This window comes from Cellulomonas sp. KH9, assembly GCF_900114185.1.
Lineage (GTDB): Bacteria > Actinomycetota > Actinomycetes > Actinomycetales > Cellulomonadaceae > Cellulomonas.
Genome location: NZ_FOSE01000001.1, coordinates 215,860 through 273,530, shown reverse-complemented (window position 1 = coordinate 273,530; position 57,671 = coordinate 215,860). Strand labels below are relative to the sequence as shown.

53 protein-coding genes (2 of these 53 only partly in view) are annotated in these 57,671 nt (G+C 74.1%); 8 read left to right on the top strand and 45 right to left on the bottom strand.

The genetic code is table 11. From position 1 onward, the window contains the following. From BMZ16_RS01245 to BMZ16_RS01165, 16 genes are all read right to left on the bottom strand, one after another. On the bottom strand, positions 1–459 hold the start of the coding sequence (locus tag BMZ16_RS01245; RefSeq protein ID WP_089797755.1) for a hypothetical protein. Its footprint begins 825 nt before the window's first position; 459 of the gene's 1,284 nt are visible here — the first part of the coding sequence; its start codon is at positions 457–459; the stop codon falls past the left edge of the window. Between the two features lie 646 nt (positions 460–1,105). Next, positions 1,106–1,399 (bottom strand): hypothetical protein, encoded by a 294-nt coding sequence (locus tag BMZ16_RS01240; RefSeq protein WP_089797753.1) that lies wholly within the window; start codon positions 1,397–1,399, stop codon positions 1,106–1,108. Between the two features lie 98 nt (positions 1,400–1,497). Beyond that, positions 1,498–2,442, bottom strand: a complete 945-nt coding sequence (locus BMZ16_RS01235; RefSeq protein ID WP_143082708.1) for a hypothetical protein — start codon at positions 2,440–2,442, stop codon at positions 1,498–1,500. Between the two features lie 68 nt (positions 2,443–2,510). Then, positions 2,511–3,104 carry a hypothetical protein gene (locus BMZ16_RS01230; RefSeq protein ID WP_089797750.1) on the bottom strand — a complete coding sequence of 198 codons (594 nt, stop codon included), beginning with the start codon at positions 3,102–3,104 and terminating at the stop codon, positions 2,511–2,513. A 141-nt stretch (positions 3,105–3,245) separates the two neighbouring features. Then, complete coding sequence (locus BMZ16_RS01225) at positions 3,246–3,959, bottom strand: hypothetical protein (RefSeq protein WP_089797748.1); 714 nt, start codon at positions 3,957–3,959, stop codon at positions 3,246–3,248. A gap of 96 nt (positions 3,960–4,055) precedes the next feature. Then, positions 4,056–4,769 carry a hypothetical protein gene (locus BMZ16_RS01220; RefSeq protein ID WP_143082707.1) on the bottom strand — a complete coding sequence of 238 codons (714 nt, stop codon included), beginning with the start codon at positions 4,767–4,769 and terminating at the stop codon, positions 4,056–4,058. 7 nt (positions 4,770–4,776) lie between these two features. Beyond that, complete coding sequence (locus BMZ16_RS19110) at positions 4,777–6,141, bottom strand: hypothetical protein (RefSeq protein WP_177199549.1); 1,365 nt, start codon at positions 6,139–6,141, stop codon at positions 4,777–4,779. Beyond that, positions 6,141–6,413 (bottom strand): hypothetical protein, encoded by a 273-nt coding sequence (locus BMZ16_RS01205; RefSeq protein WP_143082706.1) that lies wholly within the window; start codon positions 6,411–6,413, stop codon positions 6,141–6,143. The genes BMZ16_RS19110 and BMZ16_RS01205 overlap by 1 nt, the downstream gene beginning before the upstream one ends. Positions 6,414–6,423: 10 nt before the next feature. Then, positions 6,424–7,272, bottom strand: a complete 849-nt coding sequence (locus BMZ16_RS01200) for a hypothetical protein (RefSeq protein WP_089797738.1) — start codon at positions 7,270–7,272, stop codon at positions 6,424–6,426. Beyond that, on the bottom strand, positions 7,269–7,520 hold the full coding sequence (locus BMZ16_RS01195) for a hypothetical protein (RefSeq protein ID WP_143082705.1): 252 nt from the start codon (positions 7,518–7,520) through the stop codon (positions 7,269–7,271). The genes BMZ16_RS01200 and BMZ16_RS01195 overlap by 4 nt, the downstream gene beginning before the upstream one ends. A 139-nt stretch (positions 7,521–7,659) precedes the next feature. After that, positions 7,660–8,451: an EI24 domain-containing protein gene (locus tag BMZ16_RS01190; protein WP_089797734.1), complete on the bottom strand. Its 792-nt coding sequence runs from the start codon at positions 8,449–8,451 to the stop codon at positions 7,660–7,662. Between the two features lie 96 nt (positions 8,452–8,547). Beyond that, complete coding sequence (locus BMZ16_RS01185; protein WP_089797732.1) at positions 8,548–8,730, bottom strand: antitoxin; 183 nt, start codon at positions 8,728–8,730, stop codon at positions 8,548–8,550. Positions 8,731–8,935: 205 nt separating this feature from the next. Further along, on the bottom strand, positions 8,936–10,261 hold the full coding sequence (locus tag BMZ16_RS01180) for an APC family permease (protein ID WP_089797730.1): 1,326 nt from the start codon (positions 10,259–10,261) through the stop codon (positions 8,936–8,938). A gap of 75 nt (positions 10,262–10,336) precedes the next feature. Further along, the gene (locus tag BMZ16_RS01175; RefSeq protein ID WP_089797728.1) at positions 10,337–11,806 is read right to left on the bottom strand and encodes an amino acid permease; all 1,470 of its coding nucleotides are present in this window, start codon (positions 11,804–11,806) and stop codon (positions 10,337–10,339) included. A gap of 130 nt (positions 11,807–11,936) precedes the next feature. Then, the gene (locus BMZ16_RS01170) at positions 11,937–12,983 is read right to left on the bottom strand and encodes a hypothetical protein (RefSeq protein ID WP_089797726.1); all 1,047 of its coding nucleotides are present in this window, start codon (positions 12,981–12,983) and stop codon (positions 11,937–11,939) included. Between the two features lie 20 nt (positions 12,984–13,003). Beyond that, positions 13,004–13,624: a hypothetical protein gene (locus BMZ16_RS01165; RefSeq protein ID WP_143082704.1), complete on the bottom strand. Its 621-nt coding sequence runs from the start codon at positions 13,622–13,624 to the stop codon at positions 13,004–13,006. Between the two features lie 265 nt (positions 13,625–13,889). Between BMZ16_RS01165 and BMZ16_RS01160 the strand changes: the two genes are divergently transcribed. Beyond that, positions 13,890–15,143: an arginine deiminase gene (locus tag BMZ16_RS01160; RefSeq protein WP_255366285.1), complete on the top strand. Its 1,254-nt coding sequence runs from the start codon at positions 13,890–13,892 to the stop codon at positions 15,141–15,143. Between the two features lie 82 nt (positions 15,144–15,225). On the opposite strand, the gene BMZ16_RS01155 is transcribed toward BMZ16_RS01160, so the two are convergent. From BMZ16_RS01155 to BMZ16_RS01130, 7 genes are all read right to left on the bottom strand, one after another. Further along, complete coding sequence (locus tag BMZ16_RS01155) at positions 15,226–16,110, bottom strand: hypothetical protein (protein ID WP_255366386.1); 885 nt, start codon at positions 16,108–16,110, stop codon at positions 15,226–15,228. 74 nt (positions 16,111–16,184) lie between these two features. Continuing rightward, the gene (locus tag BMZ16_RS01150) at positions 16,185–16,550 is read right to left on the bottom strand and encodes a hypothetical protein (protein ID WP_089797720.1); all 366 of its coding nucleotides are present in this window, start codon (positions 16,548–16,550) and stop codon (positions 16,185–16,187) included. Positions 16,551–16,633: 83 nt separating this feature from the next. Beyond that, positions 16,634–18,772 (bottom strand): hypothetical protein, encoded by a 2,139-nt coding sequence (locus tag BMZ16_RS01145; protein ID WP_143082703.1) that lies wholly within the window; start codon positions 18,770–18,772, stop codon positions 16,634–16,636. Next, a complete protein-coding gene (locus tag BMZ16_RS01140) occupies positions 18,769–19,062 on the bottom strand; it encodes a hypothetical protein (protein WP_143082702.1) in 294 nt (97 codons plus the stop codon). Before BMZ16_RS01140 ends, BMZ16_RS01145 begins: the two co-directional genes overlap by 4 nt. A gap of 167 nt (positions 19,063–19,229) precedes the next feature. Further along, a complete protein-coding gene (locus BMZ16_RS19105) occupies positions 19,230–19,406 on the bottom strand; it encodes a hypothetical protein (RefSeq protein ID WP_177199548.1) in 177 nt (58 codons plus the stop codon). Between the two features lie 109 nt (positions 19,407–19,515). Then, the gene (locus BMZ16_RS01135) at positions 19,516–21,444 is read right to left on the bottom strand and encodes an oxidoreductase (protein WP_255366284.1); all 1,929 of its coding nucleotides are present in this window, start codon (positions 21,442–21,444) and stop codon (positions 19,516–19,518) included. A gap of 246 nt (positions 21,445–21,690) precedes the next feature. Continuing rightward, entirely contained in the window at positions 21,691–22,326 is a 636-nt protein-coding gene (locus tag BMZ16_RS01130) for a superoxide dismutase family protein (RefSeq protein ID WP_089797714.1), read from the bottom strand. A gap of 114 nt (positions 22,327–22,440) precedes the next feature. On the opposite strand from BMZ16_RS01130, the gene BMZ16_RS01125 reads away from it, so the two are divergent. Together BMZ16_RS01125 and BMZ16_RS01120 are read left to right on the top strand one after the other, a co-directional pair. After that, positions 22,441–22,992 (top strand): TIGR03086 family metal-binding protein, encoded by a 552-nt coding sequence (locus tag BMZ16_RS01125; protein ID WP_089797712.1) that lies wholly within the window; start codon positions 22,441–22,443, stop codon positions 22,990–22,992. 5 nt (positions 22,993–22,997) lie between these two features. Then, complete coding sequence (locus tag BMZ16_RS01120; RefSeq protein WP_089797710.1) at positions 22,998–23,963, top strand: phosphotransferase; 966 nt, start codon at positions 22,998–23,000, stop codon at positions 23,961–23,963. Here the strand turns inward: BMZ16_RS01120 and BMZ16_RS01115 are convergent. Genes BMZ16_RS01115 through BMZ16_RS01100 form a run of 4 tightly spaced genes read right to left on the bottom strand, consistent with a single transcriptional unit; the run spans position 23,915 to position 26,992 of the window. Continuing rightward, positions 23,915–24,712, bottom strand: coding sequence for a hypothetical protein (locus BMZ16_RS01115; RefSeq protein ID WP_089797708.1), 798 nt, complete (start codon positions 24,710–24,712; stop codon positions 23,915–23,917). The genes BMZ16_RS01120 and BMZ16_RS01115 overlap by 49 nt on opposite strands. Then, positions 24,709–25,386: a hypothetical protein gene (locus tag BMZ16_RS01110; RefSeq protein ID WP_089797706.1), complete on the bottom strand. Its 678-nt coding sequence runs from the start codon at positions 25,384–25,386 to the stop codon at positions 24,709–24,711. The genes BMZ16_RS01115 and BMZ16_RS01110 overlap by 4 nt, the downstream gene beginning before the upstream one ends. Beyond that, entirely contained in the window at positions 25,383–26,717 is a 1,335-nt protein-coding gene (locus BMZ16_RS01105; RefSeq protein ID WP_089797704.1) for a hypothetical protein, read from the bottom strand. The genes BMZ16_RS01110 and BMZ16_RS01105 overlap by 4 nt, the downstream gene beginning before the upstream one ends. Beyond that, positions 26,714–26,992, bottom strand: coding sequence for a hypothetical protein (locus BMZ16_RS01100; RefSeq protein ID WP_089797703.1), 279 nt, complete (start codon positions 26,990–26,992; stop codon positions 26,714–26,716). Before BMZ16_RS01100 ends, BMZ16_RS01105 begins: the two co-directional genes overlap by 4 nt. A gap of 327 nt (positions 26,993–27,319) precedes the next feature. On the opposite strand from BMZ16_RS01100, the gene BMZ16_RS01095 reads away from it, so the two are divergent. The 3 genes from BMZ16_RS01095 to BMZ16_RS01085 all read left to right on the top strand — a co-directional run bounded on the left by BMZ16_RS01095 (position 27,320) and on the right by BMZ16_RS01085 (position 31,927). After that, the gene (locus tag BMZ16_RS01095; protein WP_089797701.1) at positions 27,320–29,554 is read left to right on the top strand and encodes a glycoside hydrolase domain-containing protein; all 2,235 of its coding nucleotides are present in this window, start codon (positions 27,320–27,322) and stop codon (positions 29,552–29,554) included. Between the two features lie 99 nt (positions 29,555–29,653). Further along, positions 29,654–30,958: a glycosyltransferase gene (locus BMZ16_RS01090; protein WP_089797699.1), complete on the top strand. Its 1,305-nt coding sequence runs from the start codon at positions 29,654–29,656 to the stop codon at positions 30,956–30,958. Between the two features lie 144 nt (positions 30,959–31,102). After that, the gene (locus BMZ16_RS01085; protein WP_089797697.1) at positions 31,103–31,927 is read left to right on the top strand and encodes a hypothetical protein; all 825 of its coding nucleotides are present in this window, start codon (positions 31,103–31,105) and stop codon (positions 31,925–31,927) included. Between the two features lie 48 nt (positions 31,928–31,975). On the opposite strand, the gene BMZ16_RS01080 is transcribed toward BMZ16_RS01085, so the two are convergent. From BMZ16_RS01080 to BMZ16_RS01040, 9 genes are all read right to left on the bottom strand, one after another. Continuing rightward, on the bottom strand, positions 31,976–32,890 hold the full coding sequence (locus BMZ16_RS01080; protein WP_177199547.1) for a hypothetical protein: 915 nt from the start codon (positions 32,888–32,890) through the stop codon (positions 31,976–31,978). Positions 32,891–33,499: 609 nt separating this feature from the next. Next, positions 33,500–34,459 (bottom strand): LLM class flavin-dependent oxidoreductase, encoded by a 960-nt coding sequence (locus tag BMZ16_RS01075; RefSeq protein WP_089797694.1) that lies wholly within the window; start codon positions 34,457–34,459, stop codon positions 33,500–33,502. Positions 34,460–34,709: 250 nt separating this feature from the next. Beyond that, positions 34,710–35,798, bottom strand: a complete 1,089-nt coding sequence (locus BMZ16_RS01070) for an ATP-binding protein (protein WP_089797692.1) — start codon at positions 35,796–35,798, stop codon at positions 34,710–34,712. A gap of 106 nt (positions 35,799–35,904) precedes the next feature. Next, positions 35,905–36,321, bottom strand: coding sequence for a DUF3592 domain-containing protein (locus tag BMZ16_RS01065; protein WP_089797690.1), 417 nt, complete (start codon positions 36,319–36,321; stop codon positions 35,905–35,907). A gap of 146 nt (positions 36,322–36,467) precedes the next feature. Continuing rightward, positions 36,468–40,310, bottom strand: a complete 3,843-nt coding sequence (locus BMZ16_RS01060; protein WP_089797688.1) for a glycoside hydrolase — start codon at positions 40,308–40,310, stop codon at positions 36,468–36,470. A gap of 105 nt (positions 40,311–40,415) precedes the next feature. Then, positions 40,416–42,176, bottom strand: coding sequence for a glycoside hydrolase family 35 protein (locus BMZ16_RS01055; RefSeq protein WP_089797686.1), 1,761 nt, complete (start codon positions 42,174–42,176; stop codon positions 40,416–40,418). Positions 42,177–42,267: 91 nt separating this feature from the next. Next, positions 42,268–43,584 (bottom strand): ABC transporter substrate-binding protein, encoded by a 1,317-nt coding sequence (locus tag BMZ16_RS01050; RefSeq protein ID WP_089797683.1) that lies wholly within the window; start codon positions 43,582–43,584, stop codon positions 42,268–42,270. Positions 43,585–43,645: 61 nt separating this feature from the next. Beyond that, positions 43,646–44,611: a carbohydrate ABC transporter permease gene (locus BMZ16_RS01045; RefSeq protein ID WP_089797681.1), complete on the bottom strand. Its 966-nt coding sequence runs from the start codon at positions 44,609–44,611 to the stop codon at positions 43,646–43,648. A 3-nt stretch (positions 44,612–44,614) separates the two neighbouring features. After that, positions 44,615–45,541, bottom strand: a complete 927-nt coding sequence (locus BMZ16_RS01040) for a carbohydrate ABC transporter permease (protein WP_255366283.1) — start codon at positions 45,539–45,541, stop codon at positions 44,615–44,617. A 194-nt stretch (positions 45,542–45,735) separates the two neighbouring features. On the opposite strand from BMZ16_RS01040, the gene BMZ16_RS01035 reads away from it, so the two are divergent. After that, the gene (locus tag BMZ16_RS01035; protein ID WP_089797679.1) at positions 45,736–46,767 is read left to right on the top strand and encodes a LacI family DNA-binding transcriptional regulator; all 1,032 of its coding nucleotides are present in this window, start codon (positions 45,736–45,738) and stop codon (positions 46,765–46,767) included. 8 nt (positions 46,768–46,775) lie between these two features. Here BMZ16_RS01035 and BMZ16_RS01030 read toward each other — a convergent pair whose 3' ends face one another. From BMZ16_RS01030 to BMZ16_RS01000, 7 genes are all read right to left on the bottom strand, one after another. Continuing rightward, the gene (locus tag BMZ16_RS01030; protein WP_089797676.1) at positions 46,776–47,450 is read right to left on the bottom strand and encodes a hypothetical protein; all 675 of its coding nucleotides are present in this window, start codon (positions 47,448–47,450) and stop codon (positions 46,776–46,778) included. After that, on the bottom strand, positions 47,447–48,082 hold the full coding sequence (locus tag BMZ16_RS01025) for a polysaccharide deacetylase family protein (RefSeq protein ID WP_089797675.1): 636 nt from the start codon (positions 48,080–48,082) through the stop codon (positions 47,447–47,449). The genes BMZ16_RS01030 and BMZ16_RS01025 overlap by 4 nt, the downstream gene beginning before the upstream one ends. 93 nt (positions 48,083–48,175) lie before the next feature. Beyond that, the gene (gene gtfA / locus BMZ16_RS01020) at positions 48,176–49,657 is read right to left on the bottom strand and encodes a sucrose phosphorylase (protein WP_089797673.1); all 1,482 of its coding nucleotides are present in this window, start codon (positions 49,655–49,657) and stop codon (positions 48,176–48,178) included. A 135-nt stretch (positions 49,658–49,792) separates the two neighbouring features. After that, positions 49,793–50,761: an alpha/beta hydrolase gene (locus BMZ16_RS01015; RefSeq protein ID WP_089797671.1), complete on the bottom strand. Its 969-nt coding sequence runs from the start codon at positions 50,759–50,761 to the stop codon at positions 49,793–49,795. Next, on the bottom strand, positions 50,758–51,582 hold the full coding sequence (locus tag BMZ16_RS01010) for a carbohydrate ABC transporter permease (protein WP_089797669.1): 825 nt from the start codon (positions 51,580–51,582) through the stop codon (positions 50,758–50,760). Before BMZ16_RS01010 ends, BMZ16_RS01015 begins: the two co-directional genes overlap by 4 nt. Further along, positions 51,582–52,547, bottom strand: a complete 966-nt coding sequence (locus BMZ16_RS01005; protein WP_089797667.1) for a carbohydrate ABC transporter permease — start codon at positions 52,545–52,547, stop codon at positions 51,582–51,584. Before BMZ16_RS01005 ends, BMZ16_RS01010 begins: the two co-directional genes overlap by 1 nt. Further along, positions 52,547–53,920, bottom strand: coding sequence for an ABC transporter substrate-binding protein (locus BMZ16_RS01000; protein ID WP_089797665.1), 1,374 nt, complete (start codon positions 53,918–53,920; stop codon positions 52,547–52,549). The genes BMZ16_RS01005 and BMZ16_RS01000 overlap by 1 nt, the downstream gene beginning before the upstream one ends. A 247-nt stretch (positions 53,921–54,167) precedes the next feature. On the opposite strand from BMZ16_RS01000, the gene BMZ16_RS00995 reads away from it, so the two are divergent. Beyond that, positions 54,168–55,205 carry a LacI family DNA-binding transcriptional regulator gene (locus tag BMZ16_RS00995; RefSeq protein ID WP_177199546.1) on the top strand — a complete coding sequence of 346 codons (1,038 nt, stop codon included), beginning with the start codon at positions 54,168–54,170 and terminating at the stop codon, positions 55,203–55,205. 15 nt (positions 55,206–55,220) lie between these two features. Here the strand turns inward: BMZ16_RS00995 and BMZ16_RS00990 are convergent, their stop codons facing one another. Continuing rightward, entirely contained in the window at positions 55,221–55,907 is a 687-nt protein-coding gene (locus tag BMZ16_RS00990; protein ID WP_089797663.1) for a hypothetical protein, read from the bottom strand. Between the two features lie 64 nt (positions 55,908–55,971). Next, positions 55,972–57,671, bottom strand: partial view of a nuclease-related domain-containing DEAD/DEAH box helicase gene (locus tag BMZ16_RS00985; protein WP_089797661.1) — the 3' portion only. 487 nt of this gene lie beyond the right edge of the window; only the last 1,700 of its 2,187 coding nucleotides appear in the window; its start codon lies off the right edge, out of view — the gene reads right to left on this strand; its stop codon occupies positions 55,972–55,974.

The window sequence follows — 57,671 nt, the reverse complement described above, 5'->3', positions numbered from 1 at the left end:
CGTGGCGATCGCGGCGTAGTGCTCGCGGGCGAACCACATGGTCCCGTCCAGCCGCGCGGTGGCGGTGATCGCGTCGAACGGGAACCGTGCGGCGGCGTGCCGGGCGGGGTCTTCGCCGACACCCGCACCTGCCGCCAGCGCGGCTCCGAACGCCTGGTCGACCCGCACACCGAACCGGGCGTCGTAGGCGTGGACACGCTCGACCATCGCCCCTGTGCCCGGCCCGGCCGAGATCGCCAGGCGCGCGGCGGTGGGGTCGGTGGCGAGTGCGGTGAACGCGAGCTCCATGCGGTCACGGGGCAGACCGACGGCCGCAGGACGACCGTCGAGCACGTCACCGCGGACGTCGACGGACAGGTCCTCGACGAGCGAGTCCAACGCATTCGCGCGCGTGAAGGCCACCAGGTGCCGCGTCGGGATGGTGCCGTGCTGGAGCAGCGCCAGCCGCCCCCAGGCCACGTCGTGATCCGCCGGCGCCGGCCGAACGCCGCGACCGTCGCGGCGAGACCCGCCGGAGGGTCGGCGTCGTGCAGCGCCGCGGCGAACCCGCGCCCCAGCACCTGCAGGTCCCGTGCGCCGCGCCCGGACCACTCCTCCCGCACCGCCAGGCCCGATGCCATCTCGGCGACGACGTACGCCAGCCGCTCGGTCCGTGCGGTCCCCAGCTCGGCGTAGAACCCGGACATCACGTCGGGATCGCCGACGTGCCCCTCGAGCCGCGCCAGCAACGCGCGCAGCCGAACGGCTGCCTGCTCCCCCGCCGAGTCGACCGCGACCAGCTCGGCGGCCAGTCCCCGGCCCACCACCTCGGCCTGCCGGGCGTCCAGGACGGGCTCGACGATCGTCACGACCCCGCCGCGCAGGGCGATCGGGACGGCCGTGTCGGCGAGCCTGGCCAGGTCCAGACGACGACGCAACCCGGGCAGCTCCCCGTCCACCCACGTCGCGATGTGCTCGACCTTCCTCAGCTCGGTCACCGGGACGTCCAGGGCGTTCGCCCTACCGGTCAGGTCCGCGCACACCCCGTGCAGCGACGACGCCGCGCCCTCGAGCCGCGCGACCAGCAGCGCCAGACCCTCGACGTCGACACTGGCGAAGGCCACGCTCACAGCTCCGAGACCGGGACGTCGAAGCTCGGCGGCACCGCCGCGCGACGCGCCGTGACCGCGTCGATGAACGCCTCGAACCGCAGCGGCAGGTCCGCCCGACGCCCGTCGAGCTCCAGGGCGAACGACTCAGCCGCGGTCGGCCCCGTCCACACCCGGTCCTGCGACATGAGAGCGGCCGGACGCTCCAGCACCCCGGCGACGACCACCGCCATCGACCGCGCCCGCTCCAGCAGATCGGTGAGGTCCTCGTACTCCGGGTTCGACACGGTCCGGGTCTTCAGCTCCCCCACAGGCCCCTCCGCGATCGCTGCACCTGGCCGGTGCGCCGTCACCGTACTGGTGGACCCGGCAGCCGCGTGGCCGGTTTCCACAACCGACCGCTGCGGGCTCAGCGCGTGACGATCGTCTGCACCTCACCGACCGGGACCTCGGCCGTCACGGTCCGGGTCTGGACCTCCAGGGCCTGCGGCGTCGGGTCCAGCGAGGACGTCCACGTCGCCTCCCACCTGGCCGTGGCCGTCAACGTCACCGTCGGGTACTGCTGCCCGGACTTCACCGGCTGGTTCGCGCTGGACCGCTCGAACACGATCGCGCACGAGCTGCCCGTCATCCCCGCCGCGTACGGCGTCCCGGCGTCCGGGCACGTCACGTCCCGCGCGTTCGGCGCCGACAGGGCCATCGACGCCATCCGCGCCTCCACCCGCGACCACACCCCCGGCACCGACGCCGTGACCTGCACCGACGTCGTCGCGTCCTCCACCCACACGAACGTGTCCAGGTTCACCACCGTGGCCCCCGACCCCTTCACCGACGGGTTCCACCGGATCGTCCCCACCGGCAGCTGCATGTGCTCCGCAGCGATCTGCGCCAGCACCCGCGGATCGACCGACTCCTGCACAGCCGGAGCCGGCTCCCCCGCCATGACGTACACCGCCGGGTGGGAGAGGAAGTACGCGACCTGCTCGTCAGCGGGCACGTGCGACGCACACTCCGCCTCGTACCACCGACCCTCGGTGTCCGTCGCGTGCTGCTCGAACCCCTCGTGCAGCAGCCCCTGCGCCGCGTACGCGTCCTGCGTCATCGAAGACCGTCCGACGCCCCCGTCCTTCCAGTACTCGTAGTACCGCTGCCCCGTCCACCCCGCCCCGTACCAGCACCGGCGAGGCACCGGCACCTTCGCCACCCCTGTGAAGGGCACACCCGCCGTCGTCGCGCCGGTCGTCTCGATGGTCGCCGTGGTGGACTCGGCCTCGACCGAGATGCCGTCGTCCGACACGTCCCCGGCGGCTGCCGCGTCCTCCGTACCGTCGCGACCCGCCTGTGGACCAGCCACCGCAGGTTGCGCGGCCAGGATCACGAGGAGGAGGCCGGTCGATACGACGGTCGCGCCCCGACGGCGCATCAGCAGTCGCCGGCAGGTGCGCTGTTCAGGACGCGCCATGTGCCGAACCCTGACAGGCCCATCGACAGCTGTTTGGCCGTCCCGACCAGGCCGATCTCCTGCGACGAGTAGGTCCCCTCAGGATCGGCTGCAGTGACGTCCCGGTAGTCGTCGCACACGGTCACGGTCGCGGACTCGCCGTCGACGACGAGGTCGTGGATACGCGTGTGGAAGACCCCGAGGATCTCGAGGTCCTGGTCCGCGTTCTGCGTCGCGATGCGCTGCATCATCGCGGTGACCTCCGGCGACGCCAGCACGTCGAACCCCGGGCTGACGGTGTTGGTCGTCATCATCCGCCAGTACTCCTTCTGGTACGCCGCGACCGTGTTGTACACGTCCACCTGCTCACCCTCGAGCTGCGGCACGTCCTCGAACACGATCCCCAGGTCGGGATCCGACGGCTCCAGCGCCGGCCCGGTCGGCGTGGGGCTCGGCGTCGGCGTCGGTTCCGCCGCGACCGTGGCCTCCAGCCCCGGCGGCTCGACGGCCTCCGACGCGCACCCCGCGCTCAGCAGCAGCACCGTCAGGATCGGCAGGGCCCTGCGCAGCGTCACGTCGTCCTCGTCTCGTCCGGGTCCGTGGCCCGCACACGATACCGACCGACCTGGGCCAAACAGGACGAAACGGGGTGAGGCCCGGTCACTCGCACCGACGTCGCTGCGTCCTCACCACGGACAACGGCACCCGCCGCCGCATCAGTACGCGCCACCCGCGTCGACGGCCCGCCACCACAACGGCGCGAGCTTGGTCTCGTCGGTGCCGAGCAACAGCAGCATCGTGAGGACCACCTCCTCGACGGTGGCACCGTCGACCCAGCTCACCGTGACGTAGAGCCTGCCGCTGGGGTCCTTCTCGTCCCGGGCGCCCTGGTGCTTCCACGACACGGCGAGAGCTCCCGTCGCCGGGTCCGGGCCACGGCGCAGCTCGGTGGCCGCCCCGACGACGCCGAGCACCTTGCCCACCGGGTTCGCACTCCCGGTCTGGGTCTGGGTCGACCCGTACGTCCAGGCCCGGTCGGGGGCCGTCACCCGCAGGAACCGACGCCGACCGGCCGGGCGCAACCGGGAGCCCTCGGCGACGAACCGCACACCTGCCGTCGTCGCACCCAGGACGACCGGGACGTCAGGGCCCGTGAACGTGGGCACCGGGCCCTCCTCGTTGACCGTCTCGCTCACCGCCGTGAACGTCGCCACGATCTGCCCGTCGACCTGCGCGCGGACGCTCAGCGGGTACCCGTCCATCGACATCCGCAGCGCGCCCCAGGGTCCGTCGACCTCGGCCAGCGTCCTGTCCACCCAGCCGTCGGACTTCGCTCCCGTGCGCCGCAGCGACTCGTTGCTCATGCGCGGGACGACCCGGACCTGCCCGGCGGCCAGGGTCACGTGCAGACCGGACGGGCTGTTCGTCATGTCCACCTCGGAGCAGAGTTCATCGGGTTGATCCTGGAGTCCCCCACATGACGACCGGGATCTCCGGCTCGGTGCCGACGAGGGCCGGCCGTGGCGTCAGGACGCGCCGCCGGCGTCGACCACCCGCCACCACAGCGGCATGAGCCTGTCGCCGTTGGTGCCGAGCAGCAGCAGCAGGCTCAGCACGACCTCGGCGACGGCCGCACCCTCGACCCAGGAGAGCGTGACGTACGGCCGACCGCTCGGGTCCTTCTCGTCCCGGCCGGTGCTGCCGACCAGCGAGGTGACGACCTCGCCGGTCGCCGGGGCCGGGCCGCGGCGCAGCTCGGTGGGCGCGTTCACCGAGCCGATGACCTTGAGGACCGGGTGGGAGGGAGCCGTCTGGGTCTGGGTGGACCCGTACGTCCACGTCTGCTCCGGGCACGTCACCCGCAGGAACCGACGGCGACCGGCCGGACGCAACCGCGAACCGTGCGCCACGAACCGCACACCGCCGTGCACCCCGCCCAGGACCACCGGGACGTCACGGTCCGTGAACGTGGGCACCGGCCCCTCGTCGATCAGCGGCTCGCTCACCGCCGTGAGCGTGGCCACGACCTGCCCGTCGACCTGGGCGCGGACGCTCAGCGGGTACCCGTCCATCGACATCCGCAGCGAACCCCACGGCCCGTCGACCTCGGCCAGCGTCCTGTCCACCAGGCCGTCCGACTTCGCCCCCATGCGTCGCAACGACTCCCCGCTCATGCGCGGGACGACCCGAACCTGCCCCGCCGCGAGGGTGGCGTGCAGACCGGAGGGGCTGTTCGTCATGTCCATGTCAGAACCAGTTCATCGGGTTGATCTTCGAGTCGGCCACAGCCTCCACGGCGCCGCCGACCTTGTCGACCACGTCACCCACGTCGTCGATGTCGGCCACCTGGTCGGCGACCCATCCGGCGGCCCTCGTGGCCTGGTCGGCCGTCCACTCGGCGGCCTGCTCCGTGGCCGCGGACACCTCGTCCCAGTGGTCCACGAGCTCGGCGCCCGCGTACACCACGCCGGTGACGGCGACCGCACCCCAGGTGACCGGGCTCGGCGCGATGAGCGCGGCCGTCAGGCTGATGTCGAACCCGGTCTTGGCGATGTCGGCGACGTAGCCGGCACCGTCGCGCCGGAACGCCTCGACCGGGTTGCCGTGCGACGCCACCTGGGCGATGTCGAACCCGACCGACGCCGCGCTGCCGAGCACCCCCGCCCCGCGGAGCACCCCCGCCGTCCGGGCCACCGTGGCGAGCTTCGTGCCCGCCTGAGCGTCCCCGGCGACGGCCAGCAGGTTGCTCGCCCCGCGGGAGGCGACGACCGACTCTCCCGCGGCGTTCAGCACGCGGAAGGTGTACTGCCTCGCTCCGAAGACGCCGTCGTAGATGTTCGCCGCCATGCCCGGCAGACGGGCCTCCACCGCAGGCAGCAGGCTGCGCAGGGCGTTGTTCGCCGCCCACCTCTGCACGCTCGGCGGGACGGACTGCATCTTGTCCAGCGGGACCATCCGCATGAGGAGCGACTGCATCGTCGTCCCGGGCGCTCGGTACGTCCCGTGCCGCAGCATCGCCTTCGCGACGACCTCGTCGCTGAGGTTCAGCCGCTGCATCAGCGGCACGACCACCGACCGCGTGACGGACACCTTGGCGACCGTCGTGGCCGCGAGCGCGCTCATCCCGCCGGAGAACAGGACGGCGACATAGTCCTCGTACCACTCGTAGGCCTCGACGACCGGCCGGCCGGCGCCGTCCAGGTGGGGCAGGGCGTCGATCGCCTCACCCGCGATCCGGTGGATCCAGTCGTCGAGGGTCTCACCGGGGCGTCGCGCCAGGCCCGCGTTCCGGTCGGGCTGGGTGGCCAGGCCGCCGAGGCTGCCCATGGTCGTGACCACGGCGGTGCGGCCGCCGGCGATCTCCAGCCACCCGGCCCCGCCGGGGCCGAAGGCCGGGACGGCCTGCTGCTCGAGGCTCCGGACGATGCCGAGCCGGGCCCGCAGGTCGACGGTCGCGTCGTCGCACCAGGCAGGGACCTCGCCCAGCCCGGTCACGGCCCACCCGGCGTCGAGCCGACGCGCCTCGGCGAGCATGCCGTGCAGGTCGTCGCTCAGGGTCGTCACCCGGGTCGCCACGGTGTCGAGGACCGTCGGGTCGATGCGGACCACCATCAGTACGCCCCCGTCACGGCCGCGGCCTCCCGCTTGCGACGGGCGTCGTTGTCCGCCGACGACGCCTCCTGCAGCAGGTGCCGCGCCGCCGCGCGGGCGGCGCCCTGGTGCGCGGTGAGCCGCTCCCGCACGTCGTCGGCGTTGGCGCACTCCCACAGCTCGGTGCGCGCGGCGGTCAGCGCGGGGTCGACGACCGTCTCGATCCGCGCGGCGAGCGCGCGGAGGCGGGACGCCCGCAGGGCGTCGGCGGCGCCGGGGTCGTCCCCGGGCACGGGTGCCATCTCAGCCCCGCCCGTGGCCGACGGCGGCCTGCAGCTCGGCCGCCGACGGCAGCAGCCGCTGCAGCGCCTCCCACAGCGCGCCCCCGCTGACCGGGACCAGCGAGACGTGGGCGACGCCGTCGTCCGTCCGGGCCTCGGGGTGGTCCCACCGCCAGTAGCCGTCGGCGCCGCAGTCCAGCACGGACAGCCAGCGCCCGGTGCCGGCGCCCTCGTCGCCCCAGCTCACGGTGACGCGCCACCAGCTGCGCAGCGTCGCGACGATCGCCAGCCAGCGCGCACGCGTCGGCGCGTCGAGGTCCGGCCACCGCTCCGTCGTCGTGGTGGCCAGGGCGACCGTGCGCGCGTCGTCCCACTCGGCGGGGCCCAGCGACGCCATCTCGAGGACGATGTCGACCAGCCCGGCGGGCGCCGACACGACGGTGGCGTCCGCGGGGACCTGGCCGCGGTGCAGGCCCACGAGGCGACCCACGTCCCAGACGATGGTGGGGAGCTCGGCGCGCTGGTACGTCACCGGGTCGTCCGCCCCGGTGCCGGGCCACGGCTCGCTGTACCAGACGTCCTCGCCCGCCACCGCCACGTGCGCGGCGGACGTGCCCTGCGGGCCGCTGGTCTCCACGAGCATCCGGATGAGCGGCGCGGTCATGGCCAGCACGAGCTGCGCCGCCAGCGGGTGGACGCGGTCCTGGCCGTCGAGGATCCCGGCGCTGCGCAGCTCCTCGAGCGCGCGCCGCTGGTCCGCGGTCTGCGGCGCGGCGGACCGGACGACCAGCGCGAGCGCGTCGAGCTGGTGGGCGGTGAGCCGCAGCCGTCCGCGGGCCTCGTCGAGTGCGGCGCCGGCCGGGCTGCTCACGGGACCTGCCCGGTCGGCGGCGTGTCGACCGGTGCCGTCGCGGGCCGGTGCTTCTCGACCCACGTCCGGCGAGCGCCGCGCACCCACGTGAGCCCGGCGAGCATCGCCGCCATCGGCCACAGGAACGTCCAGCGCTCCTCGGGGACGACGATGAAGAGCAGCACGAACGCGAGCAGCGCGAGCAGCAGCAGGACCGTGAGCAGCGCGAAACCCACACGTGGCAGGACGGGCGGTCGCGGACCGGGCACGGCACCTCCTGGACGGTCGACCGGCGCACCACAAGCCCCCGAACACGGACAAAGCGCCCCCGGGGCCCGCTGACAGTAGCAGGGCCAGGGGCCCTGGAAGGGCAGACCAGCCGTCACCGGCGACAGGACTCCCCGTCGATCACCCGGCGTGCGTGGACGACCCCGCGCCGGAGACCGCACCTCCCGGTGCGCCGTTCACGACGGCCCCCGCCCCCAGCACCCGGTGCGCCAGCATCGTCGCCCCGGCCACGGCCGCGGGCATCGTCGCCACGGCCCCACCGGGCACCAGGAAGCACAGCTGCGTCGCGACCCCGAACCCGATGGCCTCGCGCCGGTGCGCACGCAGCAGCCGGTTGCGCTCGGTGCGCGACAGCCCGCGGGACACCAGTGCGCGGGACGTGAGCTCGTGCGCCAGCACCCACCCCGTGAGCACCAGACCGGTGGACCAGCCGAGCACGGTCCCGAGCACGGGCACGAGCCCCAGCACACCGGCCATCAGCGCCACCAGCAGACCGCGGGCCATGAGCGCGAACCCGTCGACGGCCCCCCGCCAGAACCCGGTGTCCCCGGCGGGTACGGTGCCCGTCTCCTCGCGCTCGACGGCCCGCCAGATGCGGTCGTAGAACGGCTCACCCACCGTCAGCGTGAGGGCGGTGAACGTGACGACGACCAGCACGACGGCACCGGCGAGCACCACGCCCTGCACGGCGATCTCGGCGGCACGCTCCCAGAAGGGCGTCCACCCGTCGGCGAACGGGGTGAGCCACTGCGCCACGGTGCCCAGGTTGACGACCAGCAGCGTCAGCGCGGTCAGCACCAGCAGCCCGACCAGCGCGGCGGGCACCAGCCCCCACGCCATCACCGACGGCCGACGCCGCCAGTACCCCCAGCCACGCAGCAGCAGCCGGGCACCGTCGCGCACCTCACCCATGACGTCGCAGCGTAGGGCCCGGACGGTGTCCGTGCCGGAGGACCAGGCCTGCGGGAGCACCCGGGCCGGGCGCTCCGCCCGGCCCGGCGGAACCGCCTACCGGTCGCCGATCTTCTCGTCCGCGGCCGACTGCGCCTTGTCGATGTGCTCGTCGTGCTTGCCGCCCGTGGCGGACGACGCCGCGTCGGCGCCCTTCTCCAGGGCGGAGTCGCTCGCCTGCTCGCCCTTCTCGCCCTGCACCGCGTCGGTCGCCTTGCCCTTGAGGTCGTCGATGCCCATGCGAATCCCCCTGCTCTCGCTCATCGGACAGCGCCTGCCCGTCGAGCAGGCCGCACCGAGCGGTCTCCGGTGCCGTTCCATCCTCCGGCGGCCGCGCACGGGCCGCATCCCCGGCCTCCCAGCGGCGTGGGGGTGCCGTGACGGCACACCGGCGCTGCTGAGCGCGGTCCTCACCGCGCCCTGACCATCGGGACGGGCCGGGGCGTCAGGCGTCGGCCGGCACCACCCGCGACGACCGCCGCGTGACGAGGTACACGAGCACGCCCACCGCCAGCAGCACCCCGGCGAGCAGCCAGTGCTGCGCCTCCTGCCGGGTGAGCAGCAGCAGGCAGGAGAGCACCGCGAGCACGGGCAGGGCCGTCGGCGCGCGGAAGTGGTCGTGCTCGACGCGGTCGCGCCGCAGCACCAGCACGGCGACGTTCGTCGAGAGGAAGACGAACAGCAGGAGCAGCACCACGGTCGACGCGAGGTCGACCAGCTCACCGGTCGCGGCCAGGACGATCGCGACGGCGGTGGTGACGAGGATCGCCACGCCGGGCGTCCGCCGGCCCGGCAGCACCCGGGACATCGGCGAGGGCAGCAGACCGCGCTGCGCCATGCCGTAGCCGAGGCGGCTCGCCATGATCATCGTGAGCAGCGCGCCGTTGGCGACGGCGACGAGCGCGATGACGGCGAACAGCTCCGGCGGCACGGCTCCGGCGGTGCGGACGACCTCGAGCAGGGGGCCTGTGGACTCCGCGAGCTCGGCCGGCGCGATGACGGCCGGGGCGACGAACCCGAGCAGCAGGTAGACGACCCCGGCCGTGAGCAGGGCGCCGAACAGCGCACGGGGGTAGACGCGGGAGACGTCGCGGATCTCCTCCGCGAGGTTCGCCGACGTCTCGAAGCCGACGAAGGAGTAGTACGCGATGAGCGCGGACCCGAGGACGGCGACCCACACCCCGGTCTCCGCCGGCGGGTCGAACGCGCCGCCGAGGTCGGCGTCCCCACGCCCGATGACCCACGCCCCGAGGACGATGACGAGGACCAGCCCGGTCGTCTCGATGATCGTCATGCCGATGTTGGCGCGCAGCGACTCCTTGATGCCCCACGCGTTGATCAGCGCGACGAGCACGAGGAAGACGATCGCGGCGGGCACCTGCGGGACGTCGAGGAACGCCGTGAGGTACTCCCCCGTGAACGCCAGCGACAGACCCGCGGCGCTCACCATCCCGGCCGCGAGCATGCAGAACCCGACGAGGAACGCGACCAGCGGGCTGCGGTACGCCTTCTCGGCGTAGACCGCGGACCCCCCGGCGTGCGGGTACTTGGTCACCAGCTCGGCGTACGAGAACGCCGTCAGCAGGGCCATGACCAGGGCGATCGCGAACGCCAGCCACACCAGACCACCGGCCTGGCCGGCCATCTCGCCGACCAGCGCGTACACCCCGGCGCCCAGCACGTCGCCGAGGATGAACAGGAACAGCAGCGGGCCGGTCACCGCCCGCTTCAGCCCGGGTGCGCCCGCGGCCTTCCCCGTCTCGCTCGTCACGGGCCGATTCTGTGGCAGCCGGACGCGTCGCGCGCGTCGAGCGGCGCGGGCCCGGTCGACGCCGAGCGGAGGGGCTCAGCCCCGCGCGGCCCGGCGACGCTCGGCCACCCGCGACACGGCGTAGATCCCGACGACCACGGCGACCAGCCCGGCCGTCGCGGCGAGCTGGGCGCGCGCCGCGTCGTCCGTGAGCATGAGGACGACGACGCCGCCGAGGCCGACGAGCGTCGCCCACGTCAGCCACGGGTAGCCCCACATGCGCAGCGGCAGCCCGTCCGGCCCCGCCGCGGCCTCCAGCCGGGGGCGCAGCCGCAGCTGCGACACCGCGACCAGCACCCACACCACCAGCAGCGACGCCCCGGCGGCGTTCAGCAGGATGCCGAGCAGCGCGTCGGGCAGCAGCCAGTTCAGCCCGACGGCGACCAGCGCCAGCACCACCGACACCAGCACCGCGACCCACGGCACCTCGCGCCGCGAGACCCGCTGCAGCACCGCCGGCCCGTCGCCGCGCCCGGCCAGGGAGAACGCCATGCGGGACGTCGCGTAGATGTTGGCGTTGAACGCCGACAGCAGCGCGAGGACGACGACGACCTCCATGACGCGCGCCGCACCGGGCAGCCCGGCGACGTCGAGGACGGCGACGAACGGCCCGTCGACCAGCTGCGGGGCGTCCCACGGCAGCACGAGCACCATGACGGCCACGGCACCGATGTAGAAGAGCATGATCCGCCACACGATCGAGCGCGTGGCGCGGGCGACGGCCCGCTGCGGGTCGGCGGCCTCGGCCGACGCGATGGTGACGATCTCGATGCCACCGAACGCGAAGACGACGACCAGCAGCCCGGCGGCGATCCCCGCGGGCCCGGTGGGGGCGAACCCGCCGTTGCCCAGCAGGTTCGACGTCCCCACGGGCTCGGTGCCCGGCAGCAGCCCCAGCACCAGCAGCACCCCGACGACGAGGAACGCGATGATCGCGACGACCTTGACGAGCGCGAACCAGAACTCGAACTCGCCGAACTGCCGCACCCCCACGAGGTTCACCACGGCGAACACGGCGACGGCCGCGAGCGCGACCCCCCACTGCGGCGCCCCGGGCAGCCACCCGGTGACGATGCGCGCGACGCCGGTGATCTCGACGCCGAGCACCATGATCAGCGTGAACCAGTAGACCCAGCCGAGCGTGAACCCGGCCCACCGCCCCAGCGCCTTCTCCGCGTACACGGAGAACGACCCGCTGGACGGGACCGCCGCGGCCATCTCGGCGAGCATCCGCATGACGAGCACGACGAGCAGCCCCGCGACGGCGTACGACACGAGCACGGCCGGCCCGGCGACGGCGATCCCGACCCCGCTGCCGAGGAACAGCCCGGCGCCGATCGCGGACCCCAGGCCCATCATCGTCAGGTGCCGGGGGCGCAGGGCGTGGCCGAGGGCGCGCTGCCCGTCGACGGGGCCGACGGCCGGCGGTCCGGGGGTCCCGGTGGGGCCGGTGACGGCCCCCGACTCGGGGGCGGACCCGTCGGTGCGGTGCGGTGGGGGCGTCATGCGGGTGCGGACCTTCGGTGGGCGAACGGCGGCCGGACGGCCACCGCGACACGCTACCCGCGTGCCGAGGGTCCGCCGTCGGCCTCTCGTCCCGCAGGAGCGACGCCGGCAGGTGCGCGGCACCCCTCGGTCAGCGCGTGACGACGGCCTGGATCTCGCCGACCGGGACCTCCGCGGTCACGGTCGTGGTCTGCTCCCCCAGGTCCACCGGCGTCGCGTCCAGCCAGGACGTCCACGACGCCGACCACACCGTCGTCACCACCATGGTCGCGGTCGGGTGCTCCTGCCCCGGCTTCACGGGCTGGTTCGCGCTGGACCGCTCGAAGACCACCTCGCAGGTGGTCCCGGCGGCGTCGGCCTCCGGCGTCCAGGGCACCCCGAGGTCGTCGCACCGCACCGTGTCGTCGGACCGCACCGTGTCGTCGGACCCGACGAGGCCCGGGGCCGTGACCTCGACGCGCTCGATGACCGCCTCGACCTGCGCCCACGGCCCCGAGGGCAGCGTCGCGCGCACCGTGGCCGTGCTCGCGGCGCCCTCGACCCACACCCAGGTGGCCATGTTCACCACCGTGGCGCCCGAGCCCTCCAGGGACGGGTTCCACCGCACGGTCCCCTGCGGCAGCTCCATCGCCTCGTACGCGGCCTCGGCCAGCACCCGCGGCTCGACCTCTGCCGCCGCAGCGGGCCGCTGCTCGTCCGCCTCGAAGAACCGCGGCGGATGGGTCTCGAGGTAGCTCAGCAGGAACTCCCCGTCCACACCCTCCCGGCACCACGGCCCGTACCAGCCGCCGTCCTCGGCGCCCTTGAGCGCGTGCTCCTGGTAGCCCGGCAGCGCCTGCGTGCGGTACCGGTGCGGCACCTGCGCCATCGCCTTCTGGTTCAGCTCGCCCTCCCAGAACGCCGCGTACTCCGCCCCGGTGTACCACCACCGGTACCAGCACCGCGGCACCACCTTCACCCGACCCGGGATGCGGTACTGCGACCCGCCGGTGACCTGACCGGACACGTCCAGCGAGGCCCAGATCTCGTCACCGTCCAGGCCGGTGTCCGTTGTCGGCGGCGGGGCGTCGAGGTCGCACTCGCGGCCGCACGGCTTGCGACCCTCGGAGGGGGCGGCCGCCGCAGGTACGGCAGACAGCAGCAGAGCCGCCGACAGGGTCACGAGGGCGGCCGTCACCCGCTGCCTCGCACCTGAGGTCAGCACGAGTTGCCCTCGAACGTGGCATCCTCCGGCCGCCACGTCGCACCGTCGTCGAACGTGCTGAGCCGCGTCGTCGACCTCTCGTACTGCGGGAAGTCGATCTCCTGGAAGGACTGGGGCGCAGAGCCGTCCACGTTCGTGAACAGGACGTCGGAGTAGTCGGCGCACACCGAGGCCGTCGCGGTACCACCATCGATCGTCACGTCGGAGATCGTGATGTGCAGGGTCCCGTCGAACCCGAACCCGTCCTCGCTGTTGCGCTGGACGCCGTACTCGACCTTCCGCAGAAGCTCAGGAGAAGCGAACTGCGCCAGTGCCGGACTGGTGGCACCGGTCGTCTTCGAGCGCCAGTACTCCACCTCGAAGATCGCGACCGCGTCGTGCGCCGACGCCGCCGGGCCGGTCAGGTCCGGGGTGTCGACGAACACGATGCCCAGCTCGGCGTCGGACAGGTCGGTCGCCGCGTCCTCCGCGGGCGTCGGCGAGGGCGTCGGGGACGCCGACGCCGCCGGGGTGGGCGAGGCGGTCAACCCGGCCGGCTCCGCCTTCTGCGCGCCGCAGCCCGCCAGGACCACGACGCACACCCCGACGACCAGCCCACCACGGACCCGCACCACGCACCTCCACACCCCGCGAACCGTGCGCCGCAGGCCGCGCGAAGCGTACCGAACCGGACAACACCGGCAGGCGCCGGTGAGGGACTTCTCACCCGTGGGGCAGGCCAGGTTCCCGCGACCGGCGGATCGGGGCACGGCGTGGCCGACCCTGCCAGACGTCGGTGTCGCGTCGCCGACGTCGCCCCTAGTGTGGTCGGGGACGCAGCACCGGCGGGCCGGGGGAACCCGTGACGCCGTCCGTGGACGGTCCGAGGGGAGGACGAGCGTGACCTCGAACGTCTCCGCCGGCTACGGCGTCCACTCGGAGGTCGGACGGCTCCGCAAGGTCATGGTGTGCCGGCCCGGTCTGGCGCACCGGCGCCTGACCCCGACCACCAGCGACGAGCTGCTGTTCGACGACGTCCTGTGGGTCGAGAACGCCCAGCGGGACCACGCGGACTTCGTCGAGAAGCTGACGGCGCGCGGCGTCGAGGTCGTCGAGCTGCACGACGCCCTCGCGCAGACCCTGCAGGTGCCGGGCGCGCGCGACTGGCTGCTGGACCGCAAGATCGTGCCCGACCGCGTCGGGCTGGGGCTCGTCGACGCCACGCGGGCGTACCTGGAGTCCCTGTCGGCCACGCGCCTCGCGGAGCTGCTGATCGGCGGCCTCGCGACGATCGACCTGCCCGCGGAGCACCGCCCGCCGGCGATCGGCCTGGCCCGCGAGTCGACGGGCGCCCGCGAGTACCTGATGCCGCCGCTGCCCAACACCCTCTACACGCGCGACACCACGTGCTGGCTGTACGGCGGGCTCACGCTGAACCCGCTGTACTTCTCCGCGCGGCGCGACGAGACCCTCATCTACCAGGCGATCTACCTGCACCACCCGGACTACGTCGGCTCGCGCGTCTGGTGGGGCGACCCGGGGCGGGACTGGGGGCAGGCGACGTTCGAGGGCGGCGACATCATGCCCGTCGGCGACGGGGTCGTCCTCATGGGCATGAGCGAGCGGACGTCCCGGCAGGCGATCACGCAGGTCGCGGCCGCGCTGTTCGCCCAGGGTGCGGCCTCGCGCGTGGTGGTGGCCGGCATGCCGAAGCTGCGCGCGGCCATGCACCTCGACACCGTGTTCACGTTCGTCGACCGGGACGTCGTCACGCTCTACCCGACGATCATGGACGCGGTGCACACGTTCACGCTGCTGCCGTCGGACCGGGGACCCGGGTTCGACGTGGTCGACGAGGGCTCGGCCGCGTTCACCGACGTCGTGGCGCGCGCCATGGGCCTGGACCGCCTGCGGACCATCGACACCGGCGGCGACCAGTACGAGTCGGAGCGTCAGCAGTGGGACTCCGGCAACAACGCCCTCGCCGTGGAGCCGGGCGTCGTGTTCACGTACGACCGCAACACGCTGACCAACGCGCTGCTGGAGCGGGCGGGCATCGAGGTCGTCACGATCGTCGGCGCCGAGCTGGGCCGCGGCCGCGGCGGCGGGCACTGCATGACGTGCCCGATCATCCGGGACCCGGTCACGGGGTGATGCGCGGACTACCCGTGCCCGTCGACGCGCCCGCACACCTCACCGTGGGACGCGCCGCGCTCCTGGAGCACGCCGGGCGGCGTCACCGTGTGGCCCAGCCCGCCGGGACGAGCTGGGAGGTGACGACGTCGGTCAGCGACCCGGGTGCGACGGTGGCCTCGTACAGCGCGGCCTCGACCTTGTCCATGCGCAGCCCTTCGGCGAGGTCGGCGTCGTGCGTGGTCGCGCACACGCGGACCAGGGGCCGCCCACGGTCCGTGAACTCGTCGACCACGCGGACGTCCAGCCCGTTCCACCGCGCCTCGACGTAGAGCTCGAACAGCTCCTCGACGTCGCCGCGCGGGACGTCCCGACGGAAGCGACCCGCGGCCGTGCGCTCGAAGCCGTCGAGCGGTTCAGCGGCAGCGAGGACGACGCGGTCACCCAGCACGTCGGCGGGATGCACGTTCCCGTTCCACCGGGCCAGGGGGCCGACGTGCAGCGGCAGGAGCCCGAACGCGACCGCGCGGTCCTCGGTCACCCACCCGTGCGCGACGTCCACGTACGTGGCGAGCAGGACGCTCGAGCCGTCGGCGCCCACGCGCACCAGCTGGGCACCCGCCGGCACCCGCGAGTGCACGAACCAGTAGAGCGGCACGACGTGGTCGTCGAGGCCGACGAAGCCCGTGCCCGTGAACGGCGGACGATCGAGGAACGGGCCGCCCGTCCGCTCGCGCGTGCGACGGTCCGGGCCACCGACGGCGTCCTCGAACCGGAGCTGAGCGGTGGCCTCGAACCTCAGCACGTCGACGTGCGGGCTGTCCGGCCCGTAGGGCGATCCCGGGTACGTCAGGCCGTGCGCCCGGACCAGGTCGGCGGCGGTGCTCGCCCACGTCACGGTCTGCGCGGGGACCGCGAAGCCCCCCGTGCGCTCGAACCCCGCGGCGAGGTACGCCTCGCTCAGCTGCGGCGTCACCGCCTTCTGCATCAGCGTCACGCGACGCACCTCCAGGTCGTGGTCAATCCCCCTGTGCGACGGCGGATCCGCCGCACGGCCGTTCCTCAGGAGACCCGCCTGCCCGGCAGGTCGACGTCCCGGCGCACGCTGCGCACGTCCGTCAGCTGGTCACCGGGGACCTCCCCCTCGGACATCAGGTCGTACGGCCGGTGGTTGAGGTACGGCGGCTCACCCGCCGGCTCCTCGTACCTGCCGAACAGGGACTGCTCCTGCACGTATGTCATGTGCACCACCGCGGCCAGACCGGTCTCCTCGTCCCAGTCGTCGACCTGCACGACCCACCCACCAGGCGCACGCGCCCACACCTCGATCTCGTAGGCCTCGTCGACCTCGTCCCACTCGGCGTCCCGCCACCAACCGAAACGCTCGTCCCACGTGAAGCCGTCCGGGCGTGGCTGGTCACCTGGCACGACCAGCCCGACGCCACGACTGCGATTGTTCGAATACCGGGCGCTGTAGAGAACTCCGTCCACGACGGCAAACTGTCCGACTATCACGGCTGCTCCCTCAGGTGGACCCATCGTTTCCGGTCGAATCTCGCCACGAGTTCCTCAGTCCCGTCCGGCCGGGTCACCCACATCTCCGTCCCGTCAGGCAGATCGTGACGGTCTGCATACGCCCACTCCGGCGTGTAGTCCGGACCATCGCCGGACCACCCGTTCCCGCGGTAGGGATCCTCCCAGCCGAGCGCCCACTCCAGGTGCTCCATCTGCTCCACCCCCAGCCCTCGTTCGGCGCCCAGGTCCTTCCACGCCGCGGCCCGCGCATCTGCGTCCGGTAGCGACGCGATCTGCTCGAAGCGCGATGCCGAGACCCCGTCCGTGGCCGGCAGGTACTGCGCCTGGTCGACGAGGTCGAGCGGCCCGTTCGGGGTCCCCGGGGCGACCATCGAGCCGTCGACCCGGATGTCGTCCGCCTGGTAGCGGACGGTGAACATCGACTCGTCGGGCGCGAAGTCGCTCCGCTCGTAGTTGAGCCCGAGCTTGCGGTACAGCGCAGCCGTGCCCATCCCCGTGACGTCGGCGGCCCGCGAGACGTACCCGCCGATGCTCGTGAGCGGGTACCTCGGCGCGTTGCCCGCTGCAGCCTTCTGCGCCACCCGCAGCACGGTGGCGTCGTCGGCGACCTGACCGAACCGCGCCGGTCCGAGGGCGTTGGCGACCTGGTCCGGCGGCACGACCTTCTGGATGGCGTCGTCCGGCCGGATCGTCGGCATCGCCCGGCGGATCGCCAGCACCTCGCGCAGCGTGGTGGCCGAGAGCTGGTGCACCGGCCGCGCGACCAGCGAGGTGAACTGCGCCCGCGTCCAGCCGCGGTCCCGCAGCTCGACGTCCAGCGCGTCGTCCCACCGCGCCTGGTCGGCCACCTCCGCCGCGCCGAATCGGATCTCGTGCACCGCACCGCTCGGGTCGACCCCCTTGCGGACCGCTCGAGCCGGATCCAGGTCACGCGCCGCCGACGGACCGAGGTCCGTCTCGGGCGGGGCGCCATCGGCGGCGCCCGCCGGGGTTCCGCCCGGCCGATCGGCGCCGGCACCGTGCGGCGTCACCTCGGGGGCCGACGCCCGCGGGCGGAAGACCCGTTCCAGCGTGTCGTCGATGCGCCCGGTCCATGACGCGGGCAGACGCGGCCACGTCTTCTGCACGATCTTGCCGAGCGCACCCGCTCCGACCAGGGACGTCACGGTGAGCGCGAGCTCGACCGAGCCCCGCTGCACGAGCTCCTGCCCGTCGATGGTGCCCTCACCCCAGTCCGCAGCCACGTCCAGGAGGTCCCCGACCGCGACGAGGGAGAAGCCGGCGCCCAGGACCTTGAGCCCGGCGCTGAGCCCGGCGACGGCCCCCGCGCCGCCGACCGGCACGGCTCCGACCCCGAAGCCGACGACCGCGCCGATCGCGGCCCCGCCCATCGCGCCGATGATCGTCAGCCCGACGGTGAGCACGGCACCGATCGCGACGACCGCCCACCCGACGACGCGGCACACGTCGGCCAGCACCCGGAGGAGCGCCACGTGCCGGCCGATGAGCTCGCGCACCGCGGCAAGGTTCTCGTCGACCCACGCCCCCAGGTCGGCCGTGGTCGACTGCCACCACTCGCCGATCGACGCACCCGCCTCGCCGACCGCGTCCCCCGCCTCGACCGCTCGCTGCGCGAGCCGGTCCAGGCCCTGGTCGACCGCGTCGCTCACGCCCTCCCACGCGCCGGCGAGCCAGTCCCCGATCCCGCGGGACTCCGTCGTGGCCTGCGCGTCCGCCTGCTGGGCATCGACGTCGGCAGACGTCCACGACAGCACCGTCGTCCCGTCATCGAGCGCCGAGCGGGTGAACGGATCGGCCACCGGGGACGGGTCCGGGGCGTCGACCACAGGGAACGGGGTGCCGAGCGCACCGCCGTACCAGGTGTCGGCCAGGGTGCGCGCCCGACCGAGGTGGGTGTCGACGACCGGGAGCACGTTCTCGTCGAGCCGGCGGGCCACGTCGACCGCGTCGTCCAGCCCTCGGGTCGGCACGCCGAGCGTGAGCATCCGCGAGCGCAGCGGTGCGACCCGGTCGAGCACGGCCTGGCTCGTCGTCGCCACGTCCGCCCGGACGCCCGCCATGGCCTCCGGGCACACCTCGACCAGTCGACTCATCGCGCGCCCACGTCGTCCCTGGCGTTCTCGCGCGCGCCGCGCAGGGTGCGCTCCGCGTGAGCCAGCTCGTCCCGCACCGCCTGCAGGGCAGCGTCCAGGGCGCGGGGGAGGCGCTGGGCCGCGGGGGCCAGCTCGTCGTGGTGGAGCCGGTCGGCCGCGGATCCCGTCCAGGACCCCGGCGCGCCGACGGCACCGGCCGGACGCGCGAGGCTCGGCACGCCCTCGCAGGCCGCACCCAGGTCCAGCAGGAGCCGGCGCAGCTCGTCGACCCTGCCCTGCGCACGAGCCACCGGATCGACCACCGCACCTCCCGACCAAAACCCCCGAATCCGGACAGCACGGTACCCGTTCGCGACCTCTCGCCAGACCCGGTCGTCCACAGTTCATCCCGGTGGCCGACACGGCACGGTGCCCCACAGCATCGGCGCGGGAGCACGGCCACCCGTGCTCCCCGAGGTCAGGGCGTCGGGTCGTCACCCGTCGGGTCGGACGGGTACAGCCGGCGCGTGCCGGTGTCCTGCGTGTCGCCGACCTCGGGCTGGGTGTCCGGGCCCGTGGCGCCGGGTAGCGGCTGGTTCTCCGGGTCCTGCGTCTCGGGGCGCTGGGACGCGGGGTGGACGGTGTCCTCGCTCATGGCACCACCCTGACCCGGGCACCCAGGGCCCGCCACCGGTGACGACGGAGCCGCCCGCCACCCACCCTCACGGGCAGACGACGGGCGGCTCGCGTCCGGACCGGACGGGTCAGACCTCCGCGCCGGCGAGGTACCCGGCGTTGATCGCCTCGCCGACCTTCGCGGGGGTCACGCAGTCGCCGACGGTCCGCACGGTGCGCCCGGCGGCCTTCAGCTGGTCCGCCAGCGTCGTCTCCGGCAGCACGCCGAACGCGGTGACGACCGTGTCGGCGGCCACCCGGACGTCCTCGCCGTCGGCGGTGCGCAGCTGCACCCCGTCGGCGTCGACCGCGACGACCGTGTGACCGGTGAGCAGCCGGACGCCGGCGGTGGCCAGGTCGCGCAGCAGCGTCATGCGGTTGATGAGGATGAGGTCGCGCGCGATCTCGTCGGCCGCCTCGACGACCGTCACGTCGCGCCCGCCCTGGGCGAGCTCGAGCGCGAGGTCCGCGCCCGACAGGCCGCCGCCCGCGACGACGACGCGCTGCCCCAGCGGCGCGCCCTCGTGGGCGTCGATCACGCCGACGACGTTCGGGCCGTCGATGCCGGGGATGGACGCCGGGACGAGCGGGCGCGAGCCCGTGGCCAGGATGATCTCGTCCGCGTCGGCCAGCTCCGGGGAGTCCGCCGCGATCTCGTGGCCGAGGTGCACGGTGACGGGCAGGCGGGCGATCTGCCGCTCCCACCAGCCGATCATCGCGTGCAGCTCCTTCTTGAAGTCGGGCGTCGCCGCGGGGCGCAGCACGCCGCCCAGGCGGGTGTCCCGCTCGTACAGGTCGACACGGTGGCCGCGCTCGCCGGCCACCCGCGCGGCCTCCAGCCCGGCGGGCCCACCCCCGACGACGACCACGTGCCGGGGCGTCTCGACGGGCGTCAGGACGCGCTCGCGCTCGAACCCGACCTGCGCGTTCACGGCGCAGCCGAGGGGCAGGGCGAAGAACGCGTTGCCCACGCACATGGCGTTGCAGCGGATGCAGGGGCGGATGTCCTCGCGGCGGCCCTCGGCGAGCTTCGCGCACCACTGCGGGTCGGCGATCAGGCCGCGGCCCACGCCGGCGATGTCCGCGTCACCGGCGGCGAGCACCTTCTCGGCGGTGTCGGGGTCGAGGTTGCCGCAGGCCACGACGGGGATGTCGACGACCTCCTTGAGGGCCTTCGCGGCCGGGACCATGCAGCCGTCGCCCAGGTAGTACGGCGGGAAGACGTAGTCCATCGCCTCGTACGAGCCGTCGTCGGCCAGGATGAAGTCGAGACCCGCCTCCGCGAGGATCACGGCGATGCGCTGCGACTCCTCGGTGGTGCGGCCGCCGGGGAACTTGTGGTCGACGGACAGCCGGAAGCTCACCGGCAGGCCGGGGGCGGCCGCCTTGATGGCCTGGATGACCTCGACCGCGAACCGGCAGCGGTTCTCCACCGAGCCGCCGTACTCGTCCGTGCGACGGTTCCACGCGGGGGTGAGGAACTGGTCGACGATGTAGCCGGTGTGGCCGTGGATGTCGATGGCGTCGATGCCCGCGGCGGCGGCACGCGCGGCCGCCTCGCCGAAGCGGCGCACCAGCGTGCGGATCTCCTCGACCTCCAGGGGCCGGCACAGCACGTCGGGGTTCGCGTAGTGCGGGTTGTCCGACGCGGAGATCGGCGCGCGGTCGGGGTCGACGACGTTGATGTTCCGGCCCAGGCCGGCGGTCAGCTGCAGGGACACCCGCCCGCCGACGGCGTGGATCGACTCGGCCAGCGCCGTGAGTCCGGGGATCGCGTCGTCGGTGTCGACCCGGCACAGGCCGGGGTTGATCTGCTCGTAGTCCTGCGACACGGCGGCGATGCCGGTCATGACCAGGCCGACGCCACCGGCGGCGCGGGCCGTGTAGTACGCGATCTCGCGCTCCGTGAACAGGCCCTCGTGCGTCCCCATCTCGGTGCCCATGGGGAGCATCACGACGTGGTTGGGCAGCCGCAACGAGCCGAGGGTCAGGGGGGCGAGGAGGTGGGGGTAGGGCACGGGGACGTCCTTGTCGCTCGAGGCGGGCGCCGGCGCTGCCGGCCGCCCGATCGTCTGCCTGCGGGAACGCGCGCGCGCAGGACCCACGTCCCGAGGCCGACATCCGGACCGCGCCGGGCCTGCGGTGTGCCCCGGACGGGTGACCCGGCGACCGGGTGCCGACGTGCCCACGGCAACGCCGCGGCACTTCGGCACCCTCGTGGCCGGCCGGCGGACGGCCGTCGGTGCCGTCCGGACGTGCGCCGATCAGCCCCCGCTGATCACGCCGCACGCGACCCGGTCGCCCGCGTCCCCCGTCTTGAGCGTGTCCGCGTCCGGACCCTCGGGCGCGTACCGCTCGGGGACGTGCGCGCTGTTGTCGCGGCCGGAGTGGATCATCACGGCCGTGCCGTCCTCGTCCTGCAGGTCGGCCATGGTCACCGCGTCGGTGCGGACCGTCAGCCGCGCGGCGCCCGTGGAGTCGACGAGCAGCGACGGCAGGTCACCGGCGTGCTCGCCGTGGTCACCCGCGTCGGCGCCGAGGTGACCACCCGCGGACAGGAAGTCGCCCGTCTTCGCGGGGTCGTTCGGGTCCGCGCTGCCGACCTCGCACTCGCCGACCGTGTGCAGGTGGAACCCGTGGAACCCGGGCTCCAGGCCGCTCACCGCGACCTCGATCTCCACACCGCCGTCCTCCTCGTCGAGCCACACCGTGCCGACCTGGGCGTTGCCGGCGTCGAACATGGTCACCTCGACCTCGTCGTCGTCCTGCGTGCTCGCCGGCGTCGTGGCCTCCGTCTGGTTGCTGACCGGGGCGTCCTCGTCCTCGCCGGCCGCGCTGCACGCGGTCAGCGCCGCCGCCGCGGCGACAGCCACGACGGTCGTCCGGAGCGTTCCTCGCATCGTTCCCCCTCCATCGGTGCTCGGTGGGTCGTCCACGCTACGAAAGGCCCCGCCCGCCCGCGCGCCGAGCGCCCGCTTCGGCCCGGTGTCGGTGGGTCGGCCTACGTTCGTCCCATGGCGACGACCTCACCCACCTTCCTCACGCTGGTCCAGCCGTTCACCGGCGTGGTCGAGCAGCTCCCCGCCGCGGCCTGGGACGCGCCGTCACCCTGCGAGGGGTGGAGCGCACGCGACGTGCTGCGCCACGTCGTCACCACGCAGCGCGACTTCCTCGCCGACCACGGCGTCGACCTGCCGGACGTCGACCTCGACGCCGACCCCGCCGGCGGGTGGCGCGCGCACGCCGCAGCGCTGCGCGACGCGGTCACGGACCCGGAGGTCGTGGGGCGCGAGTACGACGGGTGGGCCGGGCGGACGACGGTCGGCGCGACCCTGCAGGGGTTCCACGCCCTCGACCTGGTCGTGCACCGCTGGGACGTCGCGACCGCGGCGGGGCTGGACGAGCGGCTGAGCGACGACGAGCTGACCTTCGTGGAGGAGCGGGTCGACGCGCTCGGGGACGCGCTGTACTCCGAGGGCGTGTGCCGCGCGGGCGTCGAGCCGCCCGCCGACGCGGACCGTCAGGCGCGTCTGCTGGCGCGGCTGGGCCGCCGCACGGCGGGCTGACGGCCGTGCGCGCACCCGACGACGAGGTGCCGATCACGCCCGACGTCGTCCGTGCCCTGCTGACCGAGCAGCACCCCGACCTGGCGGACCTGCCGCTGGGCCGGCGGCACGCCGGCTGGGACATGGCGATGTACCGCCTGGGCGACGACCTGGCCGTGCGGCTGCCGCGGCACGCCGCGTCGGTGCGGTCGATGGACTCGGAGCTGCGGTGGGTGGCGCGGCTGTCGGCGGGGTGGACCTTCCCGACGCAGCGCGTCGTGCGGGCCGGGACGCCCGGCGCGGCGTACCCGTGGCCGTGGGCCGTGGTCGCGTGGCTGCCGGGGGTGACGGCCGCGGAGGTGCCGCTCACCGCGGACGCCGGGCCCGACCTGGGGCGGGCGCTCGCGCAGGTGCACGTCCCGGCACCGCCCGACGCGCCGTACAACGACGAGCAGTCGATCCCCCTGGCCGACCGCACCGCCGGTCTCCTCCGGGCCCTGGCCCGCGTCGAGCAGACCGCGCCCGGGCGCGGGCTGCGCCTCGACCGCGAGCGCACCGAACGCCTGTGGGCCGACGCGCTGGCCGCCCCGGTGGACCTGCCGACGTCGTGGATCCACGCGGACCTGCACCCGTTCAACCTGCTCAGCGTCGACGGGCTGTTCGGCGGGGTCCTCGACTGGGCCGACGTGTCGGGCGGTGACCCGGCCACGGACCTCGGGTTCCTGTGGCTGGCGCTGCCGGCCGCCGGGGTCACGGCCGCGCTGGACGCATACGGCGGGGTGTCGGACGCGACCGCGGCGCGCGCGCTCGGCACCGGGCTGGCGATGGCCGCGGGGTGGGTCGGCCACGAGGACGGCTCACCCCAGGAGATCGGGTGGCGGGCGCTGGGCGAGCTGGGCGTCGTCGGTCCGTCCGGGACTGACCGGCGCGGGCCGCGCGGACCTCAGGGCAGGTCGGGTCCGCGCACGCCGACGACCGGGTCGTCCGGGTAGCGCGGCGGGATCGGGCTCTGCGCGGTCGGCTGCCACGTGATGGTGACCGCGTTGCGCTCGGCCCGGTCGGCCAGCCCGCGCGCGTCGTACCCGTCCGCGACCATCGCCGCCTCGATGGCCTCGAGCAGCTCGCGTGGTCTCTGGGTGCCGAGAAGCCACCACACGAAGGGGGTGAAGCGTGCGCGCCCGGCGAGTTCCACCGCGTCGGTCACCCCCAGCAGACCGGGCACCCGGACCCAGCCGTCGATCGCGCTGTCGAGCCCGTTGACCGCCACGGCGGACGTCGTGAACCACCCCACCCGGTAGTGCGGCGAGGACGCGGGCAGCTCGGGCCGCCGCCCGACGAGCAGCGGGCGCCGCACGACGCGCACCCGCCCGGGGTCGATCGTCGACCACGGGACGACGTACCTCGAGTGCGTGCGGAACCCCACGACCAGCCCGTGCTCGCACACCCGGTGCCGGTCCATGGCACCCGCCGCCACGAACAGTGCGACCCAGAACGCGAAGCTCCCCCAGATGACGAGGCGGACGCTCAGCTCCGTGGCGTTCGGCGCGACGACGGAGGTCGCCACGGCGACGACGAGCAGCACCGCGAAGGCGACGTTCGCCGTGCGACCCGGCCAGGCGCGGAACGTCGCGCGGACGGCTCCCATGTCCTCCGCGGTCCGCTCACCGAGCTCGATGAGCCGCTCGGCGGCCTCCGGGCTCCTCGGGTCCTCGAAGACGACGAACTCCCGGTGCGTGCTCACGCCGCCCCCAGCACCGTGCGCCAGTGCTCGGCGACGCCGGCGCGCCCGGCACCGCGGTACCGCACGCCGTCGTCGCCCTCGCCGAAGGACACGTAGCTGCCGTCCGGTCCGGTGAACACACCGGTCCAGGTCTCGCGCATCGGCTCACCGAGGTCCAGCCGGGTGATCGTCACAGCGGCGGTGCAGCGCCCCACCGGCTCGAGCGCGGGGTCCTGGGCAGCGACCTGCTCCCGGGTGAGGTACAGGTCGAGGGCGGGGACGGGGGCGTCGCCGACGGCACCGGACCAGCCGGCCAGCTCCTCGGCCACGAGCTCTGCGGTCGCGAGCACGAAGTGGTGCAGCCCGGTGTGCGTGACGTACTCCGCCAGCCACAGGCCGGCGCGCTGCTCGTAGAGGACCGCCCAGTCGCGCGCCTCCGAGCCCTGGCGCTCGGCGACGACGACGCACTCCGTGTACCGGCGCATGGTGAGCAGGGCGTGGATGTCCGGCAGCGCCTGGTAGGCGAACGTCCCGCTCTCGGGATCGAGGGGGACGGCGCGGTAGACGCCCCTGGCCGTGAGGCCTCGCAGCGCCGCGTCGACCGCGGCACCGTAGAGCGCCAGCCGCGCCTCGACCACGCTCTCCGCGTCCGCCGGGTCGAGGTCCGTCGCCGGATCGATCGTCTCCTGCGTCATCCGAACAGCCCTTTCCACACCTTCTTGGCACCGGCGGCGATCTTCCCGGCGCCGGCGGCGATCGCCTCACGGTTCTCGTACGCCCACGCCCCGACCGCCACGACGCCGGCCACGGCGACGACCGCGAGACCGACCGGGTTCGAGACGAGCCCGACCGCCACGAGCGTTGTCGCCACACCGCCGGCGACGGAGGCGGCGCCGCCGACGCCCCTGGCCCACCGGTCGTCGGTCGCCATCCCGGAGTCGGTCGCCGCCGTGTAGATGTCGTACCCGCCGACGGCCACGGACACCGGGCCCATGACACGCGCCACCACCGGGCCGGCCGCCCGGACAGGCCTCATCAGCTTGTCGAACCGACCGGCGGTGCCCCTGATCTGCGCGGGCGTGAGCGCCGGGTGGGCGCGTGCCACGTTCGCGAGCGCACGGGCCTCGCCCTGCATCCCCCGCAGCATCCGGAAGTGCCGCTGCGCTCGCATGACGTCCGCAGGGTTGTCGCTCATGTAGGCCTTGAGCATGGCTCGCTCGGCCTTGATGTACTTGCGGTAGGTCGCCGGGTCGTCGAGGTCCGGGGCACCGCCCTTGAGGGACTGGTAGAGGTCACGGGCCTTGAGCAGCTTGGCCTCGGCGCGCGCGGACAGCGCGGGCGAGCGCGCGTAGTTGACGATCCCGTAGAGCGCGTACGACTTCGCCGCGCCCTTGACGGCGTTGGTCGCGGTCTCCCTGGCGAGGGTCACGTCGGGATTGCTGAAGAGCTCCTTGAGCTTCTGCGGGTCGATCGACGCGGTCGGCGGGAGCATCGCCGCGGTCGCCCGCTGCCACGCCTCGACCGGGGCGAGCGACCCCGCGCCCGGCGCCCAGACCTCGGTCTCGTCGTTGAGCGCCGCGGCGGTGCGCTGCCGGGCGGTCGCGAGGTCGGCCTGGGCGGTGCCCGCGCGCCGGGCCTGGCGGTCCATGTCCTGCCGGTACCGCTCGGTGAGCTCGGGCTCGCCCATCCGGCGGGCCTGCCGCCACAGCTCCTGCGCGTCGTCGTACCGGGCGGCGGCGTCGCGCACGGCCTGCTGCGCCGTCTGCAGCGCGTCGGCGTAGTCGACGAGCGCTCCGCCGACCGCGACGAGCGAGAGTCCGATGGCCCCGGTCGCCTTCGACGCGTCGGAGCGCGCGCCGGCGAACGCGGCCACCCGCGCCGCGGGCAGCCCGGCCGCCGCGTCCTGGCCGGCCGACCGCAGCCGGCTGCTGCGTGTCTCCCCCACGGTCTCGCTGAGGCGCGACAGCCGGGTGACGACGCTCCGCAGCCCGTCCGGGTCGCCGGCCGGCACCCGGAAGTCGCTCACCGCGGTCCCCCGGTCGCCCCGACCAGCTGGTCGGACGCGGTGGTCGTGCCCTGCGCGAGGCCCGAGACGACCACGGCGGTGGCGACGAGCGCGCCGCCGACAGCGGCCAGGGCGCTCTCGGCCAGCTGGGCGATGTGGCCGTCGCCCGCGGCCGCTGCCGCCTCGCGGCCCCGGTCCCGCGCAGCCAGCGCGTCGTCCGTCAGGCCCTCGGCCAGCGTGCCGAGCGCACGCGACGCGGCCCGCAGACGGGCGGGGTCACCTCCGGCGAACGCCATGCGGACGTCCTCTCGCTCGTCACTCCGACAGGGAGAGCGCCGCCGGGCACGACGTCGGGCCCCGGCAGAGCCGGGCGAACACTACCCAACCGGACATCCGACCGGCCGGCGGCGCCCGAGGGTTCACCCGAACCGCCGTCCGGCCGAAGCGTGACCTGCGCGCAACATGCCCGACACACGCGGCTCGTACCGTCGCCGCACCGTGTGGCACCGCACCCGTGGACACACCGGGCGCCGCGCGCCACGCTTGACCGACCCGGCTCACGAGGCCGCACGACTGACGTACCGACCGCGCACGGCAGGACGGACGCACGCGAGGAGGCCGGGATGTTCGACCACGTCGACCCCTTCATCGGCACCGACGCGACCGCCCTGCCCGCGCCCAGCGGCCTGGCGGCGACGTGGTGGTGGCCCAAGCCGCAGGTGGGCAACACGCACCCCGGGGCCACGTACCCGCTGGGCATGGTGTCGGCGTGCGCGTACTCCGGGGCGTACCCCACGGGCTACGGCCGCTACGACCTGTCGACCGAGGGGCAGCCGCCGGTGCTGCACGACCGGCTGGTGGCCAGCGGGTTCACGCACTTCCAGCAGTCCGGTACGGGCGCGATCCGCAAGTACTACAACTACTTCCGGGTCACCCCGATGCTCGGCCCGCTGGACGACCTGGGCCGCACGTGGGAGATCGTCGACGAGGTCGCCCGCCCCGGGTACTACGCCGCGACGCTCGAGTCGGGGATCCGCGCGGAGATCACGGTCGGCCCCAAGTCCGCCGTCCACCGGTACACGTTCCCCGCGCACCACGACGCGCGGCTCGTCATCGACTTCTCCCTCGGCGGGCTGGACATCCCCTACGGCCGGACGATCCCGCTGCGTGCGCACCTGGCGTCGGTGGGCCCCGGGTGCGCGGAGGGCGAGATCGTCGTGGAGGGCGCACCGCTGGCCACGCGCGTGGAGTGCGACGCCCAGCAGTGGCGCCAGATGCTCTGGTACGACCGGCGCCTGATGCCCGGCGGCACGCGCCTGGACTTCGACCGGATCCGCCCGACCACCCTGCGCCCGTTCGGCCTCATGTGGGCGGGGCCCACCGAGGCGGGGCAGGTCGTCGAGCTGCGGTTCGGGTTCTCGCTGCGCGGCGTCGAGCAGGCCGCGGCCACCCTGCACCGGGAGTGCGGCCCGGACCCGCGGCTGTCGTTCGAGCGGCGGCGTGCCACCACCGAGGGCGTGTGGCGCGAGCACCTGGGCAAGGTCCAGGTCGACACCCCGTCGCCGGACCGGGCCACCGTCTTCGGCACGGCGCTCTACCACTCGCTGGTCAAGCCGTGCCTCGCCCCCGACGAGTCGCCGTTCTGGCCGACGCCCGGGCCGTTCGCCTTCGACCTGTCGACCATGTGGGACATCTACCGCACCCAGCTGCCGCTGCTGACGGCGCTGGCGCCGGACCGGGCCGTCGAGCTGGCGAACGCGCTGCTGCAGATCGCCGAGGAGGAGGGCAACCTGCCGATCGGCTACCGCATGGCCCGCGGCGCCGACCGGTTCAGCCGGCAGGCGTCCGCGCTGGCGCACACCTTCCTGGCGGACCTGTGCGCGCTGGGCCTGCCGGGCGTCGACTGGGACTGGGCGCTGGTGCACATGCACGACGACCTGCGCCGCACGTACGGCGAGGAGTTCCTGCTGCACGGCCGCACCCACCCCATCAGCCACACGCTCGACCTCGCGTTCGGGTACTGGTGCTCCGCGATCGTCGCGGGGCGGGTCGGCGACCTGGCGCTGGTCGACCAGTTCGGCCCGCTGGCCGCGCGCTGGGTCAACGCGTTCGACCGGGACACGGGCCTGCTGGTGGACTCGACGTACTACGAGGGCGGCCGCTGGAACTACTCGTTCCGGCTGATGCACGACATGGCGTCCCGCATCGCGCTGGCCGGCGGCGACGACGCGTTCACGACGATGCTCGACCGGTTCTTCGGGTTCGGCGCCGACCCGGTGAAGCAGCCGGGGCTCCGCCCGGACGTCGAGGAGATGGCCGCCGGGTACGGGCTGCACCGGTTCGAGGGCCTCAACAACGAGCCGGACATGGAGGCGCCGTGGGCCTACATGTACGCGGGCCGCCCGGACCGCACCGCCCAGGTGGTGCACGACGTCGTCCAGCAGCAGTTCGGTACCGGCCGTGGCGGCCTGCCCGGCAACGACGACTCCGGCGGGCTGTCCTCCTGGTACGTCTGGGCGTCGCTGGGGCTGTTCCCCGTCGCAGGGCAGAACCTGGTCCTGCTCAACGCACCCTCGTGGCGCGAGGCCCGCCTGGACGTCGGCGGCCGGCCGCTGACGGTCGAGACGACGGGGTTCGTCGAGCCCGAGCCCGGTGGTCCGGCGCAGCACGTGCAGTCGGTCCACCTGGACGGGGTACCGCTGGAGCGTCCCTTCCTGACGGGCGGCGAGCTGCACGCCGGCGGCCGTCTGCGCATCGCCCTCGGCCCGGAACCGTCGGGCTGGGGTACGCAGCACCGACCACCCAGCGCCCCGGCGCCGCACGTCGACGTCCCGCTCCCCCGCCTCGCCCTGCCCTGACCTGACCGGCAGCACCGCGCTCCCGACCCGGGGAGAGCCCGTCCCACCCCGTCCTCTCCCCCGAGAGGCCGGTCCAGCCCGACCCGAGAGGACGACGCCGTGGACACCACCGCCGCCCGCCCCGACCGCCGCCTCGTCATCGTCGTGCGCGCCGACCCGGTCATCTGCGGCCACTCGGGCGAGGCCCGCAACCTCGCCGAGGCCGCGCTGCAGCGGGGGTTCGACGAGGTCCGCATCGTCACGTGGTCCGTCGAGCGGCTGCAGGAGGCCGGCCTGCCGCTCAAGCCGCTGGACGGCGTGACGCCGTACTCCCCCGGGATCGTCGTGGAGCGCCCCGAGCCCGTGGGCGACTACAAGGTCCCCGACGGCCGCTACCTCGCCGGGCTGACCGGGCGGCTCGTCGAGCTGTTCACCGACGGGGTGCCGACGGTCGCCATGTCCCTGTACCTGTCGCCGCACGCGACGGCCGTGGCGGACGCCGTCTCGGTCGCGCGCCGCACGGGCCTGCCCGTGAACGTGGTCACCGTCGCGGAGGCCGTCGGGTCCGACGTCACCAACGTGGTGCGCGCGTGCGTCGAGCAGGACCGGTTCGGCGCCGCGGCGCACGTGCTCGCGCAGTACCTCTCGCACGACGTCGTGCTCGCCGTCTCCCAGTACACCCGGGACCTGGTGATCACCGAGGCCGCAGCCATCGACGCCCGGCACGGCACCCGGTTCGCCGACGAGTGCCGCGAGCGCGTCAACGTGTCCTACCCCGCGATCGACGTCGGCACCTACCTGGCGCGCGACGAGGACGCGACGGACCGCGCCCTGGCGGCCCGCGGGCTGACGCGCGACGGGTACGTGCTGTTCCTGTCGCGCCTCGCGCACGCCAAGGGCGTCGACGACCTCATCGAGGGGTACGCGCGCTCGGGGGCGCCCGCCGCGGGCCGCCGCCTGGTGATCGCCGGCAACGGGCCGCAGGCCGCCGAGCTGCGGGCCCACGCCGCGCGCACGCCCGTGGCCGACCTCATCACGTTCCTCGACGACGTCCCCGACGACGAGAAGGGCCACCTCATGGCCGGCTGCACCGCGTTCGTGCTGCCGTCCAAGCCGCGCCCGGAGTTCGTCGAGACGTTCGGGATCGCGCTGGTCGAGAAGATGCTGTCCGGGGGTGGGCCGGTGATCACGACCGTCACCGGCGGCATCGGGGAGGCCGTGGGCGACACCGCGGTCATCGTGCCGGTCGACGCCCCCGACGCGATCGCCGCCGCGCTCGACGACGTCCTCGCGATGGACCGCGCCGAGCGCGCCGCGTCCGCCGAGCGGGCGCGGGAGTACGCGCTGCGGTTCGACCGCGGGGTCGTGCTCGACCGGATCCTCGAGCAGGTGGACGCGGCGAGGTGGGCACCGGTCCCGGCCTGACGGTGGACCACACGCAGCGGGGGCTCCGGTGATCCCACCCGCGGAACACCCACGAGGACTGCCACGATCTGCCACGATCGTCCCGGTCGTCCAGGAGCAGCGAGCCGACCGGCTCGGCCCACGGCCACTCACCGGAGGTCTCCCGTGCCGTCGCCCCGCCGTGCCCTCGCCACGCCCGCTCTCGTCGTCCTGCTGGGTGCGCTGACCGCGTGCGGAGGCGGGTCCAGCACCGACGCCGCCACCGCCACGCCGAGCGCGACCCCGTCGGCCTCCCCGACCGTCGAGGCGACCCCGGAGCCGACGACGCTCACCGCGGCCGACTTCATCCGGACCATCGTCGACGCCCAGGTGGCCGCCGGCAGCTACGACTTCACGATGACCATGGGCAGCGCGGGCGAGTCCATGTCCATGAGCGGCTCCGTGCACCTCGGCGGGGACACGCCGGCGCTCGCCATGGTGATCGAGGCACCCGACACCCCGGCCATGACCGTGCGCTCCGTCGGCGGGATGAGCTACGTCAACCTCGGTGAGCTCACGGGCGGCAAGTTCCTCGCGATCGACCCCGCGGACGCGTCGAACCCGTTCGGCGCGGCGTTCGCCGAGGCCATGGGCGAGGTCGACCCCACGATGGGGCTGGAGGGCCAGGAGGCCGCCATCGTCAGCGTGACACCGACCGGTGAGCCGATCGAGGTCGACGGTGTCGAGGCGCAGACGTACGTCGTGGTCATCGACCCGTCGAAGCTGCCCGAGGAGCTGGCCGAGATGCAGGCGCAGCTCCCCCCGGGCACCGAGGTGCCCGCGACGCTCGAGTACACCTACGTGGTCGACGCCGACGGGCGCGCGCGCGAGGTGAGCTTCGACATCCTCGGGATCCAGTCGCGCACGACGTTCACGAGCTGGGGCACGGCCGCCCCCGTGGACGCCCCGACCGCCGAGGAGATCACCACCGAGGACCCGTTCGCCGGCTGACCCCGGCGGGGTGGCCGGCGACCGCCGGCCACCCCGGTCCCCCGCTCGTCAGGGCGTCGCGTAGGCGGTGAACTGCGTCCCGGCGGGCAGCTCGCCGTAGAACTCGATCTCGAACGGGGCCTCGCCGCCCGCGGGCACGAGGTCGACGTACCCGCGGGCCGCGCCCACCACGGTCCCCGCCGGGTCGCTCGCCACGACGACGACCAGGGCCATCTCGACGTCCTCCGCCAGGGTGCTCGTCACCGTCCCGGTGACCGTCGTCCCCCACGACGACTCCTGCGGCGCCGGTGTGCTCGAGGTGAGCGCACCGCCGCCGGGCACGTGGGTGACCCCCCGCTGCACGGCGGGCAGCCGCACCTCGACGCGGTCCGGGGTCATCCCGCCGAGCTCACGGAAGGTCCCCGTGATCGCCGTGCGACCGGGCAGCGCCGTCAGGTACTGGGGACGCGCCGCGATGAGGGTGCCGTCGGCGGCGATCGCCTCGACCGACATCTCCGCGGAGCCGTAGTGGTGCTCCGGGTTGGGGTTGTCGACGACGACGACGAACCACCAGGACCCTTCGTCGAGCGGGTCCGGGCCGAACGCGACGTCGGCCACCTGCAGCGGTGCCGCGGTGCCGGCCGCCGCGTCACCGCCCGCGCCCTGCTCGGTCCCGGGCTCGCCGGGCTGTCCGTCGCCCTGCGCACCACCCGGCAGGTCCTCGTCGGGGGCGGCACCGGGACCCTCGGGCTCCAGGCGCTCCTCCCCCTGCTCCGCGACGACGTCCTCGGTCGAGACGAGCTCGTACACGACCAGCGTGGTGAAGCCCACCACGGTCGCCAACGTCCCGACGACGGCACCGGCGACGCCCGCGCCGACCTTCCGTCCCGCGCCCCGCCCCCGGGCGATCGACACGATGCCCAGCACGAGCGCGACGAGACCCAGCAGCACCGCCACGACGTTGGCGACCGGCGCCCAGGCCATGACGAACGCGACGACCGCCAGGACGAGGGCGGCGACGGCGAGGCCGTTGCGCGTCGGGGGCGCGACCGGCCCCCAGGGCGCGCCCGGCGGGGTGGCCCCGGGGTGGACGGCACCCGGCGGCGTGGCACCTGGCGGGGTGTGTCCAGGCGGGGTGCGTCCAGGCGGGGTGTGTCCAGGCGGGGTGTGTCCAGGCGGCCCGCCGTGGGACGCCGCGCCGTTCGCGTCGGCCGGCGAGTCGGACGCGGCCCCCGGACCGTACGACGCTCCCGGGGGCGTGCCGTACGACGCTCCCCCGACCTCGTACGGGTTGTACGGGTTCGCGGACGGCCCACCGTACGGCGACACCGGGCTGCCGTAGGGGACGGTCCCGGGCGGCGCCGGCGGAACACCGGGCGCCGCGAAGGGCTCCAACGGCGGCGGCGGGGGCGGCGGCACCGCCCCGGTTCCGTGCGGCGTCGTCGACGGGTCCTCGCTGCTCACGGCACTCCTGATCCGGGGGTGGGGCGGGTCAGGGAGCATCTTGACGCACGTCGCCGCGATGTGCGGGTGAGAGTCCGGGGCCGACGCCCGGACGGGCGAACCGGAGCCGGTCGGCCCGCCGTCCGTCGCTCAGCGCACCCGCGCGAGCGACTCCAGCGCGGCGACCGGGTCCGGGCCCGTGGGGAACAGCACGCAGGTGGTGGCCCCGGCGTCCCCGCGCGCGGTGACGCGCTCGCGGACGTCGGCGGGCGTGCCGGCCAGCGCCAGCTCGCGCACCCAGGCGTCGGGCAGGGCGGCGGCGAACTCCTCGGGCGACGCGCAGCGGGCACGCAGGTCGGCCAGGTCGGCCGCGAACGGCAGCGGTGCGACGTGCGGCGCCCAGTCGGGCTCGCCGATCCACGCGAGGCCCGTGCGTGCGACGGCGAGGGCACGCGCCTCGTCGTCGTCGACGGCTGCGACGTCGTAGGTCACGACGCGGGGCGGCGCCGGCGCCGCGACCTGCGCGACGGCCGCCCGCACGTACGCGGGAGCGCAGGGTTCGGCGAGCACCACACCCTCGGCCACGCGCCCGGCGGCCGCGAGCGAGCGCGGGCCGCGCACCCCCAGCAGCACGTCCGGCACGACCTCGGGCACGGACGACGGGTCGAGCGCGACACCGTCGAGGACGACCTGGGCTCCGGGCGCGGTCGTCACCGTCTCGCCGCGCAGCAGCGCCCGCAGCGCGACCGTGTACTCCTCGAGGTAGGTCAGAGGCCGGGCGGGCCACCGGCCGACCGACCGCATCCAGTCCGGCATGCCGTGCCCGACGCCGAAGGTCGTGCGGCCCGGCAACAGCCGCGCGAGCGTCGCGGCGTCCATCGCGGCGAACGCGACGTCCCGCGACGCGGCCGGCACGATGCCGATGCCGACGTGGATCCGCTCGGTCGCCGCCAGCACGGCCGCGGCCTGCGCGGCACCGCCGCGGAAGCCGAGGTCCTCGACCACCCACAGCTCGTCGAAGCCCAGGGCCTCGGCGCGGCGGGCGTGCTCGAGCACACGGTCGGCGGGCAGGTCACGCGGCAGGAGCACCCCGAGGGACGGCGTCGTCATGGGGACATCCTGGCCCACCGCCAGGGGTCACCTCCCTCGCGGCCGGTGGTCGTGGCCTGGGGCGTGCACCGGGCACCGCGCGGCGAGCAGGATCCGCAGGTCGGTGGACCCGAGCAGGAACTCGGCCGACGGACCGGTACCGGATGCCCATGACGACCATCGACGCCGGCTACTGCAACATCTACTGCCACATGCGTGTTGCAGTAGATGTTGCAGTAGCCGATGGAGGACGTGTCCGGCGCGACGACCGCTACGTCAGTCGCCACGCTGCCCGAGGGTCCTTGGGCGACTGGCCCTCCCACGCCACCAGGCCGGCGTCCTGCAGTCGTTGCAGATGACGCGAGGCGGTCGGCCGAGTCACGCCCGCCACATCGGCCACCTGACCGGTGCCCAGTGGCCGACCGGCACGCCGCAGCGCATCGAGCACCTTGAGCGCACCGGCCGGAAGAGCCGCGCGGACCTCCGCCGGGAGCGCGTCCGAGAGGAACAGCGTCAGCTGGACCGACGCGGCGGTCTGTGTGTACAGCGGGTCGGTCAGTCCCCGGGCTCGCATCTGGTCGAAGATGCGGCGGATCCCCTCCCCGAGTTCCTGCGCGATGCCCAGATCGGAGCACACACGTGCCAGGCGCGGGTTGCGCGCATATCTGCTGAGGTTGAGCGGTCGTGTCGGGTCCACGAGTCCGGGAAAGCGCCCTGGGCTGGAGATCTCGATTCTGTTGGGGAAGATCTCGACGCGCACGTGGTCGCCGGCCATGCTGTAGGAGCGGTGAAGCACGGCGTTGACCAGCCCCTCGAGCCAGGCGTCCCGCGGAATCACGGGGACCGCCTCGAACCGCCCGCTGGCACCGAGTGCGCGTCGATCGGGGACCAGCGACCCGATGACCTGTGCCGCTTGCGCGATCTGCTGCGGGATGGAACCTTCGCAACGGACATCTGCGGCGTCCTCGAGCGTCAGGCCCGCTCCGGTGCCCCGCTCCACACCGCGGTAGCGGAGGACGCGAACCTGCGCGTTGGGGAACAGGGCTTGCGGCCGTTCGCCGAAGAGCAGGTAAGCCGCGACCGTCAGGCGGCCGTCCCGCGTGAGGAGTCCTCGCGCGCGGAGCATGCCCTCCGGAGACGACGACCCGATCGCCTCCTGGTAGGCCTCCACCTGAGCCTTGTCGAGGTCCTCGATACGGACGTCAACCGGCGTCCCGTCGAACGGAGCCCCACCGCGGTCGTACTCGAGCTCCTGCCGCTGAGCGAAGCCCAGCCTGCGCGACTCGTCCCCGACCCTCAGGTAGCACTCGCCAGCCGTCGTCTCGTGCACCCGCTCGCCAGGATCGACCGGCTTCACCATCCATGTCGGGATGCGGTTCCACCTGCTTCCCGCTCAGCAACCCCGCGCGCACCCGCTAGCGCCGACACGACCGCCCCGCGCCGCACCTGCGGCACCCGGCCATCGGTCAGCGCAGCATCTGGAGCACCAGCGCGGCCCCGACCAGCGCCGTCATCACGGCCGCGGTCGCGACTGCCCGTGGCGGGCGGGGCACGCGCGCGTCGCCCTGGACCGCCTCGACCGTCATCCACGCCGGCTCCTGCGGGTCGTAGCGGACGTCGACCGGCTGCCCGACGAGGTACCGGGCCGCCGGACGCGGGGTGCGGGGCCGGGTCTCGTGGCGCTCGTCCCCCACGTGGTACCGGACCGTGGGCACCGGCGAACCCCCGACGTCCTCCACGGCGACGACCTCACCGGACGCCGAGCGGGCACGCTCGAGCCGCCGGCGGGTCCGCCGGGCGTCCCGGGCGGCACGCAGGAGCGGCAGCGCGATGGCGAGCGCGGTGAGCAGGAGCGCGATCTGGACCGCGGGGACGACGGGCATGGCAGCCATCGTCAGGCATCGCGTCGGTCCACGACGTCGAGAGGCACGCGCTGCACGGCAGGTGGCGGCCGCCGGGACGACGCAGCGCGGCCCGCGAGGACGTGCTCCCCGCGGGCCGCGCCGGTCAGGCTCCGGTCAGCGACCGGTCACCGGTGACCACCCGGCCTCCCGGGCGGGGGGCCGGCCTGCTTGCCGGGCTTGCCCGGCCTCCCGTCGCCCGGCTTGCCGTCCCCGGGCTTCTCCGGCTTGCCGGGCTTCCCGTCCCCCGGCTTCCCGGGCTTCTCCGGCTTGCCGGGCTTGCCGTCCCCCGGCTTCCCGGGCTTCCCCGGCTTCCCGGGCCGCTCGGCCTCGACGACGGTCACGGCCTGCGCCGTCACCGGCGTCGACGTCGCGAACCCGCGGGCCGTCGCCGTGACCGTCACGGTCACCTCGCCGCCCACGTGGGGCTTGCGCGGCGTGAACGTCGCGTCGGTAGCCCCCCGCACGACCTTCCCGTCGACGGCCCACGCGTAGCGGAGCCGGGCGTCGGCCGGGTCGACGTCGGCGACCGCGGTGAGCCGCGTGCCGGCGCGCACCGTGCCGTCCGACGTCAGCCCGCTGAGCGTGACGCCCCGGACGACCGCCCGGCGCTCCACGGTGAGCGTGTACTCCTGCGAGACGGTCCCGTCGGGCGACGTGACGCGGACGGTCGCGACGCCGCCGTTCTCGTCCGACGGCTGCGTCACCGCCACCCGCGCGGCCGCGTCGACGGGCACCGCGACGACCGTCGGCCAGGCCGACCCGTCGACGGTCACGTCGTACGACGTCACGCCCGGTGCGAGGCCCGGCACGTCGACGCCGTCGGTGCGCAGCGCCGCCAGGTCGGCCACCGACGACGCCGCGGGGGCGACCGCACCGATCTCGACCTCGGAGACGATCATGTGCACACCCGGGTTCGGCGTCAGCGCGAACCGCAGACCCGTCGCGGTCACGCCACCGAGGTCGAGCGTGACGACCGGGGCCGCCCCGTCGCCCGGCTCGGCGACGGTGATCGGCGACCCGTCGACCGGCACCCACGTGCCGTCGGCCGTCTGCCGCTCGACCGCCACCTCGCTCGCCCAGCTGCGGTGCCAGCCGTCGACGTAGAAGTACACGGCCGCGTCGGCCACCTGGGTCTGCGGGAACGTGTACGTCAGGGTGTCGCCCGCGCGCGCGGTGCCCACCCAGTTCGACCACGCCTTGTCGGTGCGGTCGCCGTTGCGGGTGCTCTCGATCGAGTACCCCGGCTCGGTGAACGTCGCCGATGCCGTCGTGGTGGGCAGCGGCACGATGTTCGCCGACGACCGCGCGGTGACGACCACGTGCAGCGTCGCCGCCACGGGCTCGGCGTCCGGCTCGTTGGACACGGCCGCACCGGTCACGCGCACGACGCCCTGCGTCGCGAACGACTCGTCGGTGACGCCCGACCAGTCCCACGTGACGGGCGTGTCGAACGTCGCCGTCGACGCCCCGATGCGCGCGGGCACGACCGCGGGGGCAGCGGCCTGCACCTGCGCGAGCGTCGCCCCCTCGTAGGTGGTGACGGACACCGGGTCGGTGACCGTGAACCCGCCGACGTCGACCGTGGCGGTCACCTGCAGGGTCGCGCCGTACACGTCGGTCGCGGTGCCGGTGACCGGCACCTGCCCGGCCTGCTCCCACGCCGTGGCGGGGACGTCGTCCCACACCACCGTGGCGGCGGGACCCGTGCCCCAGCGGTACGTCGGCACCACCGTGGCCGGCAGCACCGGTGCGACGCCGACCGTGGTGCTCACGGCGACCGGCGGGACGCCGGTGGCCTCGACGTCACGCGGGTACCAGCGCTGGTTGGCGCCGCCGTTGGAGCCGTACACCCCGACGCCCGCGTCCTCCTCGGTCGACTGCCCGCCGACCTCGAGCGCCTGGCCGATCCCCTCGTTGACCAGCGCGTACGTGAGCGTGTCGGTCGAGGACAGGATCCAGCGGGTCTGCGGGTCCTGCGCCGCGCCGGCCACGGGCACCGACCGCAGGTCGGTGCCGGCGGGAGTGGCCCCCAGCACGCGCCCGTCGGCCGCCTCCAGCACGACGCGCAGCGTCCCGTCGAGGCGTCCCGGTGCCACGGTGTGCGCGGTCCACAGCTGCGGGCCCACCGCCTGTGCGGTGTCGCCCGGCGTGGTGATGGTCGTCGCGGTGGCCGCGTCGGCCACCGTCAGCGCCTTGCCGCTCTGGACGCCCACCAGCTGGTAGGTGCGCCCGTCGGCCAGCGCCGCGGCGTCGTCCGCCACGCCGCTGACGCCCGCGAGGTCCACGGACGTCACGGACCGGGCCGGCAGCGTGAGCGTCACGGACCGTGCCGCGGCGTCGACCGCCACGGCCTCGCCCCGCACCAGTGCGTTCGCGCCCGGCTGGTCGGCCGGCGACTCGGTGGTCACGTACGGCGTCGCGGTCGCCCCGGCGGCGATCGTGCCGAAGTGGCGCAGGTCCACCGTGAGGGTCACCGGCTCGGACGTCGGGTTGGTGTGCACCAGCGTCGTCGACGTGCCGTCGGCCTTGAGCGCGGCCGTCGTCGTCGTCGAGTCGGTGCCGATGACCCGGTCCCCGGGCCGGATGAAGTGCGTGAAGTTGCGCGTGGTGTCGTACTTGGTGCTCGTCTCCACGTGGCACGGCTCGACGTCCGTCCAGTCGCCGCCGGCGTCGTCGACGCGGCGCTCGGACGCGAACACGCGGTCCTCACCGGAGCCGTACCAGCGGCAGTCGAGGTCGATGAAGACCCCGCCCCAGTTGGAGTTCTCGCCCTGCGGCTCCATGTTGTAGAGGTCCTCGACCGGCTGCCAGAACACCCACGCGTCCGACTCCAGCTCCCGCAGGTCGTCGTGGATGCGCCCCGCCAGGCCCAGGCCGTTGACGATGCTGGCCGGGTTCCACCCCGACACCCAGCTGCCCTCGACCTCGCTCATCCACAGCGGCTTGTCCTCGACCTTGGCCAGGTCGCGGACCGTGACGCGCCCGCCCGTGCCGTACGTGTGCACGTTGAGCTGGTCGACGTTGGCGCGGGTCTGCGCGTCGTACGCCTGCCAGTTGCGCACGAACGTGCCCGGGTTGGTCTCGTCCATGGCGGACACCACGGCATCGGTCGTGGAGCCCGGGGCGCGCAGCCGCTCGGCCAGCGCGTCGATGAGGTCGGCCTGCCGCTGCGGGCCGACGTGCATGCCCTCCTGCCGGCCGCCCACCGGGACGCCGTCCTCGAGGGTCGTGCGCCAGTAGTCGGTGTTGGGCTCGTTGAGCGGGTCGACGGTCGCGACCTCGATGCCGTGCGCGTCCTCCAGCGCCTCGCTGACCCGCACCAGGTACGCCGCGAAGTCGTCGACGGAGTCGGGCCGCAGCTGCTCGGTGGTCGGGTCGAACCCGCCGGACACGTACCCGTTCTCGGTCATGAACCACGGCGCGGAGTTGGCGAACGTCTCCCAGTGGGTGATCTGCTCGTCGTCCGCGAGCTGCTGCACCCACCACCGCTGCCCGGCGTCCGCGTCCAGGTCGTAGAACCGGTCGTCGGCCGGGTCGAACGCCTCGCGGACCGCCTCGGCGTTCGCGTGCGTCGTCGGGGCGCCGTACAGGTCGCCGGTGGTGTCGGCACGCCACCACCCGGGGACGGCGCCGCCGGCCCGCAGGTAGTCCTCGACGTCGGACGCGTGGCCGCCGCCGATGTTGTAGCGGGCGATGTTGAGGTCCAGGCCGTCGGCCGTGAACAGCTTGTCGTACAGGTCCTGGCGGACGTCCGCCGGGTACCCGCCGGTCGCGTTGGCGAACCAGACGAGGGAGGTCCCCCAGCCCTGGAACGTCTCCCCCGCGTACCAGGGGTTGGGGGTGACGGTCACCGCGGTGCCCGTCGGGGCGGCGGTGGCCGGTGCGGTCACGGCCGGGGCTGCGATGAGCCCGGCCGTCAGCGCGAGCACGGCGGCTCCCGCTGTCGAGCGACGTGACGTCGTCGTCATCTGTCCTCTTCTCCGAGGTCGCTGCGAACGGTGGGTCGTGCGTGTCGTGCGGGGTGGTACGTGGTGCTGCGGTGGTGCGACCGGCCGGGCACGCCCGGCCGGGGGTCAGGAGTCGGTGTGGCCCAGGTCGGGTGCGTCGACCAGCGCGAGCTCACCGGCGCCGGCGAGCAGCTCGAGGACGACGACGCGGTCGCCGCGCCCCGTGACGGTGGGGGCGGGCGCGTAGAGCGTGGTCTGCGGCCCCTTCGACCAGTACCGGCCGAGCGACGTGCCGTTGACCCACACGACGCCCTTGCCCCAGCCGCGGGTCGAGACGAACAGGTCGGCGACCGGCAGGTCGTGCTCCCAGACGCTGAACGAGGGGCCGGGCACCGGACCGGTCGTGGCTGCGGCACCGGCCGCGAGCGCGGGCGACGCCGCGACCGCGTCCACGTCGACGGGCAGCACCCGCCACCCGGTCAGCGGCCGGCCGCCCAGGGTCGCCGGGCCGATCAGGCCCTTGTCCTCCCCGATGCGCGGGCCGTAGTTGACGCGGCCCTGGTCCTCGACGAGCACGTCGAGGCGGGCGACGCCGACGGCGGGCAGCGTCAGCGAGGTCGCGTGCTCGGCGCGGTCGAGCACCCCGACGGGCCGACCGTCGAGGAACACCTGCGCACGGTCGCGGACCTCGCCGAACGCGAGCACCGCGGGGGTCGGCAGGTCGACGGTCGTGCGGTGCAGCACGAACCCACCCACCGCGCCGACCTGCTCGTACGTCGGCACGTCGGGTGCCTCGACCCAGCCGTCGAGCCCGTCGACGACGGACCACAGGTCCACCGTGCGACGCCCGTCGCGCAGCACGGCCGTGGGTGCGGGCCCGCGCACGGGGGGCACGTCGCCCGGCAGGTCGGTGTACCGGCCGAGCACCTCACGGAAGGCGTCGTACTTGGCGGTGCGGGTGCCGTCCTCCGCCAGCGGGGCGTCGTAGTCGTACGACGTCACGGTCGGCTGGTAGACGCCCTTGTCGTTGGCGCCGTTGGTGAACCCCGCGTTGGTGCCGCCGTGGAACATGTAGACGTTGACGGACCCGCCGGCGGCCAGCAGGGCGTCGAGGTCGGCCGCGGAGGCGGCGGCGTCGGTGGTGTGGTGGTGCGCCCCCCAGTGGTCGAACCAGCCGCACCAGAACTCCATGCACATCAGCGGGCCGGTGGGCTGGTGGCGACGCAGCACCTCGAGCCGCTCGGCCGTGCGCGACCCGAAGGTGGCCGTGCGGTGCACCCCGGGCAGTCCGCCGCGCTCCAGCATCGCGTCGTCGGCCTGGTCGCACGTCAGCAACGGCACCTCGATGCCCTGCGCGAGGGTCATCGCGACCAGCGCACGCAGGTACTCCTGGTCGTCGCCGTAGGCGCCGTACTCGTTCTCCACCTGCACGGCGATCACCGGGCCGCCGCGGGTGACCTGCCGGGCGGCGACCAGCGGCAGCACGTGCGCGAGGTACCGGCCGACCGCGGCCAGGTACGTCGGCTCGTTGCGGCGCACCCCCACCCCCGGCAGGCGGAACAGCCAGGCGGGGAGACCGCCGTTGTCCCACTCGGCGCAGATGTACGGGCCGGGGCGCACGATCGCGTGCATGCCCTCGGCGGCGACGAGGTCGAGGAACCGGCCCAGGTCCCGCGGGCCGGACGTGTCGAAGACGTCCGGGGTGGGCGCGTGCACGTTCCACGCGACGTACGTCTCGATGGTGTTGAGCCCCATCTGCCGCGCCGAGCGGATGCGGTCGGCCCACAGGTCCGGGTGGACGCGGAAGTAGTGCAGCGCGCCGGAGAGCACCTGGTGCGGGCGGCCGTCGAGCAGGAAGTCCTGCTCGCCGATCTCGAACGTGGGCATGCGGGAGCTCCTCGGGGCGCGCGGGCGTGGGGCGTTCGGGTCACACAGGGACGGGACCGCGCGCCCGGGTGCCGGGCGCGCGGTCCGGCGGTCAGTCGACCGTGAAGCCCTGGTCGTCGCCGTAGGTGACGAGCTGGTCCTGCCAGGCGGCGAGCCCCTCGGTGATGGTCGTGCCCGAGACGTAGGCCTGGCCGACCGTGTCGTTGAAGACGCTGTTGGCGTAGACCTGGAAGGGCAGGTACTGCCAGCCCTCGGCGACGTCGGCCGCGGCCTGCGCGAGCACCTCGTTGATCTTCTGCCCGCCGAAGTACTCGGACTCCTGCGCGAGGTACTCCTCGGACTCCAGGTCCGCGACCGTGGCGGGGAACCCGCCGCCCTCGAGCCGCAGCGCGACGCCGTCACCGGACGACGCGAACTCCAGGAAGTCGTAGGCGAGGGCCTTGTTCTCCGAGGCCTCCATGACGGACATCGCCGACCCGCCGTTCTCGGCGGTCACCGACTCACCGGCCGACCACTGCGGCATCGGCGCGACGCGCCACCTGCCCGCCCCCTCCGGCACACCGGACACGAAGTTGCCGGGCATCCACGCGCCGGTCACGAGCGTGGCGATGGTGCCGTTGCCCAGGCCCTGGTACCACTCGTCGCTCCACGCGCTGATGGGCGCGAGCAGGTCCTCCCCGACCAGCTGCTGCCACAGGTCGGCGTACTGCTGCGAGCCCTCGTCCGCCAGGTCGATGCTCACCGTGGTGCCGTCGACCTGGAAGGGCTGCCCGCCGGCCTGCCACATGAGCGACGTGGCCAGGCCCGCGTCACCGGTGTCCGAGGTGATGAAGACGCCGGGGTCCGCCGCCTGCAGCGCCCGGCCCGCGGCCACGTACTCGTCCCACGTGGTCGGCACCGCGATGCCGTGCTGCTCGAAGAGCTCGGCGTTGTAGAACATGGCCATCGGGCCGGAGTCGAGCGGCAGGCCGTACACGCCGTCGCCCTGCTGCACGGCCGACCACGGGCCGGGGGTGTAGGTGCCCTCGAGCTCGTCGGCGCCGAGGTCGGTGAGGTCGGCCAGCGACTCGCCGATCGCGAACTGCGGCAGTGCGTAGTACTCGATCTGCGCCAGGTCGGGGATGCCGGATCCGGCGCCGATCGCGTTCTGCAGCGCCGTGTACTGGTCGTTGCCGGTGCCGGCGTTGACGAGCTCGATCGTCACGTCCGGGTTGGCCTCCATGTACGCGTCGGCGATGGGCTCCACGGTGGGGTCCCACGCCCAGACCAGCAGCTCGCCGCCCTCGTCGGCGGCGGCGTCCGGGTCGCCTGCGGAGCCGTCGTCACCGCTGCAGGCGGCCAGCGTCAGGGCGAGCACGCCGACCAGGGCGGCACCGCGGACGGCGCCTCGGCGGGGGGTGCGGGTCATGGGGGTGTCCTCTCACGTCGTCGTACGAAGAACGGGGGTGCGGGGTGCGGCGGGCGCCGCGTCACTCCTTGACGGAGCCGGCCGACAGGCCGGACTGCCAGTAGCGCTGCAGCAGCAGGAAGGCGACGACCAGCGGCACGATCGTCAGGACGGACCCGGTGATGACCAGGTGGAAGATCGCCTCACCGCCGGCGGTGGCGGCCTGCGCGTTCCACGCGTTGAGGCCGAGCGTCAGGGGGTACCAGTCGGGGTCCTTGAGCATGATCAGCGGCAGGAAGTAGTTGTTCCACGTCGCGACCATGGTGAAGAGCAGCACCGTGACGATGCCGGGGGCGAGCAGCGGCAGGCAGACCTGCGCGAACGTGCGGGCCTCGGTGGCACCGTCGATGCGGGCGGCCTCCATGAGCTCGGTGGGGACCGCCTCGGCGGCGAAGGTCCACATGAGGTAGAGGCCGAACGGCGAGATCAGCGACGGGATGATCACCGACCAGGGCGTGTTGGTCAGGCCGAGCTGGCTGAACATGAGGAAGGTCGGCACGGCCAGGGCGGTCCCGGGCACGGCGACGGCGCCGATGACGACGGCGAACACGGCGCGCTTGCCGGGGAACGTGAACTTGGCCAGCCCGTACCCGCCCAGCACCGCCAGCGCCGTCGCACCGCCGGCACCCAGCACCACGTACAGCACGGTGTTGAGGAACCACCGCACGAAGATCGCGTCGTCGTACGTGAGCGTCTGGCCGATGTTGGTGAACAGCGCGAACGAGTCGCCGAACCACAGCCCGAACGACGAGAACAGGTCGCCCTGCGTCTTGGTGGCGTTGACGACGAGCCACACGAGCGGGACCAGCGAGTACAGCAGGACGATGCCGGTGAGCACCGTGAGCAGCACGGACCGGCGCGGCCGCTCGGCGCTGCGGGGGCGGGTGCCCCCGGGCGCCCGGCCGCGGGTGCTGCGCAGGCGCGGCGCGGCGGACCGGCGCGTCGCGGCGGGGGTCGCGGGCGTGGGGGCGGGGGTCGCGGTGGTCATCGCTCACGCCTCCTTGCGCATGCCGCGCAGCTGGACGACGTAGGCGATGACCATGGTGAGCACGCCCATGAGCAGGGCCACCGTGGCGGAGTAGTTGTACTGCTGCCCGGAGAACGACAGCGAGAACGCGTACAGGTTGGGCGTGAAGTACGTGGTGATCGCGTTGGGCGCCAGGGACTGCAGGATGCTCGGCTCGTTGAACAGCTGGAAGCTGCCGATGATCGAGAAGATGCCGGCCACCACCAGGGCGCCGCGGATGGCGGGCAGCTTGATGGCGGTGATGACGCGCCACTGCCCGGCGCCGTCGATCTGCGCCGCCTCGTACAGCGAGGTGGGGACCGTGCGCAGCGCGGCGTAGAAGATCAGCATGTTGTAGCCGACGAACTCCCAGGTCACGATGTTGCCGATCGCGGCGAGGACCAGGTCCGGCGACAGCGGGTTCGGCAGGCTGACCCCGAACGCCTCGTTGATGTTGCCGACCAGCCCGAACCGCGTGCCGTACATGAAGCCCCACATGAGCGTGGCGACGACGGCGGGCACGGCGTACGGCAGGAAGATCGAGATGCGGAAGAAGTCCCGCCCGTACAGCCGCCCCGAGTCGATGGCGAGGGCCACCAGCAGCGCGATGCCGAGCATGACCGGCACCTGCACGGCCAGGAACAGCGTGACCCGGCCCAGGGCGGACCAGAACTGCGGGTCCTCCAGCGCGCGCTGGTAGTTCTCCAGCCCGACGAACGTGGTGCCGCCCACCAGCTGCGTGCGGAACAGGCTGATCCACAGCGAGTACGCGATGGGTGCGAGGAACACGAGCGCGAACACGGCCATGAACGGCCCGACGAACCCCCACCCGGCCCAGCGGGCGCGGGTGCGGCGCCGGGGCAGCGCGCCGGCGGCGGGCGGGACCGCGGCGACGACGGCGGTCTGGGACACGGGACACTCCTTCGTGCGCCGGATGTTGACGTCATCATCAGCACGTCGTCGCAGAGTTTCACCAAGGGTCGAAGTATGTCAAGACCTCCGAGTTCTCCTGATCACGAGGCCTCTTCGGCAGGCCGACCCGGCGGGCGCTGATCGATGGCGACGTCGCCATCGGTGGTCGCGCGACCACTGCTACGCTCCCCCGCATGGCGCAGGTGCCCTCACCCCGTGGCCGGGCCGGGCCGTCCATCGCCGACGTCGCACGGCTCGCCGGCGTCTCGCAGCAGACCGTCTCGCGCGTCTCCACCGGCGCGACCAACGTGCGCCCCGCCACCCGCGACCGCGTCCTGGCGGCCATGGACCAGCTGGGCTACAGCCCCAACCACGCCGCCCGCGCCCTGCGCTCGGGGGCGTTCCACGCCATCGGCCTCATCGCGCACCGGCTGACCCGCACGGGCGAGTCCCGCACCCTCGAGGGTGTCGTCGAGGCCGCCCGGCAGCACGGGTACACCGTCAGCCTGGTCGACGTCCGGACGCCCTCGTCGTCCGACGTGTCCGACGCGGTGCGCCGCCTGGACCACCAGGCGATCGACGGGCTGGTCGTCATCCGCGCCGAGGACGCCACGCCCGCCACCCTGGCCCTGCCGCCCCGCCTGCCGGTCGTGGTGTCCGACTCCCGGTTCGTGGGCCACCACCCCGCGGTCGGCACCGACCAGGTGGAGGGTGCGACGTCCGCCGTGCAGCACCTGCTGGACCTGGGGCACCCGACCGTGCACCACGTCGGCGGACCGCTGGACTCGACGCCTGCGCGGGTGCGCGCCGACGCGTGGCGCACCCGGCTGCGCGCCGCCGGGCGGCCCGTCCCGCCGGCCTGGCACGGCGACTGGTCGGCCGCCTCCGGCTACCGCGTGGGGGCCGAGGTCGCGGCGGACCCGCAGGTCACGGCGGTGTTCTGCGGCAACGACGAGATGGCCGCCGGGGTGGTGCGCGCCCTGCACGAGGCGGGCCGACGCGTCCCCGAGGACGTCTCGGTCGTCGGGTTCGACGACGTCCCGCTGGCCGAGTACCTGTGGCCGCCGCTGACGACCGTCCGGCAGGACTTCACCGCGATCGGCGCGCAGCTGGTCGAGCTGCTGGTCCGCCAGATCCGTGACGGGGAGCGCCTCGCCGGCCACCACGTCGTGGTCCCGACGCGCCTGGTCGTGCGCGGCAGCACCGCCCCGCCGCGGGTGCGCTGACCCGCCGGTCAGAACGCCGCCGGGTCCGTCTCCTGCGGCCACGCGTCGACCGGGACCCAGGCGACCGGTGCGCGGTCCGCGTCGAGCAGCGCGAGCCCGCGGACACCGAGGGACCCGTCGTCGCGCAGCGGCACGTCGAACACCAGCGCGCCGGGGCCGCCCTCGAGGTCGGCCGAGGACGTGCCGGGTGCCACCGACCAGCCGCGCCACCGGGTGACCAGGCTCTGCTGCCCACCGCCCGGGGACATCCCGGACGGGTTGGCGGGCAGCATCCCCAGGCCCCGGCCGCCGGTCGTCGGCATCGTCCACGCCTCGGCGTACCCCGCCGGTGCCTCCGTGCCCGCGGGGAGCAGGCCCTGCCAGGAGGGCACCGACGCCGGGTCGACCACGAGCCAGAAGTCGCCCTCCTGGATCCGGACCTCGACGTCCCCCGTCGCGGCGACCTGCGGCACGAGCCTGACCTGCGCCTGCTGGTTCGTGCCGTCCGCGGTCCCGACCGCCACGACCGACAGCCGCGCGACCGCGGACGCCGGCTGCAGGTCCGCGGTACCGTCACCGGCCGCGGCCGCCGCCGTGGCCGTCGGGGTCGCGTCGGGGCGGTCCGCCGTCGCGTCACCGTCCGGGGTGCAGCCCACCAGGACCAGCGCGACCAGCGGTGCGGCCGCCCAGCGCGCGGCCCTCACCGGTCAGCGCCCGAGGCATCGCCCGCGCCCTGCGGCACCGTGAACCCCCACCCGTCGGCCCGCAGCCGCGGGATCATGCGCGCCACCGCCTCGACGGTCTGGCTGCGGTCGCCGCCCCCGTCGTGCAGCAGGACCACCCCGCCCGGCTCGACGCCGCCCAGCCGCCGGACCAGCTCGTCGACGCCCGGCGGCACCCAGTCCTCGACGGCCAGCTGCCACTCGAGCGACGCCATGCCGAGCTCGGCGGCCACCGGGACCGTGCGGCCCCAGTGGCCGAACGGCGCGCGGAAGAACGGCACCGGCGCGTCGGGGACCACGGCGTGGATCGCGTCGAGCGTGCGCTGCAGGTCCGCCCGGACCGCGTCCGGCGACCAGTCCTCCAGGTCGTCGTGCCGCCAGGAGTGGTTGGCCAGGACGTGGCCGTCGGCGGCGATCCGCCGCACCACGTCGGGGTGCGCCTCGACCTGCACCCCGACCAGGCAGAACACGGCCCGGACCTGCTCACGCGCCAGCACGTCGAGCAGCGTGAGGGTGTCCGGCGGGTTCGGGCCGTCGTCGAACGTGAGGACCGCCGTGGGTGCGGCGGGGTCCGGGTCGACGTACCGGATGAGGTCGGGGCCGGGGGCGTCCATGCGGGCATCCTGCCGCAGCCGGCCGGTGGCCGGGGGCCGTACGGACCCCCGGCTCACCCGGGCGGGCGACCTGCCCGACGCTCGGCCCGGCGCTCAGCCCGCCGCGACGTCCGCGTCGGTCAGCACGACCTGCTCGCCGTCGTCCCCGGTCGCGCGCACCTCGAACGAGCCGTCCGCCACGTCGAACGTCAGCGTCGCGCGGGCGTCGCCGGCGATGCGCACGAACGTGCCGCGCGTGCCGTCGACGTCCCAGGTGAAGTCGCCGTCGAAGGCCGGGTGGGACGACCGCAGGCGCAGTCCGGCGAGCTGGCCGCGCACCGCGGGGTGCTCGAGCGCCGCCTCGACCTCGGCCGGCGTGTAGTGGTGCCGGTTGACGTCACGCCCGACGCCCGTGGCGGCCAGCAGGTCCATGTCGTTGGCGCCGGCCAGCAGGCCGACGTAGTAGACCTGCGGGATCCCCGGGACGAAGAGCTGCAGCAGCCGCGCCAGCACGTAGCGGCGGTCGTCGCGGGCCAGCGCGTCGTAGAACGTGCAGTTGACCTGGTAGAGGTCGAGGTTCGACGCGGCGGCGCCGGTGGCCTGCCGTGACGTGCCGCCGGAGTTGTCATGGATCCGCTCGACCAGCGCGTCGATCTTCTCCGGGGCCAGCAGGCCCGGCTCCCCGGGTCGCAGGTCGGACGGGCCGACGTCGACGATCCCGATGCCGTCGTGCGTGTCCAGCACCGTCACGGCGTTGGCGGGGCGGATGCGCAGCCACCCGGCCAGCGGCTCGAGGTCACCGGCGGTCAGCGCGTGCAGCACCAGCGGCGGCAGCGCGAAGTCGTAGACGAGGTCGACCTTGCGGGCGATCTCGATCTGCTGCGTGTGGTGCCCGTGCACCTCGACCAGCACCTGGGCGCCGCGCGCCTTGGCCTGCTCGACGATCCGCTCGGTGTACGCGTCGGTCGCCGGCGTCATGAAGCAGTCGGTGCCTGCCTCCTTGCCGGTGTACCCCACCGCGTCCAGGCGCAGCATGGTGACGCCACCGGACGTCAGCGCGTCGACCACGGACGTCAGGTAGTCCCACGCCTGGGGCGTGCGCAGGTCGATGTCCACCTGGTCCGGTGTGAACGTGGTCCACACCAGGCGCCGACGCCCGCCGAGCGTCATCGCGGTGAACGGCAGCCCCGGACGCGGGCGGTAGATCCGCGCCAGGTCCTCCTCCGTCACGCCGTCGGGGAACACCGACCCCAGGGTGAGGAACATCGGGGCGTGCGGGGACGCGTCGCCGCGCTCCCGCACGTCACGGAACTGCGCCGAGTCCGCCGACACGTGGTTGACGATGACGTCGGCCATGACCTCGCGCCCGTCGGCCAGCGCCCGCACGTCGTCCCACGTGCCCAGCCGCGGGTCGACCTCGGTGTGGTCCCGCGGGTCGAAGCCGGCGTCCACCCCGTCGAACGGCGTGTAGAAGGGCAGCACGTGCACCCCGTCGAAGGCCCCGGCGAGCGGGCCGTCGAGCAGCGACCGCAGGCCGGGCAGGTCGCCCGCCAGGCGGTCGGCGTAGGTGATCAGCTGGGGACCGTGGTGCGTCACGTCAGGCTCCGTCGTCGTCCGGCGACCATCGTCGCCTCGTGGTCGCCGGGGTGCACGCGGGCGACCACCGGTCGGGAAGGGAAGAGGGGGTCCGCCGGTGCCCACCGCCGGGGGGAAGGCGGGCACCGACGGACGTCAGGGGGTGGCGCCGCGGTTCAGCAGGCGCGCCAGCCAGCGGGCGCGGGCGGTGCGCGCGTCACGCGACACGGGCGCGTCGGGCACGAGCCCGTCGAACCCGTGGCAGCCACCGGGCCACACGTGCAGCTCGGCGTCGCCGCCGTCGGCCCAGATGCGCGACGCGTACCGCACGCACTCGTCGCGGAACGTCTCGGCGGAACCGACGTCGACGTACGTGGGCGGCAGCCCGTCGAGCCGGTCGGCCCGGGCGGCCGACGCGTACGCCGCGGTCCCGGGGCCACCGACGGCGTCCCCGAGGTACGCGGCCCACGCGGTCGCGTTGGCCGTGCGGTCCCACGTGCCGACGCCGGCCATCTGGTGGCCCGACGCGCTGTCGTTGCGGTCGTCGAGCATGGGGCACACCAGCAGCTGCCCGGCCAGGGCCGGCCCGCCGCGGTCCCGCGCCAGCAGCGTGAGCGCCGCCGCGAGCCCGCCGCCGGCGCTGACGCCCGTGACGACCACGCGCGCCGCGTCCAGCCCGAGGCGCTCGGCCTGCCCGACGAGCCAGACGAGCGCCGCGTAGGCGTCGTCGACCGCGGCGGGGTACGGGTGCTCGGGCGCCAGGCGGTAGTCGACGGACGCGACGGCCCACCCGGGTCCGAGCTGCGTGGCGGCCGGCACGTCGTCGGACACGGTGCCCACGACCAGGCCGCCGCCGTGCAGGTGGAGCAGCACCGGCACCGGTCCGTCGGCCTCCGGGCGCAGCAGTGCCACGCGGACCGGGCCGGCCGGGCCCGGGGCCTCGTGCCACGTCAGCGTGCGGCGCGTCGCCACCGCGACCTGGTCGAGGTCCGGCGGGCACGCCCTGGCACGCAGCGCCGCGATCTGGTCCGCCCGCAGCGTCGTCACGACGTCGTCGGGCCGGGCCGTCAGGGCGGCGGCGACCGCGGGGTCGAACGGCGGGCGTGCCGCCACGGCCGTGCTCATCCCTTCAGCGCCCCCTGCATCAGGGCCGAGACGAACTGCCGCTGGAACGCGAGGAACACCAGCAGGGTGGGCGTGAGGATCAGCAGCGAGCCCGCGCACAGCAGCGGGACGTCCGTGCCCCACTGCCCCTGGAACGCGCCCAGGGCACCGGCCATCGTGCGGTTCTTCGGGTCGTCCACCAGCACCACGGCGAGCAGGAACTGGTTCCACGTCCACAGGAACATGAGGATGCCGAGCGACGACAGCGCGGGCCGCGACAGCGGCACGTGCACCCGCGTGAACAGCTTCCACGTGTTCGCGCCGTCGATGCGCGCGGCCTCCGACAGGTCCGGCGGCATCGTCACGAAGTGCGCGCGCATCCACATGACCGCGAACGGCATGTACAGCCCGAGCAGCGGCAGGATGATCGCCCACCGGGTGTTCAGCAGCTGCAGGTCCCGCATCTGGTAGTACAGCGGGACGATGATCGCCTGGAACGGCAACGTCAGGCCGAGGACGAACGTCAGGAAGATCCACCGGTGGCCCGGGGGACGCAGGTGGCCCAGCGAGAACCCGGCGAGCGTCGCGATGAGCAGCGCCGCGGGCACCACACCGAGCTCGATGAGGACGCTCGACCACAGCAGCGCCCACATGTCGGCGGCCTGGAAGGCGTCGACGAAGTTCGACCAGTACGGCGTCTCGGGCCACTCCAGGCCGGACGGGTACGTGCCGGGCTCGTGCAGCGCGGTGACGAACAGGCTGATGAACGGGATGACCGTGACGGCCATCAGGAGGATCAGCAGGGCGTGGCCGAGCCACCTCTCACGGCGGGAGACGATCATCAGTCCTCCTCCTTCGTCAGCCGCTGGATCGGGAGCACGACGGCCAGCACCAGGACCATGAAGACCACGGCGAGCGCGGAGGCCTGGCCGACCTCGCGCGAGAAGAAGCCGAGGTAGTAGATCTCCAGGCCGGGGACGAGCGTGGAGTTGGCCGGGCCGCCCTGGGTGGAGATGTAGACGATGTCGAACGCGGCGAGCGCGGCGATGACCGTGACGGTGACGCACACGCCGATCTCCTGGCGCACGCTCGGCAGGGTGATCGCGAAGAACTCGCGGACCGCGCCGGCACCGTCGATGCGCGCGGCCTCGTACAGGGCCGGGTCGATCTTCGTCATGCCGGACAGCAGCAGCAGCAGGCACAGACCGAGCGCGACCCAGGCGCCGATCACGCCGACCGCGCCGAGCGCGGTGCTGGTGTCACCCAGCCACGCGCGGGTGATCGAGCCGAGCCCGACGAGCCGCATGAGCTCGTTGACCAGGCCGTCGGTGGCGAGCAGCCACGTCCACATGATGCCCGCCGCGACGAGCGGGATGACCTGCGGCAGGAACAGCACCGTGCGGGACACCAGCGCGAGCCGGCTGGCCGCGAACTTGCGGATCGTGGCGGCGGTGAGCAGGCCGAGGATCACGGGGACGAAGCTGAAGTAGATGATCAGCTCGAGCGCGTTGACGATCGAGCCGAGCAGCTCGGGCTTCTCGACCAGGCGGGTGTAGTTCTCGGCGCCGACGAACGTCGAGGCACCGACACCGTTCCAGTCGTAGAACGAGTACTGCACCGTGAGCACCAGCGGGCGCAGCACGAAGATCACGTAGAAGAAGGCAGCCGGGACCACGAGGCCGAGAGCGGCCCAGCCCCGGCGCAGGCGCCGCGCCTTGAGGGCGCGGCGCCTGGCCTCGAGGCTGGTCGACGCCGGAGCGGCGACCTCGCGGCGACCGGGCGCACCGGTCGTCCGCATCTCGTTCATCAGCCGTTGATCTCGCTCTCGTAGTCCGCCTGGACGGCCTGCAGCAGGCCCTCCGCCGTCTGGTCACCCGCGACGAGCTTCTGCAGGTTCGGGGTCCAGCTCTTGGCGTAGATGGCACCGGTCGCGTTGGCGATGAACTCCATCGCGCCGTTGTCGTCGGCGATCGTCGCGCCGGCCGCGAGGGTCTGGCCGGTCACGGACTCGGGGTCGACCTCCGGCATGAAGGCGTCGGCCGGGCCCATCGGGTGCGAGCCGCCGACCTCGACGGCCAGCGTGCGGGCCTCGTCGTTCGTGGCGATCCAGTCGAAGAAGAACGCCGCGCACTGCGGGTTCGCCGCCTTGGACGAGATGCCGAACGTCAGCGGGGCCGACATGGCACCGACCTTGCCGCCCTCCTCGAGCGGGGGCATGAGGAAGAAGCCGGCCTTGCCCGCCATCTGGGTGTCGAGGTTCCCCGACTCCCAGTCGCCGTTGAAGATGAACAGGCTCTTGCCGTCGATGAACCGGCCCATCATCTGCGAGTAGTCGAGCGAGTTGATGTCGTCGGCGAAGTAGCCGGCGTCGATCCACTTCTTCAGGTGCTCGGCGGCCTTGATGTTGCTCTCGGTGTCGATGCGCGCACCCGGCTGCTGGAACGTCCAGTCGTTGATCGCGTCCACGTCGCCGTAGGACGCCATGAGCAGCTGCAGCGGGAACGCCAGACCACCGGTGGCACCACCGTTGAACTGGGTGGACGGGGTGATGCCGGCGTCCTTGGCCTTCTGCATCCACTCGTCGAGCTCGGCGAGCGTCTTCGGGGCCTCGGTCATGCCGATCTGGGCGGCGAGCTCGGTGTTGTAGAAGACGCCGGTCATCGAGTAGTTCTTGCCCATGGCGTACAGGGGGCCGTCGCCACGGCGGCCCTCGTCGTCGACCCGCATCTGCGCGAGCTGCGAGGCGGGCCACTCGTCCCAGCCGAAGTGCGCGGCGGCCTCGTCGAGGTTGTAGAGCAGGCCGTCGTCGACGAGGTCGGACATCTGCGGCAGGCGCATGAGGTCCGGCGGGTTGTCGGCCAGGACGCGGGGCGCGTTCTGGGTGATGACGGCGAACTGGTCCTCGCGGACGTCGAACGAGACGTTGGGGTACTGCTTCTCGAACTCCTCGAAGAGGGCGTTCGAGAGCGGGAAGCCGGTCTCGAGGTACGCGTCGAGCGTCACGTCGTCCGTGCCGCAGGTCCAGTCGCCGGAGGCGGTGGCGGCGCCGTCGCCGTCGGCCGTGGGCTCGTCGGTGGTGCTCGCGCCGGGGGCGCTGCACGCGGTCAGTGCGAGGATGCCTGCCAGGAACAGCGACGTGGCAGCAGCCGCGTTCCGGGACCTTCCTGTCGTACGAGACACCGGTGTCTCCTTCTCCGTCGGACCAGGTCCGTGGGGCGCGGACCCTTGCTAAATCGTCTTAGCACGGTCATGCTGACGATCCGGCGCAGCCGCTGTCAAGCCAGGTGGGATCACGAAACGGTGACGGCGGCGCCGCATCGCCGCCACCCCGGACACTCGTCCAGGTTTGCCTGGACATGCCGCCGGGGCGGGGCGGGTCCACCGCCGGACGAGCACCCCCTAGGATCCTCGCGACGAAAGGACGGACGTGACCCGACGCGTGACGCTCGCGGACGTCGCCCGCACCGCGGGGGTGTCGTCGACGACCGCCTCGCTCGTGCTGTCCGGCCGCGGGTCGGAGCTGCGCATCTCGCAGGCCGTGCAGGAGCGCGTCCGGGACGCGTCCGCCGCCCTGGGCTACCGCCCCAACATCGTGTCCGTCGGGCTGCGCAAGGGCACGACCCGCACCCTCGGCCTCGTGTCCGACACCGTGGCCACCGGGCAGATGGCCGGCGACATGATCAAGGGCGCCATCGAGGCCGCCCGCGACCACGGCTACATGCTGTTCATCGGCGAGACCGAGGGCGACCCCGCCATCGAGAGCGCCCTCATCGACGCCATGCTCGACCGCCGGGTCGACGGCATCATGCTGACCTCGATGTTCACGCGGACGCGTGCCGTGCCGGCCGAGCTCGAGCGGCTGCCCACCGTCCTGCTCAACACCCTGCCCGCCGGCACCACCCGGGCACCGGCCGTCGTCCCCGACGAGGCCGCGGCCGGCCGCGCCGCCGCACGCCTGCTGCTCGACGCCGGGCACCGCGAGATCCACCTGGTCGGCGCCGGGCCCGACCCGGGTGACGTGCCGCCCGACACCGTCGCCGGCGTCGAACGCCTCGCGGGCATCCGCGAGGCCCTCGGGGCCGCGGGCCTGGCGCCCGCCTCGGGGCACCTCTGCGGCGACTGGGTCCCCCCGCAGGGCTGGGCCGCGACCCACGAGCTGCTCGCCCGCCACCCCCGGCCCCGCGCGATCATCTGCTTCAACGACCGCCTCGCGTTCGGCACCTACCAGGCGCTGCAGGAGGCCGGGCTGCGCATCCCGGACGACGTGTCGGTCGTGTCGTTCGACAACTACCCCATGGCGGACTGGCTGCGCCCGGGCGTCTCCTCGTTCGCCATCCCGCACGAGGAGCTCGGCCGCCGCGCGGTCGAGCTGCTGCTCGCCGAGGTCGGCGGCGACGGCACCGGGCCGGGCGTCCACCGGCTGCCCGTGCCGCTGCGCGCCCGCGGGTCGGTCGCGCCCGCCTGACGCGTCGCCGGGAGGTCAGCCGCCCGCGACCTGCCGGCGGGCACGGGCCCGCACGACCCACCAGACCACCCCGGTCACCACCGCACCGCACCCGACGAACCCCAGGCCCAGCACCACGAACACCCCCAGCACCGTGCCCCAGACCGACGCGAAGAACGGCGCGAACGCCTTGTCCGCCGTGAGCGCGACCCACGCGTCGGGGAGGCCCGCGGACGGCACCGCCATCTCGTACGTCCCGGTCTCCGGGGCGGTGAACGCCCCGACCGACACCGCCACGAGACCCCCCGCGGTGCTCGTCATGGTCACGCCCGGCGACGCGTCCGCCGCGACGACCTCACCGGACGGCGCGAGGAGCAGCACGTCCTCGGGCAGGTCCGGGCGGTCGTCCTCGCCGGACGCGCTGCGGGGCACCACCAGGTGGACGGCGTAGCGCTCCCCCGCCTCGAGGTCGACGCGCGCCGCCCCCGGTGCGGGTGCGGCCGCCAGCACGGCGGCTCCCGGCCGCCCGTCGGACGTCAGGACGTCGCTGCGCACCGCACCGACGAACCCGCCGACCGTGCCCACGGCCGCCGCGAGGGCGGCCACCAGCAGCAGCAGCCCGACGACGGTCAGCACGACCGGCCAGGCCAGGGACGTGCGACGCGGCGGGACCGGCGCCGGTGCGGCGGCGGACGGGTGCGGGGGGACGGGCGGGTGGCTCACGGACGCGAACCTACCGGCGCCCGCCCGCCGCGGCAGCCAGGTGTCGGGGCGGGCGTCCGCGGCGTCAGATCGACGCCACCCACAACCCGTCCCGGGCCCGCGTCATGGCCACGTACAGCTCGCGCAGCCGGTAGTCGCGCCGCTCGCGGTCCACGTCGTCGAGCTCCTCGGGCTTCTCCGTGAGCCACGACGCGTACGGGTCGACGACGAGCACCTGCTTGAACTCCAGCCCCTTGGCGCGCTTCACCGTGCCGACCTTCACGCGGTTGACCGGCACCCCGTCGTACTGCTCCAGGTTCACCACGGGCACGCCGGCCTTGCGCAGCGACTCCGTGGCCGCCTCGACGCCCCGGCGCGACAGGGACAGCACGCCGACGTCACCGAAGTTCGTGCCCACCTCCGCCACCACCTCGTGCACGCGCAGCACCAGCCGGCGCTGCCGGTCGGCCTCGTTGGCGCACCGCACGTACACCGGCTTCGCGCCGCTGCGCTGCACCTCCGCCGGACGGTCGCCGCGCGCGGTGGTGCCCTCGATGTCCGCGAACTCGTCGTCACGCACGAGCATCGACGCGAACTGCAGGATCTCGCGGGTGTTGCGGTAGTTGACGTCGAGCACCGTGCCGCGACCGGCGACGGACACGCCCGCCTCGGCCAGCGTGAAGCCACCGGGGTAGATGGTCTGCTGGCCGTCACCGATCAGCGTCAGGCCGTCGGGGGCGTCACCCACCAGCGCGTGCAGCATGCGGATCATCACGCACGTCAGGTCCTGCGCCTCGTCGACGACCACTGCCGTGTACCGCCCGGTCATGGGCTCGCGCCGCAGCTCGGCCTCCGCCAGGGCGATCTGGTCGGCGAAGTCGTGGACACCGCGGTGCTCCAGCTCCTCCTGGTACGCCTCGTACAGCTCCCACACGACGCGCCGCTGGTGCGGCCCCAGCCGGTGCCGACGCCCCAGGCGCGGCAGCTCGGCGTACTGCTCCCAGCGGGTCAGGCCGCGCCCCTTGATGACGTAGCTGACCTCGTCGTGCCAGTAGTCCTGCTCGTGCCGGTCGGTGTCGATGACGCTGCCGCCCGCGACCCGGCCCCACGCGGCGGTCCACGCCGACGCGATCTTCCGGCCGTCGATGCGGTGCTCCACCCCGCGCTCCTCGAGGATGCGCTTGGCCGTCTCGTGGACCCCCGCGAACTCGACGCGGTCGACGACGTCCGGTGCGAGCCGGGTCAGCTGCTGGCGCAGCACGTCGGGCAGCGTCCGGATGTAGGTGGTGACCAGGACCTTGCCCTGGCGGGTGCGCGCGAGGTACGCGGCGCGGTGCAGCCCGACGACCGTCTTGCCGGTACCGGCGGCCCCGCGGATCCGGGCGGGCCCGTTGTACGAGCGCCGCACGACCCGCGCCTGCGCGGGGTGCAGGAACGCCATCCACTCCTCGACGGGTGCCGCCATGAGGCCGGTGAGCAGCGCGGACCGCACCTCCTCCTCGGTCAGCAGCGGGACCGGCGGCTCCGAGGTGGCGCCGCCGCCGGGCCCCCGGGGGTCGGGGAACCCGCCGTGCGCGGCGGCGTGGTCGCGCTCCCGGGTGGCCGGCCGCGCGGCGGGACCGCCGGGCAGCGGACCGCGCGGCGCCGGCAGCACCGGCTCGGGCAGCGTGGTGCTGATCGGCGCCGGGTCCCCCACCTGGCGGAACCACTCCAGGCACCGCGCCAGGACCAGGTCCACCTGCCGCGGCCCGAGCCGCGAGCCGCGCCGCGCGATCTGCGGCAGCA

Excerpts from the sequence above, each read along its gene's own strand:
- BMZ16_RS19110 (WP_177199549.1), bottom strand. The coding sequence starts at position 6,141 with ATGGTGGTCCGCATCGACCCGACGGTCCTCGACACCGTGGCGACCCGG.
- BMZ16_RS01095 (WP_089797701.1), top strand. The coding sequence starts at position 27,320 with ATGTTCGACCACGTCGACCCCTTCATCGGCACCGACGCGACCGCCCTG.
- BMZ16_RS01060 (WP_089797688.1), bottom strand. The coding sequence starts at position 40,310 with ATGACGACGACGTCACGTCGCTCGACAGCGGGAGCCGCCGTGCTCGCG.
- BMZ16_RS19105 (WP_177199548.1), bottom strand. The coding sequence starts at position 19,406 with ATGAGCGAGGACACCGTCCACCCCGCGTCCCAGCGCCCCGAGACGCAG.
- BMZ16_RS01190 (WP_089797734.1), bottom strand. The coding sequence starts at position 8,451 with ATGGGTGAGGTGCGCGACGGTGCCCGGCTGCTGCTGCGTGGCTGGGGG.
- BMZ16_RS01110 (WP_089797706.1), bottom strand. The coding sequence starts at position 25,386 with ATGACGCAGGAGACGATCGATCCGGCGACGGACCTCGACCCGGCGGAC.
- BMZ16_RS01065 (WP_089797690.1), bottom strand. The coding sequence starts at position 36,321 with ATGCCCGTCGTCCCCGCGGTCCAGATCGCGCTCCTGCTCACCGCGCTC.
- BMZ16_RS01075 (WP_089797694.1), bottom strand. The coding sequence starts at position 34,459 with ATGACGACGCCGTCCCTCGGGGTGCTCCTGCCGCGTGACCTGCCCGCC.
- BMZ16_RS01175 (WP_089797728.1), bottom strand. The coding sequence starts at position 11,806 with ATGACGCCCCCACCGCACCGCACCGACGGGTCCGCCCCCGAGTCGGGG.
- BMZ16_RS01100 (WP_089797703.1), bottom strand. The coding sequence starts at position 26,992 with ATGGCGTTCGCCGGAGGTGACCCCGCCCGTCTGCGGGCCGCGTCGCGT.
- BMZ16_RS01155 (WP_255366386.1), bottom strand. The coding sequence starts at position 16,110 with ATGCAGAAGGCGGTGACGCCGCAGCTGAGCGAGGCGTACCTCGCCGCG.
- BMZ16_RS01010 (WP_089797669.1), bottom strand. The coding sequence starts at position 51,582 with ATGATCGTCTCCCGCCGTGAGAGGTGGCTCGGCCACGCCCTGCTGATC.
- BMZ16_RS01005 (WP_089797667.1), bottom strand. The coding sequence starts at position 52,547 with ATGAACGAGATGCGGACGACCGGTGCGCCCGGTCGCCGCGAGGTCGCC.
- BMZ16_RS01050 (WP_089797683.1), bottom strand. The coding sequence starts at position 43,584 with ATGACCCGCACCCCCCGCCGAGGCGCCGTCCGCGGTGCCGCCCTGGTC.
- BMZ16_RS01015 (WP_089797671.1), bottom strand. The coding sequence starts at position 50,761 with ATGAGCACGGCCGTGGCGGCACGCCCGCCGTTCGACCCCGCGGTCGCC.
- BMZ16_RS01225 (WP_089797748.1), bottom strand. The coding sequence starts at position 3,959 with ATGACGAACAGCCCGTCCGGTCTGCACGTGACCCTGGCCGCCGGGCAG.
- BMZ16_RS01220 (WP_143082707.1), bottom strand. The coding sequence starts at position 4,769 with ATGACGAACAGCCCCTCCGGTCTGCACGCCACCCTCGCGGCGGGGCAG.
- BMZ16_RS01130 (WP_089797714.1), bottom strand. The coding sequence starts at position 22,326 with ATGCGAGGAACGCTCCGGACGACCGTCGTGGCTGTCGCCGCGGCGGCG.
- BMZ16_RS01045 (WP_089797681.1), bottom strand. The coding sequence starts at position 44,611 with ATGACCACCGCGACCCCCGCCCCCACGCCCGCGACCCCCGCCGCGACG.
- BMZ16_RS01070 (WP_089797692.1), bottom strand. The coding sequence starts at position 35,798 with ATGGTGAAGCCGGTCGATCCTGGCGAGCGGGTGCACGAGACGACGGCT.
- BMZ16_RS01185 (WP_089797732.1), bottom strand. The coding sequence starts at position 8,730 with ATGGGCATCGACGACCTCAAGGGCAAGGCGACCGACGCGGTGCAGGGC.
- BMZ16_RS01055 (WP_089797686.1), bottom strand. The coding sequence starts at position 42,176 with ATGCCCACGTTCGAGATCGGCGAGCAGGACTTCCTGCTCGACGGCCGC.
- BMZ16_RS01035 (WP_089797679.1), top strand. The coding sequence starts at position 45,736 with ATGGCGCAGGTGCCCTCACCCCGTGGCCGGGCCGGGCCGTCCATCGCC.
- BMZ16_RS01080 (WP_177199547.1), bottom strand. The coding sequence starts at position 32,890 with ATGGCCTGGGCGCCGGTCGCCAACGTCGTGGCGGTGCTGCTGGGTCTC.
- BMZ16_RS01145 (WP_143082703.1), bottom strand. The coding sequence starts at position 18,772 with ATGAGTCGACTGGTCGAGGTGTGCCCGGAGGCCATGGCGGGCGTCCGG.
- BMZ16_RS01125 (WP_089797712.1), top strand. The coding sequence starts at position 22,441 with ATGGCGACGACCTCACCCACCTTCCTCACGCTGGTCCAGCCGTTCACC.
- BMZ16_RS01025 (WP_089797675.1), bottom strand. The coding sequence starts at position 48,082 with ATGGACGCCCCCGGCCCCGACCTCATCCGGTACGTCGACCCGGACCCC.